The 56,076-nt window shown below is 69.2% G+C and carries 51 protein-coding genes, 1 tRNA gene and 2 pseudogenes (2 of these 54 running past the window's edge); 33 read left to right on the top strand and 21 right to left on the bottom strand.

All coding sequences use genetic code 11. The features are described 5' to 3' along the window. On the top strand, nt 1-902 hold the 3' end of the coding sequence (locus tag CNO20_RS01645) for a cation:proton antiporter domain-containing protein (protein WP_101294288.1). The gene continues 1,432 nt to the left of window position 1, outside the view; only the last 902 of its 2,334 coding nucleotides appear in the window; the start codon falls outside the window, past its left edge; the stop codon is at nt 900-902. 207 nt (nt 903-1,109) lie between these two features. Here the strand turns inward: CNO20_RS01645 and CNO20_RS01640 are convergent. Further along, a tRNA-Pro gene (locus CNO20_RS01640) sits at nt 1,110-1,182 on the bottom strand. 432 nt (nt 1,183-1,614) lie between these two features. Between CNO20_RS01640 and CNO20_RS01635 the strand changes: the two genes are divergently transcribed. After that, nucleotides 1,615-2,859 (top strand): cation:proton antiporter, encoded by a 1,245-nt coding sequence (locus CNO20_RS01635; RefSeq protein ID WP_101294287.1) that lies wholly within the window; start codon nt 1,615-1,617, stop codon nt 2,857-2,859. A gap of 129 nt (nt 2,860-2,988) precedes the next feature. Here CNO20_RS01635 and trmY read toward each other — a convergent pair whose 3' ends face one another. Next, on the bottom strand, nt 2,989-3,585 hold the full coding sequence (gene trmY / locus CNO20_RS01630; protein ID WP_101294286.1) for a tRNA (pseudouridine(54)-N(1))-methyltransferase TrmY: 597 nt from the start codon (nt 3,583-3,585) through the stop codon (nt 2,989-2,991). A gap of 104 nt (nt 3,586-3,689) precedes the next feature. Between trmY and CNO20_RS01625 the strand changes: the two genes are divergently transcribed. The 7 genes from CNO20_RS01625 (at nt 3,690) to CNO20_RS01595 (ending at nt 12,781) form a co-directional block, all read left to right on the top strand. Beyond that, complete coding sequence (locus CNO20_RS01625; RefSeq protein WP_101294285.1) at nt 3,690-5,255, top strand: COG1361 family protein; 1,566 nt, start codon at nt 3,690-3,692, stop codon at nt 5,253-5,255. Continuing rightward, a complete protein-coding gene (locus tag CNO20_RS01620; protein WP_101294284.1) occupies nt 5,252-6,418 on the top strand; it encodes an ABC transporter permease in 1,167 nt (388 codons plus the stop codon). Before CNO20_RS01625 ends, CNO20_RS01620 begins: the two co-directional genes overlap by 4 nt. Nucleotides 6,419-6,659: 241 nt before the next feature. After that, nucleotides 6,660-8,273, top strand: coding sequence for an ABC transporter substrate-binding protein (locus CNO20_RS01615; protein ID WP_233203861.1), 1,614 nt, complete (start codon nt 6,660-6,662; stop codon nt 8,271-8,273). A 90-nt stretch (nt 8,274-8,363) separates the two neighbouring features. Next, complete coding sequence (locus tag CNO20_RS01610; RefSeq protein WP_101294282.1) at nt 8,364-9,362, top strand: ABC transporter permease; 999 nt, start codon at nt 8,364-8,366, stop codon at nt 9,360-9,362. Between the two features lie 2 nt (nt 9,363-9,364). Continuing rightward, a complete protein-coding gene (locus CNO20_RS01605) occupies nt 9,365-10,396 on the top strand; it encodes an ABC transporter permease (protein ID WP_101294281.1) in 1,032 nt (343 codons plus the stop codon). Continuing rightward, on the top strand, nt 10,396-11,511 hold the full coding sequence (locus tag CNO20_RS01600) for an ABC transporter ATP-binding protein (RefSeq protein ID WP_101294280.1): 1,116 nt from the start codon (nt 10,396-10,398) through the stop codon (nt 11,509-11,511). Before CNO20_RS01605 ends, CNO20_RS01600 begins: the two co-directional genes overlap by 1 nt. Continuing rightward, entirely contained in the window at nt 11,504-12,781 is a 1,278-nt protein-coding gene (locus CNO20_RS01595; protein ID WP_101294279.1) for an ABC transporter ATP-binding protein, read from the top strand. Before CNO20_RS01600 ends, CNO20_RS01595 begins: the two co-directional genes overlap by 8 nt. An 83-nt stretch (nt 12,782-12,864) precedes the next feature. Here the strand turns inward: CNO20_RS01595 and CNO20_RS01590 are convergent, their stop codons facing one another. Next, nucleotides 12,865-13,341 carry a DUF7974 family protein gene (locus CNO20_RS01590; protein ID WP_101294278.1) on the bottom strand — a complete coding sequence of 159 codons (477 nt, stop codon included), beginning with the start codon at nt 13,339-13,341 and terminating at the stop codon, nt 12,865-12,867. A gap of 229 nt (nt 13,342-13,570) precedes the next feature. On the opposite strand from CNO20_RS01590, the gene CNO20_RS01585 reads away from it, so the two are divergent. The 3 genes from CNO20_RS01585 (at nt 13,571) to CNO20_RS01575 (ending at nt 17,313) form a co-directional block, all read left to right on the top strand. Next, nucleotides 13,571-15,478, top strand: coding sequence for an ABC transporter ATP-binding protein (locus CNO20_RS01585; protein ID WP_233203859.1), 1,908 nt, complete (start codon nt 13,571-13,573; stop codon nt 15,476-15,478). A 113-nt stretch (nt 15,479-15,591) separates the two neighbouring features. Further along, nucleotides 15,592-16,908, top strand: coding sequence for a DUF8130 domain-containing protein (locus CNO20_RS01580; RefSeq protein ID WP_101294277.1), 1,317 nt, complete (start codon nt 15,592-15,594; stop codon nt 16,906-16,908). Between the two features lie 84 nt (nt 16,909-16,992). Then, nucleotides 16,993-17,313, top strand: coding sequence for a hypothetical protein (locus CNO20_RS01575; protein WP_101294276.1), 321 nt, complete (start codon nt 16,993-16,995; stop codon nt 17,311-17,313). A 38-nt stretch (nt 17,314-17,351) separates the two neighbouring features. Here the strand turns inward: CNO20_RS01575 and CNO20_RS01570 are convergent, their stop codons facing one another. From CNO20_RS01570 to CNO20_RS01560, 3 genes are all read right to left on the bottom strand, one after another. Beyond that, complete coding sequence (locus tag CNO20_RS01570) at nt 17,352-19,019, bottom strand: gamma-glutamyltransferase family protein (protein WP_101294275.1); 1,668 nt, start codon at nt 19,017-19,019, stop codon at nt 17,352-17,354. A 181-nt stretch (nt 19,020-19,200) separates the two neighbouring features. Next, nucleotides 19,201-20,544, bottom strand: coding sequence for a RimK family alpha-L-glutamate ligase (locus tag CNO20_RS01565; RefSeq protein ID WP_101294274.1), 1,344 nt, complete (start codon nt 20,542-20,544; stop codon nt 19,201-19,203). A gap of 128 nt (nt 20,545-20,672) precedes the next feature. Further along, nucleotides 20,673-21,359: a helix-turn-helix domain-containing protein gene (locus CNO20_RS01560; protein WP_101294273.1), complete on the bottom strand. Its 687-nt coding sequence runs from the start codon at nt 21,357-21,359 to the stop codon at nt 20,673-20,675. Nucleotides 21,360-21,573: 214 nt separating this feature from the next. On the opposite strand from CNO20_RS01560, the gene CNO20_RS01555 reads away from it, so the two are divergent. Next, nucleotides 21,574-22,239: a helix-turn-helix domain-containing protein gene (locus CNO20_RS01555; protein ID WP_101294272.1), complete on the top strand. Its 666-nt coding sequence runs from the start codon at nt 21,574-21,576 to the stop codon at nt 22,237-22,239. A gap of 39 nt (nt 22,240-22,278) precedes the next feature. On the opposite strand, the gene CNO20_RS01550 is transcribed toward CNO20_RS01555, so the two are convergent. Beyond that, on the bottom strand, nt 22,279-22,713 hold the full coding sequence (locus CNO20_RS01550) for a CopG family ribbon-helix-helix protein (RefSeq protein WP_101294271.1): 435 nt from the start codon (nt 22,711-22,713) through the stop codon (nt 22,279-22,281). A gap of 119 nt (nt 22,714-22,832) precedes the next feature. Continuing rightward, nucleotides 22,833-23,261 (bottom strand): CopG family ribbon-helix-helix protein, encoded by a 429-nt coding sequence (locus CNO20_RS01545; RefSeq protein ID WP_101294270.1) that lies wholly within the window; start codon nt 23,259-23,261, stop codon nt 22,833-22,835. A 327-nt stretch (nt 23,262-23,588) separates the two neighbouring features. Between CNO20_RS01545 and CNO20_RS01540 the strand changes: the two genes are divergently transcribed. Further along, complete coding sequence (locus tag CNO20_RS01540) at nt 23,589-24,008, top strand: helix-turn-helix transcriptional regulator (RefSeq protein WP_101294269.1); 420 nt, start codon at nt 23,589-23,591, stop codon at nt 24,006-24,008. A 99-nt stretch (nt 24,009-24,107) separates the two neighbouring features. After that, on the top strand, nt 24,108-25,271 hold the full coding sequence (locus CNO20_RS01535) for a thiolase family protein (protein WP_101294268.1): 1,164 nt from the start codon (nt 24,108-24,110) through the stop codon (nt 25,269-25,271). 328 nt (nt 25,272-25,599) lie between these two features. Here CNO20_RS01535 and CNO20_RS01530 read toward each other — a convergent pair whose 3' ends face one another. The 3 genes from CNO20_RS01530 to CNO20_RS01520 form a co-directional block, all read right to left on the bottom strand. Then, entirely contained in the window at nt 25,600-25,857 is a 258-nt protein-coding gene (locus tag CNO20_RS01530) for a TrmB family transcriptional regulator (RefSeq protein ID WP_233203857.1), read from the bottom strand. 379 nt (nt 25,858-26,236) lie between these two features. Continuing rightward, the gene (locus CNO20_RS01525; protein WP_101294267.1) at nt 26,237-26,689 is read right to left on the bottom strand and encodes an HTH domain-containing protein; all 453 of its coding nucleotides are present in this window, start codon (nt 26,687-26,689) and stop codon (nt 26,237-26,239) included. A gap of 140 nt (nt 26,690-26,829) precedes the next feature. Next, on the bottom strand, nt 26,830-27,486 hold the full coding sequence (locus CNO20_RS01520; protein WP_101294266.1) for a MaoC family dehydratase: 657 nt from the start codon (nt 27,484-27,486) through the stop codon (nt 26,830-26,832). 180 nt (nt 27,487-27,666) lie between these two features. On the opposite strand from CNO20_RS01520, the gene CNO20_RS01515 reads away from it, so the two are divergent. The 5 genes from CNO20_RS01515 (at nt 27,667) to CNO20_RS01495 (ending at nt 31,649) form a co-directional block, all read left to right on the top strand. Beyond that, nucleotides 27,667-27,984 carry an AbrB/MazE/SpoVT family DNA-binding domain-containing protein gene (locus tag CNO20_RS01515; RefSeq protein ID WP_101294265.1) on the top strand — a complete coding sequence of 106 codons (318 nt, stop codon included), beginning with the start codon at nt 27,667-27,669 and terminating at the stop codon, nt 27,982-27,984. Then, complete coding sequence (locus tag CNO20_RS01510) at nt 27,981-28,556, top strand: hypothetical protein (RefSeq protein WP_143423128.1); 576 nt, start codon at nt 27,981-27,983, stop codon at nt 28,554-28,556. The genes CNO20_RS01515 and CNO20_RS01510 overlap by 4 nt, the downstream gene beginning before the upstream one ends. A 103-nt stretch (nt 28,557-28,659) precedes the next feature. Continuing rightward, on the top strand, nt 28,660-29,160 hold the full coding sequence (locus tag CNO20_RS01505) for a poly(R)-hydroxyalkanoic acid synthase subunit (RefSeq protein ID WP_101294263.1): 501 nt from the start codon (nt 28,660-28,662) through the stop codon (nt 29,158-29,160). Next, nucleotides 29,157-30,716: a class III poly(R)-hydroxyalkanoic acid synthase subunit PhaC gene (gene phaC, locus CNO20_RS01500; RefSeq protein WP_101294262.1), complete on the top strand. Its 1,560-nt coding sequence runs from the start codon at nt 29,157-29,159 to the stop codon at nt 30,714-30,716. The genes CNO20_RS01505 and phaC overlap by 4 nt, the downstream gene beginning before the upstream one ends. A 189-nt stretch (nt 30,717-30,905) precedes the next feature. Then, nucleotides 30,906-31,649 carry a beta-ketoacyl-ACP reductase gene (locus tag CNO20_RS01495; protein WP_101294261.1) on the top strand — a complete coding sequence of 248 codons (744 nt, stop codon included), beginning with the start codon at nt 30,906-30,908 and terminating at the stop codon, nt 31,647-31,649. A 12-nt stretch (nt 31,650-31,661) separates the two neighbouring features. Here CNO20_RS01495 and CNO20_RS01490 read toward each other — a convergent pair whose 3' ends face one another. Beyond that, nucleotides 31,662-32,084: a universal stress protein gene (locus tag CNO20_RS01490; protein WP_101294260.1), complete on the bottom strand. Its 423-nt coding sequence runs from the start codon at nt 32,082-32,084 to the stop codon at nt 31,662-31,664. Nucleotides 32,085-32,190: 106 nt separating this feature from the next. Here CNO20_RS01490 and CNO20_RS01485 point away from each other — a divergent pair, with 106 nt between their 5' ends. From CNO20_RS01485 to CNO20_RS01470, 4 genes are all read left to right on the top strand, one after another. Further along, nucleotides 32,191-34,152 (top strand): amylo-alpha-1,6-glucosidase, encoded by a 1,962-nt coding sequence (locus CNO20_RS01485; protein ID WP_158237350.1) that lies wholly within the window; start codon nt 32,191-32,193, stop codon nt 34,150-34,152. 253 nt (nt 34,153-34,405) lie between these two features. Continuing rightward, nucleotides 34,406-34,768, top strand: coding sequence for a DUF7344 domain-containing protein (locus CNO20_RS01480; RefSeq protein ID WP_101294258.1), 363 nt, complete (start codon nt 34,406-34,408; stop codon nt 34,766-34,768). A gap of 189 nt (nt 34,769-34,957) precedes the next feature. Further along, nucleotides 34,958-36,037, top strand: coding sequence for a hypothetical protein (locus tag CNO20_RS01475; RefSeq protein WP_101294257.1), 1,080 nt, complete (start codon nt 34,958-34,960; stop codon nt 36,035-36,037). 63 nt (nt 36,038-36,100) lie between these two features. Next, nucleotides 36,101-36,778, top strand: a complete 678-nt coding sequence (locus tag CNO20_RS01470; RefSeq protein ID WP_101294256.1) for a right-handed parallel beta-helix repeat-containing protein — start codon at nt 36,101-36,103, stop codon at nt 36,776-36,778. 42 nt (nt 36,779-36,820) lie between these two features. Here the strand turns inward: CNO20_RS01470 and CNO20_RS01465 are convergent, their stop codons facing one another. Continuing rightward, nucleotides 36,821-38,086, bottom strand: coding sequence for a glycoside hydrolase 5 family protein (locus tag CNO20_RS01465; protein ID WP_199174696.1), 1,266 nt, complete (start codon nt 38,084-38,086; stop codon nt 36,821-36,823). Between the two features lie 611 nt (nt 38,087-38,697). Between CNO20_RS01465 and CNO20_RS01460 the strand changes: the two genes are divergently transcribed. The 4 genes from CNO20_RS01460 to CNO20_RS01445 all read left to right on the top strand — a co-directional run bounded on the left by CNO20_RS01460 (nt 38,698) and on the right by CNO20_RS01445 (nt 42,427). Then, nucleotides 38,698-38,967 carry a hypothetical protein gene (locus CNO20_RS01460; RefSeq protein ID WP_101294255.1) on the top strand — a complete coding sequence of 90 codons (270 nt, stop codon included), beginning with the start codon at nt 38,698-38,700 and terminating at the stop codon, nt 38,965-38,967. Nucleotides 38,968-39,237: 270 nt separating this feature from the next. Then, the gene (locus CNO20_RS01455) at nt 39,238-39,621 is read left to right on the top strand and encodes a hypothetical protein (RefSeq protein ID WP_143423126.1); all 384 of its coding nucleotides are present in this window, start codon (nt 39,238-39,240) and stop codon (nt 39,619-39,621) included. Nucleotides 39,622-39,860: 239 nt separating this feature from the next. Continuing rightward, a complete protein-coding gene (locus CNO20_RS01450; protein WP_101294253.1) occupies nt 39,861-40,361 on the top strand; it encodes a hypothetical protein in 501 nt (166 codons plus the stop codon). Next, nucleotides 40,358-42,427, top strand: a complete 2,070-nt coding sequence (locus tag CNO20_RS01445) for a hypothetical protein (RefSeq protein ID WP_101294252.1) — start codon at nt 40,358-40,360, stop codon at nt 42,425-42,427. Before CNO20_RS01450 ends, CNO20_RS01445 begins: the two co-directional genes overlap by 4 nt. A 9-nt stretch (nt 42,428-42,436) precedes the next feature. Here CNO20_RS01445 and aglM read toward each other — a convergent pair whose 3' ends face one another. Continuing rightward, nucleotides 42,437-43,735, bottom strand: a complete 1,299-nt coding sequence (aglM, locus tag CNO20_RS01440) for a UDP-glucose 6-dehydrogenase AglM (protein WP_101294986.1) — start codon at nt 43,733-43,735, stop codon at nt 42,437-42,439. A 187-nt stretch (nt 43,736-43,922) separates the two neighbouring features. Between aglM and CNO20_RS01435 the strand changes: the two are divergent. Beyond that, nucleotides 43,923-44,213 (top strand): annotated as a pseudogene (locus tag CNO20_RS01435) (sugar phosphate nucleotidyltransferase); the annotation flags it as partial. A gap of 78 nt (nt 44,214-44,291) precedes the next feature. On the opposite strand, the pseudogene CNO20_RS24245 reads toward CNO20_RS01435, so the two are convergent. Continuing rightward, nucleotides 44,292-44,534, bottom strand: a pseudogene (locus tag CNO20_RS24245) (sugar transferase); the annotation flags it as partial. Between the two features lie 439 nt (nt 44,535-44,973). On the opposite strand from CNO20_RS24245, the gene CNO20_RS23630 reads away from it, so the two are divergent. After that, nucleotides 44,974-45,462, top strand: a complete 489-nt coding sequence (locus CNO20_RS23630; RefSeq protein WP_233203853.1) for a hypothetical protein — start codon at nt 44,974-44,976, stop codon at nt 45,460-45,462. 242 nt (nt 45,463-45,704) lie between these two features. On the opposite strand, the gene glmS is transcribed toward CNO20_RS23630, so the two are convergent. From glmS to CNO20_RS01400, 6 genes are all read right to left on the bottom strand, one after another. Further along, nucleotides 45,705-47,513: a glutamine--fructose-6-phosphate transaminase (isomerizing) gene (glmS, locus tag CNO20_RS01425; protein ID WP_101294251.1), complete on the bottom strand. Its 1,809-nt coding sequence runs from the start codon at nt 47,511-47,513 to the stop codon at nt 45,705-45,707. Beyond that, complete coding sequence (locus CNO20_RS01420) at nt 47,513-48,922, bottom strand: sugar phosphate nucleotidyltransferase (protein ID WP_101294250.1); 1,410 nt, start codon at nt 48,920-48,922, stop codon at nt 47,513-47,515. The genes glmS and CNO20_RS01420 overlap by 1 nt, the downstream gene beginning before the upstream one ends. A gap of 192 nt (nt 48,923-49,114) precedes the next feature. Next, entirely contained in the window at nt 49,115-50,017 is a 903-nt protein-coding gene (locus CNO20_RS01415) for a universal stress protein (protein WP_101294249.1), read from the bottom strand. Nucleotides 50,018-50,134: 117 nt separating this feature from the next. Further along, nucleotides 50,135-50,467, bottom strand: coding sequence for a hypothetical protein (locus CNO20_RS01410; protein ID WP_143423125.1), 333 nt, complete (start codon nt 50,465-50,467; stop codon nt 50,135-50,137). Between the two features lie 84 nt (nt 50,468-50,551). Beyond that, nucleotides 50,552-51,523 (bottom strand): mRNA cleavage and polyadenylation specificity factor-like protein, encoded by a 972-nt coding sequence (locus tag CNO20_RS01405; RefSeq protein ID WP_101294247.1) that lies wholly within the window; start codon nt 51,521-51,523, stop codon nt 50,552-50,554. A gap of 568 nt (nt 51,524-52,091) precedes the next feature. Beyond that, on the bottom strand, nt 52,092-52,874 hold the full coding sequence (locus tag CNO20_RS01400; protein ID WP_101294246.1) for an IclR family transcriptional regulator: 783 nt from the start codon (nt 52,872-52,874) through the stop codon (nt 52,092-52,094). A 369-nt stretch (nt 52,875-53,243) separates the two neighbouring features. On the opposite strand from CNO20_RS01400, the gene CNO20_RS01395 reads away from it, so the two are divergent. The 3 genes from CNO20_RS01395 to CNO20_RS01385 all read left to right on the top strand — a co-directional run. Then, nucleotides 53,244-54,389, top strand: a complete 1,146-nt coding sequence (locus CNO20_RS01395) for an ABC transporter ATP-binding protein (protein WP_101294245.1) — start codon at nt 53,244-53,246, stop codon at nt 54,387-54,389. A gap of 198 nt (nt 54,390-54,587) precedes the next feature. Continuing rightward, nucleotides 54,588-55,949, top strand: a complete 1,362-nt coding sequence (locus CNO20_RS01390; RefSeq protein WP_101294244.1) for an extracellular solute-binding protein — start codon at nt 54,588-54,590, stop codon at nt 55,947-55,949. Nucleotide 55,950: 1 nt separating this feature from the next. Further along, nucleotides 55,951-56,076 carry the start of a carbohydrate ABC transporter permease gene (locus CNO20_RS01385; protein WP_101294243.1) on the top strand. Its footprint extends 792 nt past the window's final position, so 126 of the gene's 918 nt are visible here — the first part of the coding sequence; the start codon lies at nt 55,951-55,953; the stop codon falls past the right edge of the window.

The raw sequence follows: 56,076 nt of genomic DNA, 5'->3' as shown, positions 1-56,076 counted from the left end.
AGCGCGGCGGCCGCGGCGCGACGTCCGTTCGGAGCCCGCTCGCCCGACTCCGGTCGCTCGCCGGCCGCGTCCGCCGCACGCCCGGCGCGGCGTCCGAGTCGCGGTCGCGGAGCGACGGGGGGACCGCGGCCGGCGAAGAAGCCGACGCTCCGACCGACGCCGCGGCGGAGCTCCGGGACGACGCCCGGCGGTGTCTCGACCTCATGCGGGTTCAGTTGAACCTCCCCGACGCCCGGACGCGGATGATCTCGCGGCCGGAGGGCGATACGACGACCGGAACGGTGCTGACGGAGGCGGCGAGGGGGTACGACCTCCTGGTGCTCGGCGCGGGGGCGCTGGCCCCCCGCTCGGACGCGCCGCTCTTCGGCGCGACGATCGACGACGTGATCCGCGACTCGCCGTGCCCGGTCATGATCGCCAGTGCGGCCCCGGACGCCGAGGCGACGGACGTGCAGGAACTCCGCAACCAGGAGCCGATCCGCCGCATCCTCGTGCCCACAGTCGGCGCGGAGTACAACCGCCACGCCGCCGAGGTCGCGTTCGCCATCGCGCAGGAGCGCGGCGCGGTCGTCGAAGTCGTCCACGTCGTCACCCCGCCGCGGACCGGGGACGTGTTCGCCGACCGCCCCGACATGGACTCGGCGCTGCGGCTCGGCGAGGAGATCGTCGACGGCGAGGCCGACCTGGGCAGAGAACGCGGTGTCGAGGTGCGGACGAACGTCTTCGTCGGCGAGGCGGACGCCGAGGAGGAGCTCGTCGCGTACGCCGCCGAGGGCGACTACGACCTCGTCGTCCTGGGGAGCAACATCCGACCCCTCACCGGCCGGGCGTTCCTCGGCCACCGCGTGGAGTACATCGTCCGCAACGCGCCCTGCCCGGTGGCGGTGATCAGTTCGCGGTGACGTGGGCTTTGGCGGGCGGCAGCGTGTTTTCGGTCGGTGCCGCTCGTCGTTGCGAAGTGGGGTGAAATGGGCCGGCGCAGATTTGAACCACGCCCACTTCGCTCGCTGCCGCTCGCTCGTGGTCTCATTCAAATCTGCTTGGCGTTCATTCGCCACGCGATACGGACCGCTCGCTCCGCTCGCGGTTGCGATATCACGGGCCAGGAATGGGCCGGCGCAGATTTGAACTGCGGTTACGGCCACCCGAAGGCCGAAGGATACCAAGCTACCCCACCGGCCCGCACATCGAACAACGGCAGGTTGTCCTTTAACCCTTCCGAAACCACCCGGCGCGAACACCCGGCCACTCGGAACGCCGTCGCAGGGGGAGGGCGATCAGTAACGAAAAGTCGCGGGTCTGTTTTTAGTATGTTTCTCGAATCGAGAACTATACTGATAAAGTGGGACAGAATTACCGAACGACCGGATGATTTATTACGTTTTGAGCAATAGTCGAAACCGAAGAGAGGGCTGCCTCCCAGCCGAACGCGCGTAGCCGACGCCGTTGGGACGCTCCCTCGCGGAATCGGCGCGTCCCCTTCGGTGGTCCAGCCCGCCGTCACAGCGATTCTCGGCCGAAACGTACACGACATGCACGAAAACGCACACAGCGAAGTCGAACTGATCGACGCGACGAACGAACGGCGACCGACGCTCGCACGGGGGGTGTGAGATGGTCGGAGCCGAAGGGATCGACGTACTCGGACTCCTGTCCGTGCTCACGCTCGCCTGGGTGTTCGGCGCGCTCTCGGAGCGGGTCGGCTACCCGGCGATGATGGGCGAACTGTTCGCCGGGGTGCTGTTCGGCCCGCCGCTGCTCGGGCTGATCCAGCCGACGGAGGTGCTCGCGGTGCTGGCCGAGCTCGGCGTCTTCCTCCTGATGGTGTACGTCGGCATGGAGGTCGACCTGCACGACCTGTTCGAACTCGGCCCCCAGGCGCTCGTGATCGCGGTCGGCGCGTTCGTCATCCCGTTCGGCCTCGGCTACGCGAGCGGGATCCTGATCGGCGTTCCGCTGGAGGGCGCGCTGTTCCTCGGCATCGCCATGGCCGCGACCTCGCTGGCGACGAAGTCGCGGATCCTCTCCGATCTGGACCTGCTCGAAACCCGGATCGCGGGGGTGCTCCTCGGGGGCGCGCTCATCTCCGACGTCGGGGTGCTGGTCGTCTTCTCCGGGGTCATCGGCTTCATCAACGCCGGCTCCGTCAACCTGCTCGACATGGGCGTCATCCTCGCCAAGGCGCTGGCGTTCTTCGCGGTGACGATCGTCGTCGGCGACCGCTTCCTCCCGCCGGCCTGGGCGAAGCTCGAATCGCTCCGCGAGCGCTACGGCTTCGTCGACAAGACGACGGCGTTCACCTTCGCGCTCCTGGTGGCGCTCGCGTTCGCCGAGCTCGCGAGCCTCGCCGGCCTGCACATGATCATCGGCGGGTTCATGGCCGGGGCGTTCCTCCGGATGGCCGACCTCCAGCCCTCGCTGTACGAACACATGCACGGGGTCATCTACGACCTCGCGATCGGGTTTTTCGCCCCGATCTTCTTCGTGACGGTCGCGTTCGACCTCACGTTCTCGGTCTTCACGGAGAACTTCGCGCTGCTCGCGCTGCTCGTCGCCATCGCCTTCGTCGGCAAGATCGTCGGCTCGTGGCTGTTCGCGCTGCCGACCGATCTCACCTCCCGCGAGGGGCTCGTCGTCGGCTTCGGGATGAACGGCCGCGGCACCGTCGAGATCATCATCGCCTCGATCGGGCTCTCCGCGGGCGTCATCGACCGGCAGCTGTTCTCGATCCTCGTCTTCATCGCCATCTTCACGACCGCGCTCGTCCCCGTGACGATGACCTGGGGCGTCAGACTGCTCGAATCCGCGGACGAGCTGGTCCGGCTCGACGACGGGCCGTCGCCGTCGTCCGACGACTGACGGCGATCGGCGAACCCCGCCCGGCGACTGGCGACGATCGGGAGGGCGGAAGCGGCCGTTCGGCCGGGTCCGACGGGGTCAGACGAGACTCGCCGGGATTTGTTGGGGTTCGTCGGACGTTTCGCCCGCTCAGTAGGAGGTGTAGCCGTCGGTGTCGAGGTAGTTGTGCGCGACGGTGATCGCGTGGTCCGCGTGGAGGACCTCCGGACCGAGGCGAACGCGCTCGTCGGCCGCGTCCGCCAGCGCCGACGCCTCCTCGTCCGCGAAGTCGCGGTGGTCGGAGAGGACGAACAGGGGGTCTTCGGGCGGTTCGACCTCGACGACCGGATCGCCGCCCTCGTGGAGCTGGACGACCGTCGCGCCCGCGGCCGCGTCGGCGAGCGTCTCCTCGAACCCCATCCGTCTGAGTGAGACGCCCGGACTGCTCTCGACGGGCATGTGGCCGATCGCCCCCTCGCGCTCGCCGAGCGCCTTCCGGATCAGCGCGGCGGTGCTCCGCTCGTCGGGATTCAGCCGCCGGAGCTCGCTCCCTTCGAACGTGACGGTGAGCTCGTCGCGGAGGACGAGGTGGACGCGAACGTCCTCGCGGATGGCGTGCGAGAGGAAGAACGCGGAGTTGACGCAGCGACACAGCACGTCGAGGCGGCCCGCGGCGCCCGCGAGGTCGTCGAGCGAGAAGTCGGGCGTCGTCGGCGCGTCGTGGCCGAGGACGAGGAACTGGCGCATGGTGGACGTGCGGTCGGGGCGTACATGGGTCTGTCCACTCCGGGGCGAAGCGGTGCGGAACGATCGCCGGCACTGCTATGCTCGCTCCCCCCGTGTAGCTTCCAATGAACCGGGTTGCGACGCTCCGGCTCCTTTTCGCCCTGGCCCTCGCGCTCTCGGCGGCGGGGCCCGCGGGGGCCGTCCCCGACGCCCGGCTGACCGTCTCGAACGTCGCCGTCGCGCCGGGGACGCCGCTCGTCGGCGAGACGGTGACCGTCACCGCGACGGTGCGAAACTCCGTCGGGAGCCCCTCGCCGGTCGAGATCGAGCGGATCGAACTCCGCGAGGGCGACGCGGTCCTCGACCGCGCGGAGCGCGTCGGCTCGCTCTCGCCCGGCGACGACCTTTCGGTCCCGCTCACGGCGGCGTTCGACGGGGCGGGGGTCCGGACGCTCGAACTCCGCGTCGTCGGCGTCGACGCCGACGGCGACGAGGTGAGCGTCGCCCGTCCCGTCCCGATCGCCGTCGAGGACGCCGCGCCGCGGCTGGAGCTGGCCGTCCCGTCGCCCGCCGTCGACGCCGAAACGCCGGTCCGGGTGACCGTCTCGAACCCGAGCGAGACGCCCGTCCGGAACCTCGTCGTCCGGTTCGACGATCCCCTGGGCGAGCCGGGGATCGATCGCCGGGCGATTCCGGTGCTCGGACCCGGGGCGACCGCGACGGTGAACCTCACGGCCGTCCCGGACGCCGAGGGCGAACAGCCGGTGAGAGTCGCCCTCGATTACGCGACGGAGGCGGGCACCGAATCCACGACGGCGGCCGAGCGGACGGTCTCCGTCGCCCCGTTCGTCGACGACGTGGGCGTCGAGGTGCGGCCGGAGGCTCCCAGAGCGACGGAAGGGCCGACCGACGCGGCGGGGAGCCTCGGCGGCCTGTTGAGCGGCGCGGGATCGGCCGCCGGGGTCACGGACGGGGGGCAGGCCGAGGGTGACGCGCCGACCACCCGGTACGAGGTCGTCGTGACGAACTTCGGCACCGTCCCGGTCGAGAACGTCGTCGTCACCCCACGGGCCGGCGACACCGCCCTCCCGCGGGAGCGGATCGACGGCCCGCTCGCGCCGGGCGAACGGGCGACCGCGACGGTCGACCTCGCGGACGTGCGCGAACCGACCGAAGTGCGGTTCGCTCTCGCGTACGACGCGGGAGTGCGGGCGGGGAGCGCCGAGGCGGGGTTCGAGTACCGGCCGCCCGTCGGCGAGATCCGGATCACGGACGCGAACGTGACGGCCCGCGACGACGGCACCGTCGCGGTCACCGCCAACGCGGCGAACGTCGGGCGGGGCGAGGTGACGGGTCTCGTCGCCGAGGTCGTGCCGACGGAGGCCGTCCGGCCGACGTACCCGCAGCGGGACTACTTCGTCGGCACTGTCGACGGCAGCGACTTCGCGCCGTTCGAGCTGACCGCGCGGGTCGACGACGGCGCGGAGACGATCCCGGTTCGGCTGACCTACCAGGTCGACGGCGTCGACCGCCAGCGCGTGGTCGATCTCCCCTACGAACCCCCCCGCGAGCGATCCGGCGGCGGATTCAGCCTCGGATCGGCGGGAGCGGGCGCGGCCGCGAGCGCCGGCCTGACGCTGGGCGCGCTCGCGCTGGCCGCCGTCCTCCTGGCGCGCCGGGAGCGGCGATGAGCGCGGGTGGGCGGCCGTCCGGGGCGCCGCGGCCGGACGTCCGGTTTCCGGCGGTCCTGATGGCGCGGCGGAACCTCTCGCGGAACCGCCTCCGGACGGCGCTGGCGGCCCTCGGCATCGTCATCGGCGTGTTCGCCATCGCGTCGCTGGGGATCCTGGGGAGCGTCCTCGAACTGACGGCGACGCAGTCGCTCGGCGGCCTGGGCGATCAGGTCGTCGTCACGCCGAACGGCGACGCGGGCGAGGAGGCGATCGAACCCCGGGACGTCCAGCGGATAGAGCGCGTCGCCGCCGGGTCCGAGGTCGTTCCGCTCATCTCCGCCGGGGCGGTCGCCCAGCGCGGCGACGAGCGGACGTTCGTCACGCTGTACGGGCTGTCGGAACCGAGAGCCCTGTTCGAGGCGGCCGACGGCGAACTGCCCGCGCGGCACACCCGCGGGGCGATCGTCGGGTCGGCGGTCGCGGCCGACCTCGGAGTGGAGGCCGGTCGCACCGTGACGATCGAGGGGCGGCAGTACCGCGTAATCGCGGTGCTCGAAGCGGCGGACGACGTCGCGCCGGTCTCGCCGAACGACGCGATCGTCCTCCCCGAGGAGGCGTTCGTCGAGGAGGAGTACACCCAGGTCATCGTCCGGGCCGACTCCGGGACGGAGGCCGGCCGGATCGCCGCGGAGATCCGCGAGCGGTTGAACGCGCGGGAGCGCCGCGTCGACGTGTTCGAACTCTCGACGATCGTCGACCGGATCGGCGACTTCTTCGCCCTGCTCAACTCCTTCCTGCTCGCCGTCGGCTCGATCTCGCTCGTCGTCGCCGGGGTGAGCATCCTCAACGTCATGCTCATGAGCACGGCGGAGCGCAGGGGGGAGATCGGCGTCCTCCGGGCGGTCGGCGTGCAGAGGCGCGACGTGGTGCGGATCGTCCTCGTCGAGGCGGCGCTCCTCGGCGTCGTCGGCGGGGCGGTCGGGGCGGCGCTCGCCGCCATCGGGACCGCGGGGCTCTACTACTTCGTCGCCGAGGTGACCCTCGCAGCGGTGCTCGCGCCCCGGAACGGCGGCTACCTCCTGGTCGCGTTCGGATTCGGCGTCCTCGTCAGCCTCCTCGGCGGACTGTACCCGGCCTGGAAAGCCGCGAACGAGCGACCGGTCGACGCGCTGCGCGGGTGACCGGAACGGAACGTATCCCGAGCATCGTCCTTCATAATATAACATTGACATTGATCGGGCGGTTAAAATTAGGCATCTAGCAACCGAATCCACCCATTCGACAACGTTTTCACTCTATTTCGTCCTCGGGTGAATGCTCACCCAGGATCGCAGGATATTTATTTAACCAGAATACATTCACGGTATCGTTTCCCAGGAAGGGTGATATCGCATGTCTAATACGGATCAGGACGGAGCTAGGATGAACAGACGGCGCGTGCTTCAAGGACTCGGCGCGGCCGGCGCGCTGAGCATCGCGGGATGTACCGGAAACGGCGGCAACTCGGAAGGATCCGACGGATCCGGCGGATCCGGCGGGGCGAACCAGCTCAAGATGGCGCTGGTCAAGAGCCCGCTGGAGTTCGACCCGGTCGTGCTCAACGACGTCCCGTCGGACCAGGTCGCACAGAACATCTTCGAGGCGCTGTACTCGTACGACGAGTCGACGGGCATCGTCCCGAACATCGCCACGGGCGAGCCGGAGGTGTCCAGGGAAGGAAAGCGGTACGTCGTCGAGATGACCGACAAGGCGACCTTCCAGAACGGCGACCCGGTCACCGCCGAGGACGTGAAGTACTCCTTCGAAGCGCCCGTGAAAGAGGAGACCGAGAACGCGAGCGAGGTGAACATGGTCGACTCCATCACCGCCGTCGACGAGACGACGGTGCAGTTCGACCTGAAGTACCCCTACGGCGCGTTCGACACCGCGCTCGCGGGGAGGGACATCGTCCCCAAGTCGGTCCGCGAGAACGACAAGAAGGCGTTCAACACCAAGAAGCCGGTCGGCTCCGGTCCCTTCGAGTTCGTCGAGTGGCAGGAGGGGAACTTCGTCCGGATCAAGCGCTACGAGGATTACTGGGGCGATCCGAAGCCGAAGATCGACGGCATCGAGTTCGTGCCGGTCGAGGAGTCGACGACCCGCGTGACGACGCTCCGCAACGGCGAGAACGACGTCATCGAGGAGATCCCGCCGAAGCAGTACTCGACGGTCCGGAACATGGGCGACGCCAGCATCGACGAGGTGCCGGGCGTCGGCTACTTCTACCTCGCGTTCAACTGCAAGGAGGGTCCGACGACGGACCCGAAGGTCCGCGAGGCGGTGGACTACTGCGTCGACATGGACCAGGCGGTGAAGAACTACGTCGAGCCCACCGGCGTCCGCCAGTACAGCCCGCTTCCGAAGGCCGTCGCCGAGGACTGGGGGATGCCGCTCGACCAGTGGAAGCAGATTCCCCACAAGCGGGACACCGAGCAGGCCAAACAGCTGTTCGACGAGGCCGGCGTCGACTCGAACTACAACTGGAAGATCATCGTCCCGCCGGACGACAAGCGCGAACAGATCGGCGTCTCGGTGTCGAACGGTCTCAAGGAGGCCGGCTTCAACAACGTGTCCGTCCAGCGGCTCGACTGGGGCGCGTTCCTCGACAAGTACGTCTCCGGCAAGGAGTCGGACTACAACATGTACACGCTCGGCTGGTCCGGCTCGCCCGATCCCGACGCGTTCACCTACTACATGTTCGGCCGCGACGAGAACACGCTCGGCGTCACCAACGGGACCTACTACGGTGACAACAGCGAGAACGGAAAGCGGGTCCACGAGCTGTTCATGCAGGCGCGGCAGTCGACCGACAGGGAGGAGCGCAAACAGCTCTACGTCGAGGGCATCACGACCGCCCTCGAAGACCGCGCGCACCTGCCGGCGTACAACCTCAAAAACAGCTTCGGCGTGAAGAACTACGTCAAGGACTTCGCGTCGCACCCGGTGGACAGCTTCCACATCGCGAGCGACCACAACAACGTCTCGCTCGAAAAGTAGGCTCCGGCGACGGAGCCATTCCGGATTTATGTACATTACAACCGACAAGCAACAACCGCGGAGGCACACCGAAAGCGCGAGGGGTGCACCGTGAGCCGGCTCCGGTACGCGGCCGGTCGCCTGCTACAGTCGATCCCGGTCGTGCTCGGCGTCATCACGATCACGTTCCTCCTGACGGACGCGATCCCGGGGGACCCCGTGAGCATCATGCTCGGGCCCTCGCCGAGCGCGCAGCAGGCGGCGGCCATCCGCGCGAAGTTCGGGCTGGACCAGCCGCTGCACGTCAGATACGTCAACTACCTGATCGACGTGATCCGGCTCGATTTCGGCCAGAGCCTGTACTACGGGGTCCCGGTGACGCAGAAGATCCTCGAACGGCTGCCGGTCACGCTGCTGCTGCTCGTTTCGAGTTTCACCTTCGCGCTCGTGACGGCCGTCCCGCTCGGCGTCATCTCGGCGAAGCGGCGGAACAAACCCACGGACCACGTCTCCCGTATCGTCGCGCTGTTCGGGGTGAGCACGCCCTCCTTCTGGATCGGGCTGATGCTCATCATCCTGTTCGCGTACAAGATCCGGCTCTTCCCGGCGACGGACCTCGTCATGCCGTGGGCGCACCCGTCGGCCGTCGACGGCGCGAGCACGCAGTTAGAGGTCGTCCTGACGGCGCTGCACCACCTCGTGCTCCCGACGATCACGCTCGGGACGCTCCAGATGGCGGCCTTTACCCGCATCGAACGGTCGTCCATGCTGGAGGTGCTCGGACAGGAGTACGTCAAGCTCGCGCGGGCGTACGGCGTCTCGGAGGGGAAGATCCTGCGGAAGCACGCGTTCCGCAACGCGCAGCTGCCGCTCATCACCATCGTCGGGCTGCAGCTGACCCAGGCGCTCGGCGGGGCCGTCCTGACCGAGACCGTCTTCTCGATCAACGGGATGGGCCGGCTCATCATCACGGCGATCAACAACCAGGACTACCTGCTGGTGATGGGGACGACGTTGATGTTCGGCGTCGTGTTCGTCGTCGGCGTCATCGTCACGGACCTCTCGTACGCGTACGTCGACCCCCGGGTGTCCTACGACGACACTGACTGACCATGGCAACGGACACATCCACTTCGACGAAGTTCGACGTCCGGGACGCCGAGGCCGAAGAGAAGGTCGAAGCGCGCGTCGGGCTTCGGTACACGCTCTCGCAGGTGCGACGCGACCCGACGGCGCTCGCGGGCCTCTTCATCATCGGCCTCACGACGACTGTCGCGCTGATCGCGTTCGTCGACAGCACCGTCTTCGAACAGCTCTCGAAGATCGGGTTCTTCGCGAACCTGGGCGTCGAAAAGTACTGGCTCGCCAAGACCTTCTGGTACAGTCCGGTGCACGAACCGGCAGGCGCGGAGATCCTGCGTCCGCCGTTCGGACTGACGAACGAGTTGTACCCGAACCGGCCCGGAACGTTAGACCACCCGCTCGGGACGGACCACCGCGGCCGCGACGTCCTCTCGCGGCTGTTCTACGGGACGCAGATCGCCATCACCGTCGGGATCGTCTCGACCGGGATCGCGATGATCCTCGGGACGCTCGTTGGGGCCGTCGCCGGCTACTACGGCGGCTGGGTCGACGACGCGCTGATGCGGGCGGCGGAGACGCTCTTCGCGATTCCGTTCCTCGTGCTCGTCATCGCGTTCATGACGGCCTTCGGCCGGAACCTGATGTTCGCGATGATCGGCGTCGGGATCGCCACCATCCCGACCTTCGCGCGGCTCATCCGCTCGCGGGTGCTGAGCGTCCGCGAGGAGGACTTCATCGAGGCCGCGCGCGCCGCCGGGGTGCGCGACCGGAACATCATCCTCCGGCACGTCGTCCCGAACAGCTTCGCGCCCGTGCTGGTGCAGGCGACCCTCCAGGTGGGCATCAACATCCTCATCATCGCGGGGCTGTCGTTCCTCGGCTACGGCGCGCAGCCGCCGACCCCCTCCTGGGGGCAGATGCTCTCGAGCTCGCGGAACTACATGCTTCCGAACCCGTGGTTCAGCATCTGGCCCGGGGTGGCCATCCTCGTGACGGTGGTCGGCTTCAACCTGCTCGGCGACGGCCTGCGAGACGCACTCGACCCACGGATCAACAACTGATGAGCGAACCACTACTCACCGTCGAAAACCTGCAGACACAGTTCTTCACCGAGGAGGGTGTCGTCCGCGCCGTAGACGGCATCAGCTTCGAGGTGAACGAAGGGGAGATCGTCGGGCTCGTCGGCGAGTCCGGCGCGGGCAAGTCCGTCGCGACGAGTTCGATCATGCGGCTCGTCGAGAACCCCGGCGAGGTCGTCGGCGGCACCGTCAGGTACCGCGACGAGGTGCTCGTCGGATTCGAAGAGGGCCCCGACGGCGAACGCCGCCGATCGCCAGAGATGCTCTCGGAGGCGGAGATGCGGACCCGGATCCGCGGCCGGGAGATAGCGATCATCTTCCAGGACCCGATGGAGAGCCTCAACCCCGTGTTCAAGGTCGGCGACCAGCTCCGGGAGTTCATTGAGATCAACCGCGAGGTCTCGAAGGCGGAGGCCAGGGAGATCGCCGTCGACATGCTCCGGGAGGTGGGGATTCCGGAGCCCGAAGAGCGCTACGACGACTACCCCCACCAGTTCTCGGGCGGGATGCGCCAGCGCGTGCTGATCGCGATGGCGCTCGCGTGCGAACCCAACCTCATCATCGCGGACGAACCGACCACCGCGCTCGACGTGACCGTCGAGGGACAGATCCTCGACCTCGTGCGCGACCTCCAGGCGAAGTACGGCACGAGCTTCATCTGGGTGACCCACGACATGGGCGTCGTCGCCGAGATCTGCGACCGGGTCAACGTGATGTACCTCGGCGAGATCGTCGAACAGGCCGAGGTCGACGACCTGTTTTACGACACCAAACACCCCTACACCGAGGCGCTGCTCCGTTCGATCCCCCGGCCGGACCAGACGGTCGAGGAGCTGAACCCGATCGAGGGGGTGATGCCCGAGGCGATCAACCCGCCGCCGGGCTGCCGGTTCCACACTCGCTGTCCCGACGCGCGCGAGGTGTGTCGGCGGGCGCACCCGGCGTACCAGGACGTGACCGGCGACGAACCGCCGCACCGCGTCTCGTGCGTGAAGTACGAGGACGTCGGGTACGAGGACTCGGACCCGCTGGAGACGGCGGCGACCGGCGCATTCGGCGGCGGCCTGGTCGAAGCGCGGGGTGAGAGCGATGAGTAGGGCGGTCGCGCGGCACGACGAGGAACAGGTCGACTACGGCGAGACGATCCTGTCGGTCGAGGGGCTGACGAAGCACTTCAGCCAGGGGAGCGGCCTGCTCAGCAGCATCTTCCCGAAGCCGAAGGTGAAGGCCGTCGACGACGTCTCCTTCGACATCAAGAAGGGCGAGACGCTGGGGCTCGTCGGCGAGTCCGGCTGCGGCAAGTCGACGCTCGCGCGGACCGTGCTCCGCCTGCTCGAACCGACCGACGGGGCGGTGTACTTCAAGGGCGAGAACCTCGCCGAACTCTCCGGCGAGGCGGTCCGCAACCACCGCAAGGACATGCAGATGATCTTCCAGGACCCCCAGTCGAGCCTCGATCCCCGGATGAAGGTCGGCCCCATCGTCGAGGAGCCGATGAAGGCCCACGGCCTCTACGAGGGGGAACGCGAGGAGCGCGCCCGCGAGCTGCTGGAGAAGGTGGGGCTGGACCCGCACCACTACAACCGCTACCCCCACCAGTTCTCGGGCGGCCAGCGCCAGCGCGTCAACCTCGCCCGGGCGCTCGCGGTGAATCCGGACTTCATCGTCTGCGACGAGCCGACGAGCGCGCTCGACGCCTCGATCCAGGCGCAGGTGCTGAACACCATGCGCGACCTCCAGCGGGAGTTCGGCCTCACGTACCTGTTCATCAGCCACGACCTCTCCGTGATCCGCCACATCTCCGACCGGGTCGCCGTCATGTACCTCGGCCAGCTCGTCGAGCTCGCCGAGACCGACGAGCTGTTCGAGAACCCCCAGCACCCGTACACGGACGCGCTGCTCCAGTCGATCCCGGTTCCGGACCCGCGGGCCGAGGGCCGGCGCGGCGTGCTCGAAGGCGACGTCCCCTCGCCGATCGACCCGCCGTCGGGCTGTCGGTTCCGGACGCGCTGTCCGAAGCTCATCGTGCCGGCGGAGTACGACCTGACCGACGCCGAGTGGGCGAACGTCCGCCGGTTCGTGCGGGCCGTCGATCGCCGCACCTTCGAAGCGTCGACCGGGCGCGCGATCCGCGCGGAGTTCTTCGCCGACGCGGAACCGCGCGGCGACGCGGCGGCCGTCGTCGACGAGAGCATCGAGGCGATACTCGAGGACGACTGGGATCGCGCCGCGGCGCTCCTCACCGAGTCGTTCGCCGAGAACAGCGTCTGCGCCGAGGAGAAGCCGGCGTACCACGTCGAGCCGGAGTACGGCCGGGGCGAACACTTCGCCGCCTGTCACCTCCACCGGACGAAGCGCGCGGACTGACCTGGCTGATCAGGTCGGCCGGGCTGATCGAGCGTCGGGGCGCGAGGGTGACGACGGATCGGCTGACCGCCCCTTACCCTCCCTCACCCGATCCGGATCCGGACCGAGTCGCTCGGCCGCGGCGGGCGCGTGGCGACGAACGCCCGGATCTCGTAGGTTCCGGGAGCCGGCGTCTCCCAGGTCGTGCGGTCGCCGACGCGCTTGAACCGCCCGTTCCACGTCCAGGTGATGACCTTCCGCTCGCCCGCTCGGAAGGGGAACCGCCCCGCCGCGCCGCTCGCGTACCGCTTTTCGTCGCTCGCTTCGAGTTCGCCGTCGACGGTCCACCCCCAGAGCCGCCGCTGGGGGGTCGCGACCGCGATCGGCAGCGGGAGGCGGTTCTCGATGGCGACCGTGAGTTCCACCGCGTCGCCCGGGCGGTACGCCTCGCGGTCGGTTTCGAGGTCGATCCGCAGCGCCCGCCGCGCCAGCGGCTGCGGGACGAACTTGCCGACGGCCTCCGCGAGGTAGTTCCGGTTCTCGTCGAACCCGTACCGATCGGCGTCGGAGCCGCCGGTCACCGTCCGATCCCTCCGGAGCGCATGGGTACAATCAGCGGTTCGAGCGGCATTCCGCTGTCGGTTTCGGGGGCGCGGCAATCGGGCTCGGAGGCGCGACGGTCTGACTCGGGCACGCGGCGGTCGGACCGCTCGCGAGCCCCCAGGCGCGCGGTTCAAATACGGCGGTCACTAACGTGAGGTGAGGGCGCGAACCGCGGGACTGCGAGCGGATCACGTCCGCCGACTTCGAATGAATCCGGAGACGCCCAACCCGTTCGACGAGTACCGCGACGCCGGCTCCGACCCGCTGGTCAGAGTGTTCGCGGAGTACGGCCGCGACGACCTCGGGTGGTTCCTGCTCGGGCTCCTCGCGAGCGTCTGTGCGAGCCTGGTCGCCCTGCTGCCGCCGCTGGTGCTCGGGGTCGCAATCGACTCGGTGTTCGGGGGAAACGCCCCGTTCAGCCTGCCGCTGGTTCCGGACGCCTGGCTCCCGACGACGCGCCTCGGGCAGCTGTGGCTCTCCGCGCTCCTCATCGCCGCCGGGTTCGTCCTCGGCGTGGTCTTCACCTGGCTCCAGGGGATCGGCCTGTCGCTGTACTCGAACCGCATCCAGCACGCCGTCCGCACCGACGCCTACGCGGCCATGCAGCGGCTCGACATGGCGTTCTTCGACGACAAGCAGACGGGGCAGGTCCTGAGCGTCCTGAACAGCGACGTGCGGAACCTCCGAATGTTCCTCGACAGCTCGTTCAGCGGCGCGATCCAGCTCGTCGCGTCGGTCGTCGCCATCGCCGGCGTGCTCCTCTGGCTCAACTGGCAGCTCGCGCTCGTGACGCTCGTCGCGGTGCCGCTTCTCCTCGCCTTCACGGTGCGGTTCATGCGGACGATCCGGCCCATGTACGCGGCGCTTCGCGCGAGCGTCGGCGACCTCTACGCGCGGCTCGAAAACAACGTCGCCGGCATCGAGGTCATCAAGGCGTCGAACGCCGAGGCGTACGAGGAGGGGCGGGTCGCCGAGGCGTCGTGGGACTACTACCTCCGATCGTGGGCCGTGGCGAAGCTCGAATACCTCTATCAGCCGAGCATGGAACTGCTCTCCGGCGTCGCGTTCGCCGCGACGTTCCTGCTCGGGGGGTACTGGCTCGTCGCCGGTCCGCCGCCCTCCTTCGGCGGCCGGCTTCTCGTCGGCGAGTTCGTCACGTTCCTCTTCATGACCCAGCGGTTCGTCGGCCCGCTCGGCGGGGCGGGGCGCATCGTCAACAGCTACGAGAACGCCCGCGCCTCCGCCGCGCGCGTCTTCGGGCTCGCGGACATCCCCGTGACCGTCGCCGACGCCTCCGACGCGGTCGTCCTCGACGGCGTCGAGGGCCGCGTCGAGTACGACGCCGTCGACTTCGCCTACTCGAACGGCGTCCCCGTGCTGCGGGACGTGAGCTTCGCGGCCGAGCCGGGCGAGACGGTCGCCCTCGTCGGGCCGACCGGGGCCGGCAAGTCGACCGCCGCGAAGCTCCTGCTCAGGCTGTACGAGGTCTCCGATCCGGGGGGCGCGGTCCGGATCGACGGCGTCGACGTGCGGGACGTCGCCCTCGAATCGCTACGCGGCGCCGTCGGGTACGTGAGCCAGGACGTGTACCTGTTCGACGGGACCGTCCGCGAGAACCTCCTGTACGGCGCGTTCGACGCGACGGAGGCGGAGATGGTCGCCGCGGCGACGGCGGCGGAGGCGCACGACTTCGTCGAACGCCTCCCCGACGGGTACGACACCAGGATCGGCGAGCGGGGGGTGAAGCTCTCCGGCGGCCAGCGCCAGCGCATCAGCATCGCCCGGGCGATGCTGCAGGATCCGGAGATCCTCGTGCTCGACGAGGCGACCTCGGCGGTCGACACCGAGACCGAACTGCTCATCCAGCGGGCGCTCGCCCGCTTGACGGCGGACCGGACGACGTTCGTGATCGCCCACCGCCTCTCGACGATCAGGGGCGCGGACCAGATCCTCGTCCTCGACGAGGGGCGGATCGCCGAGCGGGGCACCCACGAGGAGCTCGTCGCGCGGGGCGGGCTGTACGCGACCCTGTGGAGCGTGCAGGCCGGCGAGATCGAGAGCGCCGACCCGGCGGTGGTAGAGCGGATCGCCGGTCGCGCACGCGACGGCGAGTGAGCCGGCGGTTCGGGGGCGAGCGAAACCGAGCCGGCGACGGTTCTGCGGTCGGAGACACAAGCGCTCGTTTGCGCCTACAGAAGGATTATGCCGCGGTCGGGGGACGACATCGCATGCACCGTCGCCGCTTCCTCGCCGCCGTCGGGACGGGCGCTGTCTCGGCCGGGTGTCTCGGGCGAGACGAGCGAAAGGACGACGTACCGCCGGACGATACCGCCTTCACCGCATCCCTCGACGGGGTGACGACCTACCGATACCTGCTCGATCTCAGCTACGGGGGCAGCCTCGACGTACGCGCGCCCCACGTCACCGATCTGCCTGCGGGGGCGAGAGCGGCCGTCGAGTCGGCGATCGAAGAGGGGAGGTACGAAATCGACGATCCGTCCGACGAACTCCGGTACGCGGTTCGGACGGGGTACGCGGCCGCGGACGACCGGATCTACGGACTCGATTCGACGTTTCCGGAACTCGTCCTGACGCTGGACCCGGTTCCGAGAGACGCCGCCGCTCCGGGTCGAACCGCGGACGTGAACGGGGACGTCGTTCGACGGACTCGGGCGGTGAACGAGGTTGTCGGAAGTCTCGTCCGCGGGAAGCTGGAGCACCGAACCACCGCTCTCGACCCGAAGCTACGGGCGTTCCTCTCCGAATACGACTTCGTCCGGCACTCCGACGGATGCGGAAAACTGACGCTCTCGGTCGACGATCCGGGACCGCCGTACGCGTTGCGGGCGACGCCCGCGGACGAGTCGCGGATTCGCGGCGGGACGGTCGCGGACCTCGCCGACCTGCCGCCCGCGGCGCGTCGGGCGATCCGCGGCGCGTTCGAGACGGACGGCCGGCGGTATCGGATGCACGACCTTCCGGCGGAACTCGAGGAATCGGTCGCAGCCTACGACTACGTCCGCATCGAGGGCGAGTACTACGAGCCGTACCTGTTCGCGGCCCGCCCGGAATCGCTCCCGGTACGGTTCGAGGCGGCTCTGGGCGACGCGGCGATCGCGCCGGACTCCCCCGCGACGCTCACGCGGTCAGTCACGAACACGGGACACGTCCCGGTTACGCTGTTCTGCGGCGCGCCGCCGCCGTTCGGAGTCCTCTCGGCGAAGAGGAGGGACGGCGAGGGCGGCGTCGTCCTGTGGAGCGATCGGTACGAGACGAGTGACTACGTTCACCCCCGGGACGACGGGACGGTAATCGTGAACTCGATCGGACTCGGCGTGCCGCTGCTCCCCGGAGAAACGATGCGTCGAACCTACCTGCTCCGAGCCGACGCGAGAAACCTCGCGCCCGGAACGTACGTCGTCGACGACTACTTCGGCGTTCGGCGGTGGGGCGAGGACGGGGGTGAACGCGAAACGGGTCGCATCAGGGACACCGGCGACTACCCGTACCGTCTCGCGCTCACCGTGGCGAGCACGGGCGGTTGATCGGGCCGGACGCGTCGACTCCGGCCGACGGCGATCCGGCGATCGCCGACACAGACCTATACCGCGCCGCGCGAAGCAGTACGCATGCCGATCGACGAAGACCGCTGGGACCGGGCCGCGGAGGTCGACGATCTGCTGACCACGGTGCGCGAGATCCTGGAGGCCGGCGCGCCGTCCGCCTACGCCGTCGAGGACCTCTTCCGGGACGCGGGACCGGCGGAGAGCGGGGACTCGACGCTCGTGAACGCGATCCGTGACGCCGTCGGCTGGCAGCTGTCGCGGCGGCGGTCCGAGATCCTGGTCGAGATGGCCCTCGAAACGCTCGTGTACCACGGGAACGCGGAGAAGCGGGCGATCGACGAGGGAGAGGACGGGGAAGTGAGACTGTACTACAGGGCCGCCTAACCCGCGCGGACGAACGGTTCCCCTCCGCCCGGATCGGGTCAGTACCCGACCGCGTTGCCGTCCTTCCGGGGCTCCGTCGCCGCCGACAGGACGCCGCCGTCGTTCCGCGCGATCTGCGCGCCGCCGAACATCGCCGGGGGGAGGACGCGCACGTCGTGGCCCTTGCGGGCGAGCGCGGCGGCGACGTCGTCCGGCACGTGGGGCTCTATCGCCAGCGCGCCGTCCTCGCGGTAGCGCCAGCGCGGGCGGTCGAGCGCCGCCTGCAGCGGGAGGTCGTAGTCGACGACGTTCGAGACGACCTGGACGTGCCCCTGCGGCTGCATGTACCCGCCCATCACGCCGAAGGCCGCCCAGTCGTCCTCGCCGAGGCGGGCGACCGCCGGGACGAGCGTGTGGAACGGCCGCTTGCCCGGTTCGAGGCGGTTCGGGTGCTCGGGGTCGAGCGAAAAGGACGCCCCGCGGTTCTGGAGCGCGATGCCGGTGTCGCCCGCGACGAGGCCGCTGCCGAAGCCCGCGAAGCGCGAGTTGATGTACGAGACGACGTTCCCCTCGTCGTCCGCGACCGTCAGGAGGACGGTGTCGGCGTCCTCCGCCCGCGCCTCCGGGACGCCGAAGGAGACGTCGCGGTTCGCCGTCTCGCCGACCTCGGCGGCCCGGCGTCTCGCCCACGACTTCGACCCGAGCGGCGGGACGTCCTCGTACTCGGGATCGGTGATGTAGCGGTGGCCGTCGTGGAACGCCAGCTTCGTCGCCTCCGCGAAGTAGTGGATCCGCTCCGGCGAGTCGAGCGGGTGCTCGCCCGCGCCGAGTTCCTCGGCGACGTTCAGCGCTTCGAGCGCGATGAGCCCCTGGTTGTTCGGCGGGAGCTCGTACACCTCGACGCCGCCGTACGTCGTCGAGACGGGATCGACGAACTCCGGTTCGAATCCCGCGAGGTCCGAGCGGGAGAGGAAGCCGCCCTTCGCCCGAACCTCCTCGACGATCCGCTCTCCGATCTCGCCCTCGTAGACGGCGTCCGCCCCCTCCTCGGCGACGGTTTCGAGCGTCGCGCCGAGCGCGGGGAGGCGGACGCGCTCGCCGACCGACGGGGCGCGACCGTCGAAGAGGTACGCCGCGCGGGCGTGGTCGTCCGCGAAGAGCTCCTCGGCGTGCTCCCACTGGCTGGCGACGACCTCGGACACGGGGAAGCCCTCCGTCGCGTAGCGGATCGCCGGGTCGAGAAGCTCGGACAGGGACTTCCGGCCGAACTCCTCGACCGTCAGCTCCCAGCCGCGGGCCGTGCCGGGGACGGTGACCGCGTGCGGGCCGAGAAACGGCATCCCGGCGGTCTCGGCCTCGTCGACCGCGTACCCCCGGGACTCCGGGTACCACGACGAGCGGGTGTCCGCGTCCGCCGCCTCGACGCTCGCCCGGACGTTCTCGATCGTCGCCTCCTCGGGCGCGCCGCCGCAGCTCCGCATCGCGCCCACCTCGCCCTCCGCGGTGCGGTAGAGGGCGAACACGTCGCCGCCGAGGCCGGTGCTCGTGGGTTCGACCACGTTCAGCGCGGCCGCGGTCGCGACCGCCGCGTCGAACGCGTTGCCGCCGCCTTGCAGGGCGGTTATCCCCGCCTGGGCGGCGAGCGGCTGGCTGGTCGCGACGACGCCGCGCTGACCGTAGACGGTCGAGCGCCGCGACCCGAAGGTGTCGATGTCGACTTTCGCCATGCACTGCCATGGCGAAACGCCCCTAAAAAATCACGCGACCGGGACGTTCTTGCTGGATCGGCGGCCGCGCCGGGCGCGGGTGATGGAGGCCGCCGGACCTACCCGGGCCGCGGCGATCGAGATCGTCGCACCTGCCCGCCACCTTGACGGCCTCGTACTGGCCCTCGGTGAGGACGCGGCGTCAGCCGCCGCGCCGGGTCGGCCGATCCGCCCCGTCGTCGACGCGACGACCGATGTCGAGGTAGTAGTTCTTCAGGACGTCGCGGCCGAGGAGCAGCGGGTAGTCCATGTGCGAACGGTCCTCGATGTTCGCCGCGACCGTGTGCTGTGCGCCGCCGATGCCGATCACCAGATCCACGACCGGACGGCTCCTGCCGCGCTTCGTGGTGCCCGACCTGACGGTGCTGACGGTGTGGATCGGTCCGGCGCCGATCTCCGCGGCGAGGCGGATGTCGATGCTGGTCCGGGAGGCGCCGGTGTCCGACTTGCCGACCACCGTCTTCGTTCCCGTCGCCCCGCTCACGACCACCCGCTCCGTGAACCCGATCACCGGCGGCTCGTCGGGCGTCGTCGGTCCCGGCGCGGGCGCGCACGACGGCCGGGAGTCGTCGAGGGTCGCCGAGAGCCGCCGCACCCGCTCGCCGTCGACGGCGACGCCGACGCGCTCGACGGCGAGTTTGGCGATGTGCGGGGCCGGGCTGCGGCCCGTCGCCCGGTAGAGCCCGCGGAACCCGGCGGTGGGATTGACTTCGAGGACGCACCACCCCTCCTCGCCCTCGATGAGGTCGACGCCCGCGTAGTCGAGCCCCAGGGCGGCGGTCGACGCCAGCGCGAGCTCTGCGACCTCCGTCGACAGCACCGCCGTGGCGTCCTCCACCTCGCCGCCCCGGGCGACGTTCGTCCGCCACTCGCCTTCGGGGGCGTAGCGGTACATCGCGCCGACGACCTCGTCGCCGACGACGTACACCCGGAGGTCGCGGGGGCGACCCTCGTACGTGCTACAGACGAACTCCTGGAGGAACGCCCGCCTCGCCCCGACCGAGGCGGTGAGCGGCTCCGTCGTTTCGAGCTTCCACGCCCCGCCCCCGTGGGTGCCGATGGCGGTCTTGTAGACGACCTCCTCCCCGAACTCGGCGCGGAGGTCGGTGAGCGCGTCGCCCGAGAGCGCGAACGCGACGTCGGGCGTCGGGATCCCCTCGCGGGCCAGTATCGCCGCCGTGGCCGTCTTGTGCGCCGCGCACGCGGCCGCCTCCGGGCGGTTGAGCGTCGGCCGGATCTCGGCGAGCGTCTGCGCGACGCCGAGGTGCTCCGCCGGCCGGTCGGCGTTCGACAGCAGCAGGCGGTTGACGACGACGTCCACGTCGGGCCGCAGCCGCGGCCGCCCGTCGACCACCCGGAAGACGGTGTTCTCCTCGCGGAGCCACTCCGGTCGGTGGCCGAGCGCCTCGACCGCGTTCAGAATCGCCTTCGTCTCCTTGCTGTCGTGAAGCGTCAGCACCCCCACCCGGACGGCGTCGCGGTTCATACCCCACCTACGATCTATTGCGTCGAAAACACGTCGTCCGTTCGGCGACGCGATGGCGCGCGTCGGTCGGTCGGCGAGAGCGCTCGCCGACCGGAGGCGAGAGCGACTTCGCGGCGGTGGGAGCGGCTCTACGGGCCGGAGAGCGGGTCGGAGTCGGAGAGCGACTGCTCGTCGAACCGGGGAAGGACGGCCTCCCGGACGAGCGCCCCGTGCGCGCGCCGCAGCCGCTCGGACAGCGCCTGCGAGGAGATGTCGAGGTCGCCGGCGAGGTCAGCGATCGTCGCCTCCCGGGGGATGTCGTAGTACCCCGCTGTCAGAGCCAGCCCGATCGCCTCGTACTGCGCCTCCGAGAGCCCGAGACCGGCTCGGTGGAGCTCGGAGAGCGGGTACACCCGGTCGACGCGCACGTCGAGCCCCTGTCGGCGGCTGAAGTCGAACAACCCGGACACGTTCTCCTGCTCGTCGAACAGCGCCCGGAACCGCCACCGGCCGCCCGACAGCGACGCCCGCTGGACGGTCGCCCCCTTCTCGCAGACGAGGTACCGAAGCAGTTCGCCGTGCTCGACGTCCTCGGCCCGGTACAGCCGCTCGCCGTCGAACGACGCGACCAGTTCGACGCCCCGGACGGTCGGATCGGACTCAAGCGACGCCGTCAGCGCGTCGAAGTCGGCGTCGAAAACCCAGAAGATGGGAGCGAGCACGGAGGGGTGCGCGGTGGCCCGCACGACCGCGAGTTCGATCCCGGGGTGATCGGCGACAGTTTCAGAGAGAATGAACGCTTCAGGAGACAGATTGAGTTCGACGACGGTCGTCACGACGAACAGTGTATCGGCAAACGAAGGTAATCGATCGTACTTGTTATAACAGGTTACTTATCCGTGGCGAGTCGAGCGAGGCGGACCGCCGGCGCTCGACTACCGACGACATCGGGCGATTTCCGGCGGGCGCGCCGCCGCGTTTCCGCCGGCCAGCGAGGGCATCGAGGCGGCGGGAATCCGTATAAGTCCCTGCGCGTCAAACCCCCCCTCGATGCCTACAGCCGCGGAGGTCACGTTGCCGGCGGACGAGTTCATGCTCGAACGGACGCTGGAGCAGATGCCGGACGCGGAGTTCGAGATCGAGCGCGTCGTGGCGACGGAGGCGACGCTCGTGCCGTTCGTCTGGGCGATGAAGTGCGACCCCGACCGCCTGAACCGGCTCCTGGACGACGATCCGACGGTCGAGAACGTCCGTCTGCTTGCCGAGTTCGACGAGGAGTGGCTCTACCGGATGGACTGGGTCGAAAACGAGACGCTCGTCGAGTACGTCACGAACGAACTGCAAGCCGTCGTTCAGCAGGCGTTCACGGACGACGACAGCTGGCGGCTCACGATCGTGTTCACGGATCGGGAGGACGCCGCGGCGGCCAACGCCTTCTGCCGGGAGCGGGGCATCGACGTCCGGGTCGACCGGATCTACGAGATCGACAAGGCCCGGCGCGCGCAGTTCGACCTCACGGAGAGCCAGTACGAGGCCGTCAAGGAGGCGTTCGAGCGCGGATACTACGAGATACCGAGCCGCGCGTCGACCGAGGAGCTCGCCGCCGAGTTCGGCATCTCCCAGCAGGCGCTGTCCGAGCGGTTACAGCGGGCGCACGGCAACCTCGTGAAGAACGTCGTCTCGATCGGAAGGGACGTCGCCGAGTTCGACGGCTGATCGCCCCGAGGGGGCGAGAGGCGACCGAATCCGGCGACGTCAGCGGTCGGGAAACAGCGGCTCGCCGATCGCGTCAGTCGGCGCGAGCGAGTACTCGACGGTCACGGTCTCTGCCGACGCGCGGAGCTTGGCGACGAACGCCGAGATCTCCGCGAGGTCGCCCTCGACGACGAACGACTCGACGCACCCGCCGTTGTCGCGGACGCAGTGGTGGGCGTTGGACGCGATGAGCGACCCGTGCTCGCGGCGGAGCTCCGTCATCCGCGCCTCGACGTCGGGGCTGTCGTACTCGAAAAGCGCCGTGACGGCGCCCGCCAGGTTTCGGTCGGCGAGCCGCCGGTCGCGGAACTCGCCCAGCAGCGCTCGCACCGCTTCGCGGACGACCTCGCTGCGGCCGGTGTAGCCGTGGTCCGCGACGAACTCGTCGACCCGTTCGAGCAGCCTATCGTCCATCGAGACGCTCACGACGGCCATGTATTAAAAATAGACCTTCGAATATTAATAATAGTCGCTTCTCGGCCGGCGAGATGCCGCGCCCGGTTGAATCGTCGAGCGTCGCCGCGGTCCCGAACGTGGTCGACGGGCGCGGGACCTCACTCGATCTCGGTGAAGGGGGAGAAGTCGTCGACGGGCATGACGGAGTAGTCGACGCTGAGCGTGTCCTTGGTCGCACGGATCTTCCCGACGAACGTCGAGATATCTTCGAGTTCCCCTTCGAGGACGAAAATCTCCATGCAGTAGTGGTTGCCCACGTGGCTGTGGAAGTTCGACGCGACGAGCCCCTCGTACTCGTGGCGGAGGTGCATCATCCGCTCTTCGACGCTCGTCGTCTCGTAGTCGAACACGACGGTCACGACGGCCATCAGCTCCCGGTCTTCGAGGCGTTTGTCCTCGAACTCCCCCAGGAGGTTTCGGGACGCTTCGCGGATGACCTCGCTGCGGCCGGTGTAGCCGTGTTCCTGGGCGAAGGCGTCGATGCGGGCGAGCAACTCCTCCGGCATGGAAACGCTGACCACTGTCATGTATTAATCGAGGGGCGTCAGAATGTTAAAGGCTGTTATTCCCCCGGCGGGCCGCTTCGCCAATCCCTTTTCACACCGTCCGTTCGGGTGACGGCGGCGTCGAGCGGTCGGAGGAGAGCGGTCGGCGCAGAACGGTCGGCAGGGACGGGCCGGCGACGACCCGGGACGGCGATCCGTCGGCTCGGCCGTCCGGGGACGGACACGTAAAACTCGCTTGTCCACGCAAGCAATTTCGTCATTCTTCGAGCGGGCGATCGGATCGCACGTCGGAATGTCGATGGGAAGGTCACAGCGAGCGCAGGTAGCCGAGGCGGAGGATCGGGGTCGATGAGCCACCTGAGACGGCTGGCGGATCGGCTGTTCGGAGGGGCCGACGGGGGCCCCGGTTCGGACGGTCGGACGACCGCCGCGGCCGGGAGCGAGAAACCGACGCCGGAGTCGGTCGAGGAACCGGGCGCGTCCGCCGAGCGCCGAGAGGGTCAGCGTTCGCCGGCCGAACTGTTGCTCGAAGAGGGGGCGACACCCGCGGAGTACCTCCTCCGCCTCATCGAGCTGAACGGGGGACGCGCCCAGCAGAAGACACTCGTCGAGGAAGCGCGGGTCTCCGCCTCGACGGCGAGCCGGACGCTCTCGCACCTCGAACGCGAAGGAGCCGTCACGAGACACCGAATCGGGCGGAGAAACCTCGTGTGTCTTCCGGGTAACGAACCGGGGCCGCTTTCGGAGGACCCGGACCGGTCGGACTGAGGTGACGCGACGAGCGACAGTCCGGCGAACCGCACCGTCCGGCCGTCTAGACGGTCCGCGGTTACTTGGCCGGCGCGCGCGTCCACCCGAACGCATTCCATGACCGACATCGCGCTCATCGACGCTGCTCGCACCGCTCACGGGTCGTTTCTCGGTTCGCTCGCCGACCGGTCGGCCGTCGAACTCGGGACGACGGCCCTCTCGGGGCTGCTCGATCGGACGCCGATCGACGCCGAGCGGCTCGACTGGGTCGCCCTCGGCAACGCGATCTCGGCCGGGCTCGGCCAGGTGCCCGCCCGGCAGGTCGTCGTCGAGGCCAGGTTGCCGGACGACCTCGCGGCGACCACCGTGAACGAGGCCTCCGGGTCGGGCCTTCGCGCGATCGCGCTGGGGGCTGATCGGATCGCGGCCGGGCGGGCGACGTTCGTCGTCGCGGGCGGGATGGAGTCGATGTCGAACGCGCCGTACGTGGCGTCGGAAATCCGCCGGGGGCACCGGTACGGCGACGTGACGCTCCGCGATTCGATGATCTACGACTCGCTGTGGGACGCGAACTACGACGCCCACATGGGTGAACTCACCGAGGACCTCGCGGAGCGGTTCGACATCTCCCGGGAGGCGCAGGACGAGTACGCGCTCGGGAGCCACCGCCGCGCGGTCGAGGCGATAGCTGACGGCGCGTTCGACGACGAGATCGTCCCCGTGTCGGTCGACGGGGAGGAGGTGGACGAGGACGAAGGGCCCAGGGCCGACACGAGCGAAGAGCGGCTCGCCGGACTCCGGCCGGCGTTCCGGGACGGCGGGACGATCACCGCCGGCAACGCCTCGGACCTCAGCGACGGGGCCGGGTGCGTCCTGCTCGCCGACGCGGAGGCGGCGCGCGACGCCGACCTCGATCCCCTCGCGCGGATCGTCGATTACGCGGTCGCGTACCGCGACCCGCGGTGGTTCGGGATGGCCGTCGCGGACGCGGTCGAGGAGCTGCTCCGCGCGAACGACCTCGACGTCTCCGACGTCGACGTGTTCGAACTGAACGAGGCGTTCGCGGCGCAGATGGTGTACGTCGGCGAGACGCTCGGGGTCCCCCGGGAGAAGCTGAACCCGCTCGGGGGCGCGATCGCGCTCGGACACCCGATCGGCGCGAGCGGCGGGATGCTGTCGACGACGCTCGTGCACGCGATGGTCGACGAGGACGCGAGCTACGGCGTCGTCGGGATGAGCGTCGGCGGCGGCGGCGGAATCGCGGCGCTGTTCGCCCGGTGACGCGGTCAGGACAGCGGGGTAGACAGTCCCCGCCGGGCGCGAAAGCCGTTTATCACCCACCGAGTGCTACCCACTAGCATGAGCGTGCGATGCCGGCTCTGCCGACGGCTGATCGAAGCGAGAGAGTTTCAAACGTACTGCACGTGCGGATGGACGATGGATCCGCGCTGCGCGGACGCACACCAACCCTGGTGCCCGAGACACGGCGAGGACGCCTGGGTCGGCGCAGTCGAACTCTGAAAACGGGTTTTCGGGGCGCGAAAAGGCGATCACGCGCACGGGACGGTGCGCTCGTCCGACGGGAGCGCGCGAGAGCGGCGCGTGGCGCTCAGGAACAGCGGTAGGTTTCGCCGCTCTGCTGGACGAGCCCCTTCCGGCGGAGCGTCTCGAGGACGGGGTACAGGGCGATGGTTTTCATGCGGAGCGATTCGCGGAGTTCGTCGACCGTCACCTCGTCGGCGGTCCGCAGGTACAGGTAGACGAGTTTGGTGCTCGTCGAGTCGAGTTCCGCGGGAACCGCGAGTTGTTCGACGCTCGATTCGATGCCGCCCGAAGCCGGTTCGTAGTTCACTGTTGACTGGGTCATGGTTGGGTGTTTCTGATCGTTTGCGCGGGGCGCTGACGGACTCCGTTCCCTCGGTGGCGGAATCGAGCGACTGTATCGTCGGCGACGAGAGGTCGGCGTCCCGTTCCGCCGCGGGGCCGTTGCACAGGCCGGTCGTCGACCGACCGCGTTCACTGGGAGGGTCAACGCGGACACATATAGGACTTGGCTAAAACGGGATGAGATCCGTTAAAGGTCATAATAAGAACATAGGAGGTTCATGGTCCGCGTTCCGAACATGCCGGATCGCAAACACCGGCGACGGCGGCGCTGTGTGACCTGTGACCAAGGACCGGCGGAGACGGAGTCGGGGCGATGGGACAGTATCGCACAGTACTTCTCAATAACTGAGAACAGACACTCAACGATCACGTTGGAGCGCGTCGAGGAAGTCGAACACGGTCCGGGTGTCCGACCCGTCCGAGTGGGGGTAGACGCCGCGCAGTTCGCCCCCCTCGTAGGCGACGAGGCACAGCGTCGGAAGCGAGACGACGGCGTACCGCTCGTCGGTGATGGCCGAGTGGACCTCGCGGCGCCTGAAAACGCCGTCGACGGAGACGCCGTTCCGATCGGCCCACCGTTCGAACTCCTCCAGCCGCCGGAACACCGAGCGGAGGGACTCGCACCTCTCGAGCGGACCGGCGTCGCGTACCGCTTTCTCCCACGTCCGAACGTCGAACCGTTCGAGTCTCCCCCCTCGCTCCAGCTCCGCGATCCGCTCCATCACCTCTCGCTTGTACTCCTCGGCCCCGAACGCCGGCCGCGCACGGACGAAAAGCGTGACCGAGGTGGACAGATGTTCGCTGTCGGTCATGCCGTACGGACAGTGACGGCCGAGGGGCGTAAATGGTTACCACGGGTCGAGCGACCGGTTCGCGGCGGCGAGTGTCCGCGACGCGGGAACAATCGCGCGCGCCGGGTCGTCGGCCTTCTCGGGCGCTCGAACGGCGGCGGCTACCGCGCCGGGTCGTCGGCCTTCTCGGCTGCCCCGGGGAGGGGGTCGATGAGGACGATCGCCTCGCCCTCGATGACGGGGCGCCCTTCCTCGTCTGTCACGTCCGTCGAGAGGAGGTACCGTTTGTTACCCATGTCCTCGATCACCTCGACGGTCGCCGTCAAGCGCTGCTCGGGGAAGGCGGGTCGGAGGAACTCCACGTCCTGCGAGAGGTATATCGTGAGACCGGGAAGCCGCGCCAGCGCCGCGCTGATCAGCCCGGCGACGAGCGTTCCGTGGACGATCGGCCGATCGAACCGCGTCTCCTCGGCGAATCCGCCGTCGAGGTGGAGGCGATTCGTGTCGCCGCTCGCGTCGGCGAACGCCTCGACGTCGTCGTGAGAGAGCGTCTTGGAGAACGTGACGGCGTCGCCGACGCCGATCTCGCCCGGAGAATCGACGGTCCGTTCGAACGACCACTCGTCTTTCGAATACGCTACCGAATCGATGCCGCCGTTCGAGCGATCGTCCGAGCCGCCCTTGATTCCGTAGGCGGCCAGGGCCGCCCGCTGGGCCTCGACCGCGCTGTTTATCATGTGTCCGGTCGCCCGAATCCACGCGTCGGTGAATCCGTACCCGAGCGTAGCGGCCTCCCGTTTCGTCTCTTGACTATTCATTTGTAAAGTCGGTCTGTTTGGTACTGGGTATCATGATCTATTAGCTATTTCGATACGCGACCCGTACGCTCGCCGGCCCGACAGTATTCTCACCGTTTGGCGACACTCATTACCACCTATTGGCACTAAGTGGTTCTGAGCGGAAAATACTTACGTGCGGGGCCCCCAGTTGGAAGTGAGATGACGGACGGACTGGACGAGATGCCGTGGTCGCCGGCGTTCTTCGCCAAGCAGATGCAGAAGGCGGGCGAGGAGTTCACAGACCAGCAGATGCGGTTGCTGAACCAGATGCTGTCGATGAACGCCGGATCGGGGATGAGCAGCTATCCCGACCTCATGTCGATGGGGACGGGGGTGGCGATGTTCAAAACGCGCATCCGGAGCGGCGGTCGGATAAGTATCCCCGACGCCGAGCGGGAGGCGTTGGACCTCGACGAGGGCGACATCGTCCAGACGTTCGTCATCCCGATAAAGCGAGCCTCCGGTGATCAACAATGAGTGAAAGTTCCAACCAGAACCAGCAGTCTAACCCGATAAACGCGATGTTCGAGATGCAGCGTCAGTCGATGAAGCAGGGCCAGCAGTGGCTCCACCAGAGTATGAACGCCCAGAAGCAGTTCCCGAAGGCCCTCCAGGACACGATGGAGTCCGGGCGGTCGGTCCAGCAGTCGGGCGTCGACGCGACGCGCAACATCTGGAAGGCGTACCTCGACGTGTTCAAGGCGAGCGTCCCCAGCGACGAGAGCGAGGACGCGTTCGACAGCCTCGAGCAGGCCGTCGACGATCAGTTCGACGCGGTCAACCAGATCAACGAGCAGACCTGGCAGACGGTCCGGCAGAACATCGACGACAACTCGGACGCGTACAACCAGGTCATCGACCAGACGGTCTCGATTGTCGACGACTCGATGAACGCCTACGAGGACTCGCTGAACGACGTCGAGCGGCACGTCGAAGAGAGCGCCCAGCAGATGGCGCAGGCCGCCGAGGAGACGGCCCAGTCCGCCTCCGAGTCCGCGTCGCGGTCGTCCCGCTCGTCGCGCTCGTCGTCTAGCTCGTCGTCCGAGTAGTTACCCGAACAATCCTTTTGTTTTCACTCGCCGTAACAAGCCCCACAGACCAATGGTAGACAGTAATTCACAGCGATCGGATCCCGGAGCGTGGTCCGAGCAGATGAATCAGATGGGAGATTCGTTCCTCGACGCCGTCGAGCGGAACGTGGAGATGCAGAGCCAGTTCCTCGACGCCTGGATGAGATCGATCGACGAGACGGCGATGGACGAGACCTGGAAGGACGGCGCGAGGGGGTACGCCCGCGCGTACCAGGTGTGGATGCGCGCCGCGGAAGAGCAGATAGAGCGGGTTCACGACGCGATGGAGGGCGAGGACGTCCCGCTCGAGGACTTCCGCGACATCTGGTTGAACGCCGCGAACGAGGCGTTCAAGGAGGTGATGGGGACGACCGCGTTCGCCCTCGCCACCGGGCAGACGGTCGACAACGCGCTCGGCGCGAAGGAGGGGTTCGATCAGCTGGCGGAGTCGACCCTCCGCGCCTACGGGTTCGCGACCGACGGCGACATCGAGGAGGTGGGCAAACGGCTCGTCGAGCTCGAACGGCGCCAGCACGCCGTCGAAACGAAGCTCGACAGGATCCTCGAGGCGGTGGAAGAATGAACCCCCTCGCGGCGGCTTTACACTTCCAGCGGGAGGGGTGGGACGCCGTGACCGAGTTCGCGGAGAAGGCGGAAGCCTTCGAGGAGCAGGCCGACCGGATGGCCGAGATCGAGGTCGGACAGACGCCGAGCGAGGTCGTCTACGAGGAGAACAAGCTCGAACTGCTCCACTACGAGCCGCTGACGGACGAGCAGCGCGACGTGCCGATCCTCATCGTCTACGCGCTGATCAACCGGCCGTACATCCTCGACCTCCAGCCGGACCGGAGCGTGGTCCGTCGGTTGCTCGAAAGCGGGTTCGACGTGTACCTGATCGACTGGGGCGAGCCCTCGAAGCTCGACGTCCACCTCACGCTCGACGACTACGTCAACCGGTACGTCGACAACTGCGTCGACGTGGTCCGCGAGCGGTCGGGGCAGGATTCGATCAACCTCCTCGGGTACTGCATGGGCGGGACGATGAGCGCGATGTACGCCGCCCTCCACCCGGAGAAGGTCCGCAACCTCGGGCTCATGGCGGCCGGGCTGTGCTTCGCCGGGACCGGCGGCATCCTCGAACTCTGGGGCGAGGAGGACTACTACTCGCCCGAGCAGGTCCGGCGGGCGTTCGGCAACGTCCCGGCGGGGTTCCTCGACGTCGGCTTCGCGCTGATGGATCCCGTGTCGAACTACGTCACCAAGTACCTCCGGCTGTACGACAACCTGGAGGACGACGAGTTCGTGGAGAACTTCGCCCGGATGGAGCGGTGGCTCTCCGAGGGGATCGACGTCGCCGGGAAGACCTACGAGCAGTTCCTGCGCGACATCTACCAGGAGAACAAGCTGATGAACGGCGAACTGTCGCTGGACGGCAAGCGCGTCGACCTGGAGGAGATCGACATGCCGGTCCTCCAGATCGTCGGCGAGTACGACCACCTCATCCCGCCGGACGCGAGCAAGCCGTTCAACGAGGTCGTCGGCAGCGACGACACGACCGTCATGGAGTTCCCGACGGGGCACATCGGCCTGTCCGTCTCTGGCAAGTCCCACGCCGAGCTCTGGCCGAACGTCGCCGAGTGGTACGCGGAGCGATCGGTCCCCGAGGGCCGAGAGGCCGCGGCCGAGATCGAGGCCGGGACGGGGATGCCGGACGGAGTGACCGTCGAGCGGGAGACGACCCGCGGCGAAGGAAAGACAGCGGGCGAAGCGGCCTCGACGGCGGACGACGCCGAGCAGGCGACGCCGGAGGAACCGACGGCTGAGCAGGTCGGGCTGGCAGACGACGAGGCGGCGGCGGCGGACGTGGCGACGATGGACCAGACCGAGACGGACATCTCGGAGGACCAGGAGATCACGGAGGGTACCGAGATCGAGGCCGAGACGGCCGAGTCGGGGAGCCTTCGGACGATAGAAGGCATCGGACCGGCCTACGCCGATCGGCTCCGCGAGGAGGGAGTCGACGGCGTCGCCGCCCTCGCCGAGGCGGACGCCGCGTCGCTCGCACAGCGGATCGGCGTCTCGGAGAGCCGCGTGGACGCCTGGGTCGAGCAGGCGCGCGAGCGCGTCGGAGATCGGTGAGCGGAAGCGTCGTTTCGTTCGATCATTTTACGCATTTATACAATAATAGTATTCAGTGCGAGCTCGCAACAACGTTTATCCTCGAATTTGTTGGACACACAGGTAGGAGGACAGAGCGGGCGGTAGACGCGATCGTTCGCGCGATCCGACCTGACCGCCGAGCCGACCGTTCTGTACCTTGAACCTACCATGACGCTACAAGACCGCACCTGCATCGTAACGGGGTCGTCGAGGGGAATCGGACGGGGAATCGCGGAGGAACTCGGTCGTCACGGCGCGAACGTCGTCGTGAACTACCGCTCGTCGGAGCGGGACGCGTACGACGTCGTCGACCGGATCGATTCGGAGGGCGGAACCGCCATCGCGGTCCAGGCCGACGTGACCGACGAAGCGGAGGTCGAGGCGATGCGCGAGACGGTCACCGACACCTTCGGGACGGCGAACGTCCTGGTGAACAACGCCGGGATTACCGTCGACAAGAAGTTCGAGGAGATGACCCGCGAGGACTGGGACCTCGTGATGGACGTGAACCTGGGCGGGGTGTTCAACTGCACGAGCACCTTCTTCCCCGACCTCAAGGAGGCGGACCACGGCCGGCTGATCAACATCTCGAGCGTCGTCGGCCAGCAGGGCAACTACGGCCAGGCGAACTACGCCACGACGAAGAGCGGGCTCTTCGGCTTCACGCGGACCATCGCCCTCGAACTCGCCCGGTACGACACGACGGCGAACTGCGTCGCGCCCGGGTTCGTCAAGACGGACATGCTGGACGAGGTTTCCGAGCGCGTCCAGGAGAAGATCCTCCAGCGCATCCCCCTGAAGCGGTTCGCCGAGGTGGAGGACATCTGCGGCATCGTCCGCTTCCTCGCCAGCCGCGACTCCTGTTACATGACCGGACAGGTGCTCGGCGTCAACGGCGGCATGGAGTGGTAGCGCGACGAGCGCTCACACGGGCAGGACCGGGACGTCGGCCAGCCGAAGGACGCGGTCGGTTGTGCTCCCGAGGTGCGGCGGGCCGTGAGCCGACCGCCCGTGTTTTCCCATCACGATCAGGTCGACCTCGTTGTCCGCCGCGTAGGAGAGAATCGCCCGGTGGGGAGTTCCCCGGACGCACGCGCAGTTCGCTTCGAGTCCCCGGTCCGCCGCCCGGCGCTCGATCTCCTCGAGCAGTTCCTCCCCGCGCCGTTCGATCCGTTCCAGCGAGAGCTCCTCGCTGCTCAGCGCGGCAGTGCCGCCGTAGACGGACTCGTCGACGACGTAGAGCGCGTGGATCCGCGCGCCGTACCGCTCGCCCAGCGCGAGCGCGTGCTCCACGCCGCGGCGGGCCCCTTCGCTTCCGTCGATCGGAATCAGGACGTTCGCGTACATGAGCGGAGAGTACGTCGGCGACGGGGATCAACGAACGGTGCGTTCGCCGTGACGGTCGACCGCGAAAGCGCAGGTGTTTATGAATCCGACGCGGTACCGGCGCACGATGATGCGAGACAGCGCGGTCGTCCGCGGGTCGACGTTCCTCGTCACCGACCCCGACGGGCGGCAGACCCGGGAGCACGACGGGTTCTACCACCGAGACGCGCGACACCTCGACCGGTACCGCCTGGACGCGGCCGGCGAGCGCCTGGAGACGCTGGCGGCGGTTCACCCCCGCCCGGGGGAGCGCGTCCTGCACCTCTGTAGTCCCGTCGTCGAGGTCGACGGCGCGCGCCGGCTGCGGGTGAGCCGGCGGCAGGTCGCGACCGGCGGGTTGTACGAGCGCGTCCGCGCGACGAACCTGACCGCGGAGCCGATCGAGGAGACGCTCGAACTCGCCGTGGGGACCGCCTTCGACGACCTGTTCGAGGTGCGCGGCTACTACCGCTCGGGGCGCGGCCGCCGCGTCGAGGCGGAGTCCGGCGATCGCCGCGTCGTCTTCCGCTACGATCCCGACGACCTCGACGCGCGCTGGAAAGCGACGGTGACCGTCTCGCGCGGCCACGTCGCGTCGGTCGAACGGGGCGAGGGGCGGGCCGACGCGACGATCCGGATTCCGCTCGCCCTCGATCCCGGCGAGTCGGCGGACGCGACGATCGCCGTCGAGACGGGCGCGCCGTCCGCCGACCCGACCGCCGCCCACGAATCGGCTCGCGAGGCGGTGCGGGAGCGCGAGCGGTCGTGGCGGGAGACGACGGCGGACGTCGGGCGGGCGGACCTCCCCGACCGGCGCTGGGCCCCTGTGCTCGAAGAGAGCCGGCGGAACCTCCTGGAACTGCTCCTGGAAACCGACCACGGCCCGGTGTTCGCCGCGGGCGTCCCGTGGTTCGCGACGGCGTTCGGCCGCGACGCGCTCATCGCCGCGTACCAGGCGCTGCCGCTCTCGACGCGCCCGGCGAAGGGGACATGCCGGTACCTCGCCGCCCACCAGGCGACCGAGGAAGACGCGTTTCGGATGGCCGAACCGGGGAAGATCCTCCACGAGATCCGTCACGGGGAGCTGACGGTCCGCGGCGAGGTCCCCCACTCGCCGTACTACGGGACGATCGACGCGACCGCGCTCTTTGCGATTCTCGTCCACGAGACGTGGGCGTGGACGGGCGACGACGCGTTCGTCGAGGAGCTGTGGGGGAGCGTCGAGCGGGCGCTCTCGTGGCTCGACGGGTACGGCGACCGCGACGGCGACGGCTTCCTCGAATACCCCACGGACCGGGGCGACGACGGCGGGCTCACTCACCAGGCGTGGAAGGACAGCGACGACGGGATCGTGCATCCCGACGGAGCGCACCCCGAGGGGCCGCTCGCCGTCGCCGAGGCGCAGGGGTACGCCTACGACGCGAAGCGCCGGGCGGCCGACCTCGCCCGCGAGGTCGTCGGCGACGGCGCGACGGCCGACCGGCTCGAAGCCGAGGCCGAGGAACTGAGGGAGGCGTTCGACGACGCGTTCTGGCTCGAAGACGAGGGCTTCTACGCGATCGCGCTCGACGGGAACAACGAACCCGTGGCGACGGTGTCGACGAACCCCGGCCACTGCCTCTGGAGCGGGATCGTCCCCGAGTCGCGGGCCGATCGGGTCGTCGACCGCCTCGTCTCGGACGACGCGTTCTCGGGGTGGGGGCTCCGCACCGTCTCGGCCGAGCACGCGGCGTACAACCCGCAGAGCTACCACCGCGGCAGTGTCTGGCCGCACGACACCTCGCTCGTCGCGCTCGGGATGGCCCGGTACGGCCGGACGGGCGCGGCGGAGCGAGTGGCGACCGGCCTCGTCGAGGCCGCGATCGCGCGGGGCAACGACCGCCTGCCGGAGCTCTTCGCCGGGTTCGACCGGGACGAGACGGACGTCCCCGTGCCGTACGGCGTCGCCTGCGAGCCGCAGGCGTGGGCCGCGGCCGCACCGTTCGCGTGTCTGCGCGCCGTCGGGGGCGCGACGCCCAGCGGTCGAGATACGATCCGAAATCCGAGGTGAACCGAGCGCCCGGTTACATCACCGGCTCTCCGCCGAAAGGTGTCACTTCCGCTGCAAAACTCCGCGTTTACCCTCACTCGCCGCGTTTTAACGATCGATAACGGCCGCGTCCGCCGCTGACGGTCGTCGGGTCGGCGTCGATCGAATCCGTCGACGGCGTTCTGTCGCCGACAGTTCAGCTCGCGTGAAACAATCTGAAACGGACACAACAGTCGCCGGGATATTTTATCCCACCCGCCGTTGTTTCGACGCGATGGCCGCCGAAAACAGTGAGCTTTCTGGGCGAGATGAGGTGAACGACGTATCGGAGCTGCTTTCGAACCCGCGGCGGCAGTACGTCGTCGAGGCGCTCGACGCGAGCGACGGCGACAGCGTCGAACTCGCCGCGCTCGTCGACGACGTTCGGGAACTGGAGGCGGCGGACTCGGGCGGCGTGACCGACGACCGGACGGCCGTCGCGCTCGAACTGCACCACGTCCACCTCCCGAAGCTGGCCGACATCGGCGTGGCGACCTACGACGCCGACCGCAAGCGAGTGACCCCCGATCGGACCCGCGTCGCGGACCTGCTCCGGGCGGCGAAAGAGGCGTACCGCCTGCTCTCGTCGGACGCCTGAGCGCCCGAACGGTGGCGAGGGCGAAGCGACGAAGCGCCCGCGGCGCGAGCGGGCCCCGATCGGCCCAGAGCATGTCAATTATCGTGCTCTCCGTGGCGCGTTTCGACCGTCTGCGTCGGGGGCGATCGTGTTCGCCCGCTGACTTAATGTCCGGATAACAAAGTACCGATTGTAAGAACGTAGCGTCGGATGAACTATTCAGCTATCGGACGTGGCGGGCGCGCGCTGCTCGCCGTTTGCATCGTTCTTCTCGCCGCCGGCTGCGCGGGCCTCGGCGGTTCCCCCGGTGCTGACGAGGGGGCCGGCGGGACGCAGAGCCCCGCCGCGACGGCGGACGCGCAGGCGAACGCGACGGCGTCGACGACGACCGCGAGCGGAGACGCCCCGGACGCGAACGAGTCCGCGTCGGAGTCGGACGGCGCGTCCTCCGGATCGGAGAGCGCGACGGCGAACGAGTCCGACGGGCGGGAGGCGGCGGACTCGGAGCACGGCCACGAGCACGGAGACGGCGAGAGCGAAGGCGCCGGCGACGGAGCGGGCGAGGGCGACGGCTCCGAGAGCGCGAGCGGCGACGCGACGGGCGAGATGACCGTCGTCGTGGCCGGGGAACAGCTCCGGACGGCCGACGAAGGCTCGCAGGGGGCGGGCTTTCAGTTCGGTTCGGAGGGGCAGTGGCGCGCGAGCGGCGACGTGACGCTCGCGGAGGCGCTCTCGACGGTCGGCGTCGACGCGAGCGCCGACGTCGTCCGGTACGACGGGCGGACCTACCGCGCGAGCGACGCCGGAACGTCGCTGCACTTCCGCGTCAACGGCGAGGAGGTCGATCCCCGGAGCTACGCGCTGCAGGACGGCGACGAGGTGTGGGTGACGGTCGAGACGGCGGAGACGGACGTCGATCCGCCGGGCAAGTACATCGACGCCGACCGCTCGCACGTCCACGGGACCATCGAGTTCGTCGTCGACGGCGAGACGGTCGACTTCAGCCGGGACGAGTACCAGGGTCGCGACGCGTACTTCCACTTCGAGGACGGTGACGGCAGCTACTGGCACGCCCACACCTGGGCGATGACGATCGAGTACGCGATGGGGACGCTTCCGGGCATCACGGTCCAGGACGGCGCGCTGACGTACGGCGGCGAGTCCTACTCCGACAGCGACGCCGGCACGACCGTCACCGTCGAGGTGAACGGAGAGCCGGTGAACCCCGAGGAGTACTTCCTCAAGGACGGCGATCACGTCCGCATCGTCGCAGAGCGGAGCGACGGCTGATCCGGAGCCGACGGAAAGCCACGGATACTTTTACCGACGGCGGTGAACACGACTGAAGAGAGCATGGTCCCCGCGAAAGTACCGTCAGGGAAGCGGAAGCGAGTCGCACTCGGGCTGCTTTTCGTTCTCGCGCTTTTGAGCATCGGCTCTGTCGTCACCTCGCACGACTACCCGTCCGGTTCGGACGATTCGGACCCCGGAAACGCCACTCCGATCACGCAGTGCACGACGATCACCGAGCCAGGACGGTACGTCCTCGCGGAGGATCTCGGCGATGGGACGGGCCTGTCCGCCAGTTGCATCACGATCAGTTCGAGCCACGTGACGCTCGACGGGGCGGATCGCACGGTCGGCGGCGGCGGCGTGAGCGACTCGACCGGGATCCTCGTGTCGCACCCCCGGTCGGTCACGAACGTCACCGTCCACTCTCTCACCGTCACCGACTGGAACCGCGGGATCCACGTCAGAAACGCGTCCGACGTCTCGGTGCGGGGGGTGAACGCCTCGCACAACGCCGAGGGGATCGCGTTCTGGAACGCGAGCCGGAGTTCGGTGACCGACTCGATCGCGGAGCAGAACCTGTTCGGCGTCGTCGTCGACGACCGGAGCGAGGGGATCGAGATCGAACGGAGCCGGATCGAGGGCAACTACGCCGGCGACGTGGAGCGGTGGGAGCGATCGCCACGGGGGACCGACGATCCGCGGCTCAGAGCGCCGGTCGAGGGAGGCGGGCGTCGATAACCGCGCGCAATCGAATCGAAGGCCGATCGCGGCCGGGGCGACTCAGCTCGACTCGCCGGACTCGCCCGCGCCCGGCTCGTTCGTCGCTCGCTCTTTTATCACCTCGGCCCACTCGGGGTACTCCCGGCGCTGGAGCCCCTCGAAGGTGGGATCGCCGGACATCGACTTGATCGCGCGGGCGTCGTCTAAGCTCCACACCGCGCCGTCCTCGTGGAACAGGCCGTTTATCACGCCGCGCTTTCGGACCGCGAGCGTGAACGCCGGCTTGAGCATGAGCGACCAGAAGAAGTTCCCGACGCCGGCGTCGCGGACGAGCGGGGCGAGCGACGCGTAGTCCGGCGTCCGCCGGGCGTCGTGCGTGTCGGACCCCGTCGCTTCCAGGACGGGGACGCCCAGGGCCCCCGACTCCGGTTCGCGCGCGCGCTGCCACTCGGACAGCCAGACGGGCTTGCCGAGTTCGGCGGCGACGTGGTTCGCCTGCCGCAGGACGCGGCGGTAGATACCCCGCGTCCGGGGGAAGTTGTAGTGGAACTGGACGATGTCCATACCCCACCCGAGGTACTCGGCGTTGTTCGCGAGGCTCGTCGACCCGACCGTGAGCGGAACGTCGCCGCGGCGGTCCGCGAGCGCTCCGGCCATCTCCCTCGAAAATCTGACCTCCGCTCTGCTCCACCCCGGTTCGTTGGTCAGTTCGATCGCGAGGAGGCGGTCGTCGTCGCGGTAGCGGTCCATGAACCGCTCGACGTAACGCCTCGGCTCGTCCCACAGCTCCTCGTTTCGCACCGTCCTGGTCGACGGCGAGTGGGTCTGGACGGCCGTCAGGGGGTCGTCGTCGATCAGGTTCTCGTACGTCGGCTCGCGCCCGACGCCGTCGAACAGCCCGAGCAGGATCCGGATGCCGTACCGGTCCGCGGTGTCGAGAAAGTGTTCGAGCGCGTCGAGGTGGGCTTCGGGATCCTGCAGCCAGAACTCGTAGCTCAGCCAGGTCCGCAGCGCGTTCAGATCGAGGCGAGCGGCGTACCCCAGATCACGCTCTACGACCGCGGGGTCGTAGTCGTGCCACATCTGATAGCGGTTGTAGGCGCGCGCCGGGATGTAGACCGCGCCGCGGACGTCGACCGGCGCGCCCGAATCGTCCGTCCCGGACCGGGTCCTGTCGGTCGGTCGATCCCGCGTCCGGAGGCGGTCGCGCGCCTCCCGCGGCGCTCCGCCGGCGTCGCCGCGCGTCCGCCGCGCGTTCAACAGCCCGCCGACGCTCGCGCCGGCTCCGAGTGCGAGAACTCGCCGCCGGGTAAGTCGGTTCCCCATGCGTACCGTTGGGATCAACATCACGCGGCGTTAAAAGTCTCACTCCCCTAGAGGACCTCTCGCAAACGCTCGGAACGGTGGAGGAACGAGGGACGGTTCGATCGACCGCGATCAGAATCGCGTCCGGGCGGTCACGGCGACGGCCACGCGGGCTCGGGGAGGTTGTCCCGCGGGAGGACGGAGGCGGTCGCGTTCAGTTCCGTCAGGGTTCGCTGGATTCGGCTGTAGTCGGGGAGATCGGTCTGTGTCATCGGTTCGTCGTGTTCGTCTCGGTGACTCGGTGACACGGGCACCGTGTCGGGGCGGTCTTCTCGTCTGTTCGGGGACGGTTTTTCTACGGACTATCGGAGAAACCGAGTCGATAAGTAACTAACTAGGAGCGCTATAGAGACGACCCGAGCGAACCGAGAGAGACGGTCGAACGCGGTCGAGAATCGCGAGACCGAGCGCCCCCGTCCGCCGTTCGGACGTGGGTCGTCGGGTACTGAGACGCCGTTTCGGGCGCGAGGCGCGCGCGGAGACTACGGAGACGGTGCGCCGCGACCCGCTCGGGGAGCGACCGAAGCGCGTGGAGTTCGTCTCTCCGAACGAAGTCCCGGAGGAGATCAATCGTGCCAGACGACGACCACGACCGAACCGAGAGACCGCGACGGGGGGAGGCGGCGACGGGCGAGGACGCGCTGGCGGCGATCCGCGCCGCCCCGGCGCCGGTGGTGAACACCCGGTACGTCGCGAACGAACTCCGAATCGCGCGGGCGGAGGCCGCCGAACTTTTGACCGAGCTGTTCGACGAAGGACGGGTGTGCGCTCACGGGATCGGCGATCGCGTCGACCTGTGGTGGATCCCCGACGAGTTCGAGGATCTGCCCCGTGACCGATAGAACGGCCCGCGAAACGAGCCGTCGACCGCTGCCGTCGTTCCGCCGCACGTCGGGTTCGGTGCGGCGTTCGCGGCGATCCGACGGGGCGGTAGGGCGGCCCGCTTTTCCGGCGGCACGGCTCGGCATCCCGGTAGGGCGACCCTAGCCGCGAAATCCCTCCTTTCGAGCGGAACGTCGGCTCGAAACTGGTACGTGCGGCGAGTATTCCTCACGATACCGCGCCGTAACGACCCCGCACGTCAAATGCGGTCTCCCCCGTCGGTGCCGACGATGCTTCGATCGAACCTCCCGACCCGCCGGCTGGCCGTCGCGGCGCTCGCCGGCCTGCTCCTGGCCGTCGCCGGAGCGGCCGGCGCGCTCGCGGCCGGCGAGAGCGCAGAACAGCCCTCCGACGCGTCCGACGACGTCGTTCGACTCGGAGGCGAGGACGTCGTCGTCGCCGACGCCGACGTCCGCGTCGAAGACACCCACGTCACGGGGACCGGACTCCCCGAGAAGTCGGTCGACCGTGCGGACTACACGATCGAAGAGTCGACGGTGACGGTCGACGAGGTGGCGATCGCGCACGACGGGACGACGTACGCGATCGGCGACGTGACGATCACGGTGCGGAACGTCGGGGTGACGCTCGAGAACGTCTCCGTCGGCGGCTGACGGCCGCGTCGAACCGCCGAGCCGTCGAACCACCGAACCGCCGAACCGCCGAGTCGTCGAACCGCCGAACCATCGAACCGCCAAACCGCCGAACGAGCGCGCTTCCGCGCGCTCCGCACATCCCACGCTTCTTTGCGCCGAGTGGCCCGCGTTTCCGGCGACGCCGACGCGCTTCGGGGCCGGGCGCGGAAACCGATCTTCCGGATAACTTATGTGTCTCGTGTCACCTTCGGGAGCCAATGCAGTCGCGCCGGCTCGCCGTTCGGCTGACGGCGCTCGTCGTCGCGGTCGCGGCGGTTCTCGGCGGACCGCTGGTTCCGGGCGTCGACCTCGCGCCGCCGGCCCCGGCGCCCGTCTCCGGGAACGTCGGGCAGGGGAGCGTCGCGGTCGAGGCGGTGGCGTTCGGGGAGACCGGCTACCGGCTGGAGCGGGGCGCGCACGGATCCGGCGCGTACTACCTGGTCGCACCCGACGCGTTCGTCGAGGTGGCGTCCGTGGACGGACGGCCGATGCTCGTCTACGAGGTCCGGATCGCCGATCTCGGCTACGCGCGCTCGACAACCGCGTTCCCGAGCGAGGGCGCGGTCGGAACCGTCCGGATCTCCCTCGGGAAGGACGCCCTCTCCCCCGAACGGATCGCCGCGGGACGGTACCGCGCCGAGGTTCGCGTCCTCGCGCGCGCGAACGAGAGGGACCGCGTCCTCGACGAGCGGACGGTCGAGATCGAGGTGCGCGGGTGACCGACGGGGAAGGGGACGGACCGGATTCCGACTCCGGTTTCCGCTCTCGGGGGCTGGCGCGCCTCCGTCGGGCGGGGCGCGCGCTGTACGGGGTCGCCTTCGGCGACCGGTGCGGAGCGGCGCTGTTTCTCGGCGCGCTCGCCTTCTTCGGGCTGTACTGGCGCGTCGGCGTCTTCATCACCGACACGTACACCGTGGCGAACGCCGCGGCGGCGGTGAGCGAGGGGAGTCTCTCCGTCGACCGGATCGCGTACGGGCCGGCGTCGGGCGAGACGCCGGGAATGGTCGTCGCCGGCGGGGAGCGGTACGGCCGGAACTACGGGCAGGTGTTCCTCGCGCTCCCCGCCGCGCACCTCCTGCGGGGGCTGGCTCTCGTCGCCGATCTCCGACTCGCCGTGGTCGGGCTCTGGTGCCTCTCGCTGCTCGGATGCTTCGTGCTCCTCGGGCGGATCACCGGCCGCAGACGGGCGTTCGCGCTGGCCGGCTCCGGGGTCGTCCTCGCCCTCTTCGGGGCGAACCTCGCGGTCGCCACCGAACTGGAGGCGCGCTGGATCCCCCTCGCGGCGCTGCAGCTCTCGTCGATGACCGCGGCGGCGATGACCGCCGTCCTCCTGTACCGGCTCGTGCGCCGGATTCGCGGCCGTCGAACCGGGATGGCCGCCGGGGCGGCGGTCGCGTTCGCCTCGCCGGTCGGCTTCTGGGCGCCGCTGCCGAAGCGACACGCGTCCGTCGCGGCGCTCGTCGTCGCCGTCGCCTACTGTCTGTACCGGACGCGGGAGGCCGAAACCGCAGCCGGCCCCGACGGCCGCGCACGGCGACGGGACCGCCGGCGGCGGGCGCTCGGGTTCCGGGCGCTGGCGTACGGGTTAGTCGGGTTCTGCGCGTGGATCCAGCCCGCCGAGGCGCTGGCGCTCCTCGTCGCGCTCGTCCCGGCGGATCTCCTCACCGCGCGGTCGACCGGGCGGCGGGAGCTCGCGGCCGTCGGCGGGGCGTTCGGGCTGTCGCTTTTGCCGTTTCTCCTGACGAACTACGCGATGAGCGGGAACCCCCTGCTGCCGCCGCGGCTGTTGCCGCGGTACGCCGGCGAGGCGCTCTCGCCGACGAGCGCCGTCGAGGGTCCCGGTCGCGGGACGGGCGCGCTCGGCGACGGATCGGTCGACGCGGCGTCGGATCCGCTCTCGGCCTCAGCGTCGGCCGACGCCGGCGGCCGGCGCTCGGCGGCCGTCGCGCTCGCCCGCTTTCTCGGTCGGGTCGGGGCGACCGCGATCGACAACGCCGGGCTGTTCTGGCGGTTCATGGCCCGCGGCGTCGACGCGCTCCTCGACGGCGACCGGCTGTACCGGACGTTCGTCAGGAGCGGGTACGTCGACTCGGTCGCCCCCGAGGACGGAAACGAGGCGATCAGCCTCTCGCTCCTCGAATCGATGCCGCTGCTCGGCGCGGCGCTGGCGCTTCCGGGGCACCTCGCCCTGCGCCTCCGGGAGGATCCGGGGCGGTCGGGACGGTCGGGGCGGTCAGGGCGGCCGGGGGCGCGCGCTCGGAGGGAGGTCGATCCAACGCCGGCGCGCGCGGTCGACCTGTTCTCGCTCGCGTTCGCGGGCGTCCTGACGCTATTGTACCTCCCGCGTCTGCCCCTCCACGCGACGGTGACCGTCCGCTACCTCGTTCCGGCGGTTCCGGCGCTCGCGTACCTGCTGACCCGACTCGAACCGGTTCGGAGCGCGGCGCGGGCGTGGCGGACGATGGCGTGGGCGTACGCGGCGACGGTGCTCGTCGGCGGACAGTTGCTCCTCCTCGCGACCCTCCTGCGCCGCCCGGCGCTCGGCGAGGCGATGCAGGGCCACGCGCTGCTCGCGCTCGCGGCGGCGCTCTGTCTCGGCGTCTGGGGGCTCTCGACCGCGTCGACCGCGCGGCGGAGCGATCGGCTCGGCGCCGTCCTGCTCGGGGCGGTCGGCGGCGTCGCCACGGCGTTTCTGCTCCTCTCGGGGGTCGTTCACTTCTCGGCCGCCGGCGAGTTCGCGCTCCCCGCGGTGCGGGTCGTGAGCGAGGCGCTGTCGGCGGCCTGACCCTCCCGTTCACCACGTGAGCCCCTCGTACTCGATCCCCTCGCGCCGCTCGACGATCCGACGGCCGTCGACGACGACGGGCGAGGCCATCGCGTCGAACTCGCCGTCGAGGGTGGCGAACTCCTCCCAGTCGGTGAGAACGACCGCCCCGTCGGCACCCCGGAGCGCGCCGGCGGCGGACGGGGCGTACTCGACGTCCGGGAACAGCGCCCGCATGTTCCCCGCCGCCGCCGGATCGTACGCGACGACGTCAGCGCCGCGGTCGAGGAGGGACTCGATCACCGGGATCGCCCTGGAGTGGCGCACGTCGTCGGTTCCGGGCTTGAACGCCAGCCCGAGCACCGCGATGCGAGCGCCGGGAACGTCGACGCGCCCCGCGAGGAGATCGAGCAGCCGGCGCGGTTGCTCGTCGTTCACCGCGACCGCCGCTTCGAGCAGTTGGGGGTCGTATCCGACCTCGCGCGCGGCGGCGACGAGCGCCGACACGTCCTTCGGGAAGCAGGAGCCGCCCCAGCCGACGCCGCTCCGGAGGAACCGCTCGCCGATCCTGTCGTCGAGGCCGATCGCCTCGGCCACCTCGTAGGCGTCGACGCCGTACGCCTTACAGACGTTCCCGAGTTCGTTGACGAGGCTGAGCTTGGTCGCGAGGAACGCGTTGTTGGCGTACTTGATCATCTCCGCCTCGCGCACGCCGGTCTGGACGACCGGAATCTCGCCGTCGGCGCGGTCGAAGAGCGGGTCGTACACCGCCGCGAGCGCGTCGTGGCCCCGCGCCGTGGGCGATCCGAAGACGAGCTTGTCCGGCGCGAAGAAGTCGGCCACCGCGCTCCCCTCGCGGAGGAACTCCGGGTTCACGACCAGGTCGAAGTCCTCCCCGGCGACGGTTCCGGACGCCCGCTCGACGGCCGGCCGGAGGACCTCCTCCGTCGTCCCCGGAACGACCGTGCTCTTGACGACGACGAGGTGGCGGCCGTCCGTCGAGGCGATCGCCTCGCCCAGCGACGCCATCCCCGATTCGACGACGGACGCGTTTATCGACCCGTCGTCGTTCGCGGGCGTTGGGAGGCAGACGAACGTGACGTCGGTGTCGCGGACGGCCCCGTACTCGGTCGTCGCCGCGAGTCGCGACCCGGCGTGCGTCGCGACGAGGTCGGAGAGGCCCGGCTCGTGGATGGGCGCGACGCCGTCGTTGAGGCTCGACACGACGCCCTCGTCGACGTCGACGTTCACGACCCGGTGGCCGAGGTCGGCGAGGCAGGCGGCGACCGTCGTGCCGACGTAGCCGCTGCCGACGATGCTGACGTCCATCGGCGAACCCGCGCTCGTCGGCGAACTCGTACTCATCGGCGGACCCATCTCTGTCGCGCCTGATGATACTTCGGGTATCGATCGGGTCCGATGACAGCTCCGATACCCGGTTCAGACGCCGTTGGAGATCGTTATCCCCCGCGCCAGCATAAATATATTTACCTTCCGAACATAGCAGAAGACGCGTATGAAAGCGGTCGTGCTGGCAGCCGGGGAGGGAACGCGGCTCAGGCCCCTGACCGAGGACAAACCGAAGGGGCTCGTCGAGGTCGCGGGCAAGCCGATCATCACTCACTGCTTCGAGTCGCTCGCGGGGCTCGGCGCGGACGAGTTCATCGTCGTCGTCGGCTACAAGAAGGAGCACGTCATCAGCCACTACGGGGACGAGTTCCGGGGCATCCCCATCACGTACACCCACCAGCGCGAGCAGAACGGCCTCGCGCACGCGCTCTTGACCGTCGAAGAGCACGTCGACGACGCCGGACTGGATGTCCGAATCCAGTTCGGGCCGCTCGGGCCGCGGGCCGACGACGCTCATGTCGCCGACGAGGATCGCCCAGAGCTGGGGGACCTCGTCGAGGTGTGTCCGCCGCAGCACGCGACCGACGCGGGTGACCCGCGGATCGACCCCGCCGGCGTCCTCTTCGCTGATCTTCGCGCCGCTCTCCGATTCCGCGTCCCGGACCATGCTCCTGAACTTGTAGACGCCGAACGTCTCGCCGAAGACCGCCGTCCGCTCCTGTCGGTACAACACCGGCCCCGGGCTGTCGAGTTTGATCGCGAGGGCGACGAGCGCCATCAGCGGCGAGAGCGCGACCAGCCCCGCCACCGCGAACGCCACGTCGAACGCCCGCTTGAACAGGTAGTCCTGCGGGTCCCACGGCTCGACCTCCACGTCGACGAGCGGCCCCGCCTCGCCCTCCGCCGTCAGCACGCTGTCGGCGTAGTCGCGGTGGACCTTGACCGGGATGCCGTGCTCGTGGCACGCCTCGATCGCGCCGAAGAACTCCGCCCGGTCGGCCCGCGCGAACGCGAGCACGACGGCGTCGACGTCGCGTTCCACGAGCACGTCGTCCAGCCGGGACAGTCCGCCGAGGCGGTCGCGCGCGGCGACCGACGTTCCGCCGTCCGCGACCGCGCGGGCGCTCGTCGCCCCGCGCCGCTCGGCCCGCCCGACCGCGGAGAGCGCGCTCGTCGGACAGAGGTAGCCCAGCACCGGAATCGGAACGCCCGTCGCGATGCGCCCGATCAGCGCCGGGTCGTCGCCGACGATGACGGCCCGCTCGGGGTCGGCGGACGGCCGGCGGCGCACCCAGACGAACCACGGCGGCAGGACGATAACGAGCACCCCGACGGCCGCGACGAGTGTCGCCCGCGGGAGCCTGTGGGACCACTGGAAGAAGCCGAACGCCGCCAGGGCCATCCCCGCGGTCAGGACGCGCTTCGCCGTCAGCGCGACCGTGTCGAGGACGCGGCGGGGCCGCGGCTTGTACAGCGGGATCAGACACCCCGCCACGGCGCAGACGCTGAGCAGCGTCGCCGACAGGAGCGACTCGCCGCGCAGGACGACCGCGTCCAGTCGGTTGAACGCGGGGACGTGCGGGGTGAAAAGCCACTGCACGAGCGGGTGGTTGGCCGCGAGCACCGCGAGCACGGTCGCGACCGCGGCGCCCGAAACGCTCGCCACCCTGTACCGCCACCCCGTGAGCATCGTACGGGACGACTAAGCGATCCGATAATAAACTTTCTGTGTACTTTCATCCCTTCGGTAAATACCAGATATCGGGTCAGTAACTGGCGGATATCACGGCGGAGCCTCGGAGAGAGCCGCGGAGCTGAATCCGTCGTCGTACGCTCCGAAAAGCGCACCCGTTCGACGCCGTGGGTGTCTCGGTTCGAATCCCGTCGGGGGGCCTGGCTCGAACCCCGTCGAGCCTCCCGGGTCGAATCCCGTCGGGGATCCGAACGCTCACTCGACGGTGACGCTCTTCGCCAGGTTGCGCGGCTTGTCGATCGCCCGCCCGAGCCGCCTGGCCATGTAGTACGCCACGAGCTGGAGCTGCACGTTCGCCAGGATCGGCACGGTCCGCTCGTGCGTCGCCGGGATCTCGAGCACCGAATCGGCGTACCGCTCCGCGTCGGACTCGCCGTCGGTCACCACGACCACGGGCGCGCCCCGCGCTTCGACCTCCTTCACGTTGCCGATCGTCTTCCGCGCGTTCTCCCCGTCGCCGGTCACGAGCGCGAACACCGGCGTCTCCTCCGTCACGAGCGCCAGGGGTCCGTGTTTCAGCTCCCCGGCGGCGAATCCCTCGGCGTGCTCGTAGGTGATCTCCTTGAACTTCAACGCCCCTTCGAGCGCCACCGGGTAGTGGACCCCGCGGCCGATGAAGAAGAACGACTTCGCGCCCATGAACTCCTCGACGACCTCGTCCGCCCGCGACTCGTCGAGTACCTCCTGCACCTGCCCCGGGAGGTCCCGCAGCGCGGAGACGAGCTCCCGGACATCCCGGTTTCGGGGCTCGTCCGCGAGCAGCTGTTCGACGAAGAGGTTGAGCCCGACGAGCTGCGAGGAGAACGTCTTGGTCGCCGCCACGCCGATCTCGGGACCCGCGCGGATGTACATCACGTGGTCGCACTCGCGGGCGACCGTGCTCCCGACGACGTTCGTGAGCGCCACCGTCTCCACGCCGCGACCGCGCGCCTTCCGGAGCGCGCTCAGCGTGTCGGCGGTCTCGCCGCTCTGGGTGATCCCCACGACGAGCGTGTCGCGGGCGATCGGCGGCAGCGAGGTCGCGTACTCGCTCGAGAGGAAGGCGGTCGCGTGGACGCCCGCCTCCTGGAGCAGCAGCGCGCCGTAGCGGGCGGCGTGGTACGAGGTCCCGCAGGCGAGAAAGTGCACCTCCTCGGGGGCGTCGAGTCCGTCGAGCTCCTCGACGGTGATCCGACCCTCCAGCTCGTCGACGCGGCCCCGCAGGCACTGCCGAAGCGCCTTCGGCTGCTCGTGGATCTCCTTGAGCATGAAGTGGTCGTAGCCGCTCTTGCCGGTCTGCTCGGCGGTCCACTCGACCGTCTCGACCTCCTTTTCGACCGGCTCGCCCAGCTCGTCCTCGACGCGCCAGTCTCCGGGGGTGAGCACCGCGAACTCGCCCTCGTCGAGGTAGACGACGTCGCGGGTGCGTTCGAGGAACGCGGGGATGTCGCTCGCGAGGTAGTGCGCGCCGTCGCCGATCCCGAGCACGAGCGGCGAGTCGTGCCGGGCGGCGAAGATCGCGTCCGTGCCGGCGACGACCGCGGCGAGCGCGTAGCTCCCCTCGAGGCGCTCGACGGCGCGCCTGAACGCCGACTCGGGGTCCGCGCCGGCGTCGAGCGCCTCGGCGATCAGGTGGGGCACGACCTCGGTGTCCGTCTCGCTCGAAAAGGAGACGCCCTTCGCTTCGAGTTCGTCGCGCAGCGCCCGGTAGTTCTCGATGATGCCGTTGTGGACGACGGCGACCCGGCCCGACTCGTCCGTGTGGGGGTGGGCGTTCTCGTCGGACGGCGGGCCGTGGGTGCTCCAGCGGGTGTGGCCGATGCCGACCGCGCCGTCGAGCGTCCGCCCCGCGAGCGCGCGCTTCAGCGCGGACAGTTCGCCCTCCTTCTTTTCGACCTCGACCTCGTCGCCGCCGACCGCGATCCCGGCCGAGTCGTAGCCGCGGTACTCCAGGTTGGAGAGGCCTTCGAGCAGCACCGCCGACGTCGCGTCGTCCGCGCCGGCGACGCCGATGATCCCGCACATCAGCGCCGCACCTCCGCGCCCTCGTCGACGTCGCCCCGGACGTGCGCCCCCGTCCGGACGCTGGCGTGCGGGCCGACGAGCGATCCGGGTTCGACCGTCGCGCCGCCGTCGAGCCGCGCCCGATCCGCGATGACCGCCCCGAGCTGACACCCCTCGTGGATCCGCGTCCCGATGCGGACGTCCGCCGATCCGCCGGGAGCGACCGTTCCCGCGCCGACCTGGACCCCCTCTCCGGTGACGCAGTCGACGAGAGTCGCGTTCGGCCCGACGCGCGAGTCCACGTCGACGACGGAGCCGCGGACGACGGCCCCCGCCTCGACCGTGACGTTCCGACCGAGGGCGGTGTTCGGACCGACGACGGCGGCGGGTCCGATCACGCTGTCCGGGCCGACGATCGCCGGCCCCTGGAGCGTCGCGTCGGGGTGGACGGTCGCCGTCCGGTCGACGTACACGCCGTCCGCTCCGGCCGATCGGTCGAGTGCCGCCGCGCCGCGGAGTCCGGCCGTTCGGCCGGCTCCGGCCGTTTCGCTCGCGCCGTCGGTGCCGTCCACGCCCTCCGGCCCGTCAACGCGTCCCGGTTCGTCAGCGCCTCCCGCGCCGTCCGTTCTGTCGGTCCCGCCCGCTCCGTCGGGCCCGCCCGCTCCGTCGCGTCCGCCGGGGACGACCGCCGCGTTCGGGCCCGCCGCGCCCTCGACCAGCCCCCGGTTCATGAGCTTGCGGGCGAGCGAGAGTAGATCCCACGGGTAGGTCGCGTCCTCCCAGATGCCGTCGGTGAGAACCCCGCGGACCGGGCTCCCGTTCTCGACGAGCTGGGCGATGCTGTCGGAGAGCGACAGTTCGCCGTGCTGTCGGGGCGTCGACTCCACCTCGACGAAGAACGACGGGGCGAAGACGTAGACGCCGGCGTTCAGGAGGCGGTAGGAGTCGCTCCGCGGCTTCTCCGTGAACTCGACGACGCGGTCGCCGTCGAGCTTGACGGCGCCGTAGTTGGGCGCCTCCTCGCTTTCGATGACCGCGAGGGTCGCCACGTCCTCGACGGTGTGCGCCTCCCGGACGGCGGTCACGGTCTCCTCGCGGACGATCTGATCGCCGTTGACGACCAGGAAGTCGGCGTCGAGCGCGTGCGACGCCTGGAGGAGCGCGTGGCCGCTCCCGAGCTGCTTCCCCTGGACGTGGTAGGTGATCGGCCGATCGCGGTACGCCGCGCCGAAGTGGTTCTGCACCCGGTCGCGCTTGTAGCCGACGACGAGGTGCAGGTCCTCCACGCCGGCGTCGATGAGCGCGTCGAAGACGTACTCCAGGATCGGTCGGTTTGCCGCCGGCAGCATCGGCTTCGGCCGGTGTTTCGTGAGCGGTCGGAGGCGGGTCCCCTCCCCGGCCGCGAGCACGACGGCGGACTCGATATCCATGTGTATTACCTACCGGAGGAGTCACAATAACCTTGTTGTCCGGAGTGTGAGTCGCGCGCGACCGTCAGGCGGGGACGATCGATCGACCGACGAGGCGCGAGACCGAGAACGGCGCACCCCCGTCGCGGGAAACCCGAAGCGCCGAAAAGCCACCGCAGGAAAACCGAGGGGATGAGACGAACCGGGAGCCGTTCAGGCGCAGTTTCGCCGCGCGAGGATGACCGTCTTCTCCGCCCGCTTTGCCACGCGCTCGGGGACGGCGCCCATGACGGAGCGGCGGAGCGGACGGGCGGCCGTCGCGCCGATCACGGTGACGTCGTGGCGCTCGGTGAGGGAGAGAACGGTCTCGGCGGGGTCGTCGCTCGCGCGCACCGAGCGTTCGACCTCGACGTCGTCGAGTCCGGCGACCGCCGAGTCGATCAACCGTCGATCCTCGCCGGGATCGGCGTCCGACGCGCCGGGGTCGACGATCCGAACCACCTCGACGCGCGCCTCGTTCATCCGGGCCACGGCCCGGGCGACGTCCGCCGCGAGGTCGCCGTGCGGGCCGTCCGCGGCGACGAGGAGAACCGACTCGACCCCGTCCGCCGTCGCGCCGATCTTCTCCACGAGCACGTCGCAGGGCGCGTTCGTCGCGGTCCGGTCGACGTCGCTCCCGAAGACGAGGTCGAACCGGGGGCGCTCGCGCCAGCCGAGGACGACGCCGTCGCAGTCGTGTTCGCGGACCGCGCCCACGACCGCGGCGGCCAGGTCGTGGCTCACCCGCACCTCGCCGCGGACCGGGGCGTCGCGCTTCCCGAGCGCTCGCAGCGCGCGATCCAGGATCTCCTGCCGATCCCGCCCGAACTCCCGTTCGATCGTCTCGTCGGTGAAGATCGAAAACGGCGACCGGTACGGCTTGACGATCACGCTCAGGACGACGATCTCCCCCCCGCGGTCGACGGCGAGGTCTCCCGCGGTCCGCACGAGCTGGTCGACGTGGGCCGGGTTGCCGACCGCGACGAGAACTCGGTACCCCGACCGCGACTCCGGCTCGTGCCCTCGGGTCCCCCTCTCGGCGTCGTCGGGGACGCCTCCGTTGTCACTCCGTCCCATGTGCCGGATACGCGGGGGCGGCGCTTAGTCTTGCGTTCACGGCCGTTGATGCGATATTCGAAGGAGGGTCGCCGGTTCGGATAACCGAGAGCCGGGCGGGACGAGCGAGCGACGCGCTCACTGAGCGACGAGCCGATCGCGGTTCGGTCGCCGAAGCGCGTCCAGGTCGGGGCGCGTCCACTCGCCGCGCTCGTCGACCTCGACGGGGATCTCCTCGCCGAAGAGCCGCCCGGCGTCCCGCCAGGTGTCGAGATCGAACGCGGCGAGAACCGCCGGGAGGGCGTCTCCGCCGCGGGGGAGCCGCAGCAGTTTGTTGTCCAGCGAGAGCTCCACGGCGGGGCCCGACGCCGTGTCGCGGATGCGGACCCCGGTAACGCGGGCCGTGGTCGCGTCGGTCGCGTCCGCGGCGGTTCGGGACTTCGCGGCGGTCGGGGCGTGGCGGGAGGGCATACACACCAGTCGCCCCTTCCGCGTCATCTGCTTTGTGGTCGCGTCGCCGTTTGCGGATCGCCCGCACCGTCCTCCGGCGCGCGCTCAAAACTCCCCGAGCGTCCGCTGGTTCCGCCGCAGCGGGTACGCCTCGTACCCGTGTTCGGTCGCGAGGTGCGACGCGAACGTCTCGTCGAACCCGTGGTGGGTGTACACGCGCTCCGGGTCGACCGCCCCGACGAGGTCGACGAGCTCGTCGAAGTCGCAGTGGTCCGAGAGGACGAACGTCTCGTCGTAGCCGCCGCGGTACCGGAACGACTCGTCGACGGCCCACCCGGAGAAGCCGACCTTCGCCGCGCCGAGCCGGTCCGCGAGGCGGTTGACCCACCCGTTCCGGGCGAGGTGCGTCGGGACGACGAACACGTCGTCGGGGGCGAGTTCGTCGACCTCGGCGTACGGGACGGCGGAGAACCGGCGGTCGGAGACCGACTCGATCACCCGGTTCATCTTCGCGACCGCGCCGTGGGCGACGAGCCGGCGGTTCGTCGCTCGCTCGGCCAGCGCCTGGATCTCCTGGGCCCGCCCGAGCGAGTACCCGAACAGGAACAGCGGCCTGTCTTCGGCGTCCGCGATCCAATCGACGATGCGTCCCTCCAGCTCGCGCTGGTCGGGGAATCGGTAGTCCGGATGGCCGTAGGTCGTTTCGACGACGAGTTCGTCCGCGGGAACCGGCTCGAATCCCCGGAGCGAGAGCCGGTCGCGGGTCGAGACGTCGCCGGTGTAGAGGAACCGTCTGCCGTCCTCCTCGATGAGCGCCGCGCGGGAGCCGACGATGTGCCCCGCCGGGAGGAGTAAGATCCCGTCGGTCTCCTCGACGAACTCGACGTCCGCGCCGGTCCGCGCGCCGGCGAGCGCCGCGGTCGCGGCGGAGCACACGACGGTTCCCGTCGAAGCGCGTTCGAGGAGGTGGTCGGCGTGGGCGTGGCTCACGACGTTGACGTCGCCGACCGCGCCGCGGGCGTCGGCGACGATCGTGCGGGAGAGGTCGAAGTGGATGCCGTCCTTCAATCGGAGCATTTTCTGTGGCGGGGCGTTCGTGACACGGACGAGCGAAGTAGGGCGGCGAGCTACTTTTCTCGCTCGCTCCGCGTCTCCCCGATCGGGGACCGAGCGTGGATCTGCCGGCGAGAGCAGCCGGAGTTTGACGAGCGGATGATGTATAATTATTTATGTTTTTAACGGGGCTACAGGACGGAACAAAAAACGTCGATCGTGTGGAAATTTCCATGGTAACATCACGATCGGGTGATCCGCACGGGAATGTATATCTGATGAGCAACTATAATCCCCCGGTTAAAAACGGATCGGCAGTTCTTGTGAGCGAACGAGCGAGTTCGACGGATCAGCCCGCGGACAGCGCCGCTCTGTGAGAATCGATCCCCTTTTCCGGAGATCCGTTTTGTGGAGTCGTTCGACAAAATCGGATATTGTTAATTGGATCCGACTCCCGGTCCGCGAGCCGCGAATCGGTTCGCCGCACCGCGTGTCGGGGCGGTGCGACCGAGGGGAGAGCGCCGGTCGCGTTACACGGTTAGCCGTGTAACGCGACCGTTCACAGTACGTGAACGAAAGCGGCGGAAGTTCGTCAGCGGGAAAAGAGCTTGTTCTCGATGGAGCTCGCCGCGCTCCCGATGATGCCCGGGATGTCGGCGTCGGTCCGGCGGCGGGTCATTCGCTCGGTCGAGCCGCAGATCGACACCGCGCCGATCGCCGCGTCGGTCGGGTCGGTGATCGGCGCGGCGACGCACCGCCACCCCTCCGTGTGCTCCTCGCGGTCGTACGCCGCCCGCCTGTCGCGGATCGACTGCAGCTCCGTTCCGAGCGCGGATCGGTCGGTGATCGTGTTCTCGGTCAGCGGGGGGAGGCCGCGCGTCTCCATGACGCGCTCGCGGTCGTCCGCCGACAGGTACGCGAGGATCGCCTTCCCGCCCGCGGTGGCGTGGAGGTGGACGCGCTCGCCCTCGTGAAACGGCGGCTCGTACCCCTTGTCGGCGGACACCGTCCGCACGTACGCGCCGTACCCGTGTTCGGGGACCATGAGGTTCGCCACTTCGCCGGTCGCCTCGGCCAGGTGTTCGAGGTGTCCCCGCGCGCGGCGGTAGATCGGCAGCCGCTTTCGAACCCCGACCCCGAGTCCGAGAAAGCGCAGACCGAGCCGATAGGAGTCGCCGTCCTTGACGACGTAGTTCAGTCGGTGAAGCGTCGAGAGGTGCTTGTGGACCGTTCCCTTCGCCAGCCCGACCTCCCGGGCGAGTTCCGACACGCCCGCCGATTCGCGCTCGGAGAGCGCCTCGACGATCTCGAAGCTGGTCATCGTGGTCTTCGCCACGCGGGTCGGGCGTTCGTCCTCCGGTCGCGTCTCGGTCATGGCACTACGGCGACGGACGTATCGAGCCGACAAAAACCTTGTTCACGGAGCGTGAACGAACGTCGGGTCGGGCGAGCGATCCGACCGACGCGCCGTCTCCGCCGATCGGTCGCTCCCGGCCGGCTCCGACGGCCTCGGAAGAGAAGCGGCGGACCGCGGCCGAACTGCGGCCGAGCCGCGGTCGAACCGCCGCTACCCGGACGCGACCGCCCCTCGTTCACGCACCGTGAACGAACGTCGCGGACGAACCGCGAATCGGCGGGCCCAGCGCGCGGGTCCGAGCGGCGACGCCGAGGCGGTACTGATCGGGAGCGTGATCGGGTACTGACATGCAGTAGTTTTAACTCCCCGAGTTCGTTGTCAGTGACTATGGGCCGGATTGACATAGACGGACTGACCAAGGTGTTCGGAGACGGCGGCGACGAGATCGTCGCGGTGGACGAGCTGAACTGCGCGATCGAGGACGGGGAGTTCCTGATCCTCGTCGGCCCGTCCGGCTGCGGGAAGTCGACGACGCTCCGCTGTATCGCCGGGCTCGAACGACCGACCGACGGGAAGATCGTGCTCGACGGCGACGACGTGACCGACGAGAAGCCGAAGAACCGGAACATGGCGATGGTGTTCCAGAACTACGCGCTGTACCCCCACATGACCGCCCGGGAGAACATGGCGTTCGGCCTGAAGATGACGACGGATCTCTCGACGGACGAGATCGACCGGCGGGTGACGGAGACCGCGGAGATGATGGGGATCGAAGAGCTCCTCGACCAGAAGCCGAAGGAGCTCTCCGGGGGCCAGCAGCAGCGCGTCGCACTCGGGCGCGCCATCGTCCGCGATCCCGAGGTGTTCCTGATGGACGAACCCCTCTCTAATCTCGACGCGAAGCTGCGCACGCAGATGCGCACGGAGCTGCAGAGCCTCCAGCAGGAGTTCGGCGTGACGACGATCTACGTGACGCACGACCAGACCGAGGCGATGACGATGGGCGACCGCATCGCCGTCTTGAACGGCGGCGAACTCCAGCAGATCGGCACCCCCCTCGAATGTTACCACGCTCCCGCGAACCGGTTCGTCGCCGGGTTCATCGGCTCGCCGAGCATGAACTTCTTCGACGTGCGGCTCGACGAGTCGGGCGACTCGCCGTCGCTCGTCCACGAGGCGTTCGCGTACGACCTCTCGGACGAACTCGCCGCGGACGTGGTCGGGCGCGGCACGGAGTTCGTGCTCGGCGTCCGTCCCGAGGACGTCCGCCTCGCCGAACCGGACGACGAGAACGTCCTCGCCACGGAGGTGAACGTCACCGAGCCGCTCGGCGACGTCACGTTCGTGTACCTGCAGATCGGGGGCGACCAGTACACCGCCAGCTTCGACGGGGACGTGATCCTCGACCCGGGCAGCACCGTCGAAGTCACCTTCCCGGAGGACCGCGTTCACCTCTTCGACGGTCGCACCGGAGAGGCGCTTCGGAACCGGGAGCCGCCGTCGGAGGACGCGGAGGCGAGGCTCAGCGTGTGATCGGGCGGACTCCCCCGCGCCCGAGAACGCGGAGCCGAGAGTAGATCGAGCGCACGTCGTCGCCGACGAACCGAGCGTCGGCGCGAGCCACCGACAGCACGGGGCCGCGTCGGTTCGACGAAACGTCGCTCCGGCGGGATAGTCCATCAGGGAAAAATATTAGTATTCCTGTTTCGATTGTAGCCACGAACGATTAGCATGACAGAGTCACGCAAGACCTCGCGTCCGAGCAGGCGCGACTGCGTCAGAGGGCTGAGCGTCGGCGCCGCAGCTACGCTCGCGGGCTGCATCGGCGGGAGCTTCTCCGGCGGATCGAGCGGGTCGAACGGGTCGGGGAACGACAAGGAGCTCATCTTCTGGACCGACTACTTCAGCGACGAGAACGACGACCCGTGGGAGAAGTGGTACAAGGAGAGCTTCGAGGAGGAGACCGGGACGAACCTGAAGGTGGCGGCGTTCAGCTACGAGGACCGTCGGCAGAAGTTCCTCACCGGCGCCCGCAGCGGGAACCCGGACTACATCGAGGGCGTGCTCTCGCACCTCAGCGAGTTCGTGAAGGCCGACCTCGTCGAACCGATCGGCGACCGCGCGAAGGAACTCGACTACTTCGACGGGTACGTCGACGGCGCGATGAGGGCGATGGAGTACGACGGGAAGCTGTACGGTCTGCCGTTCACCGGGAACGGCCGGGCGCTCATCTACCGGAAGGACGTCTTCGAGAGGCACGGGTTGGAGCCGCCGCAGACAGCCGAGGAGTTCCTGGAGGTCGGCAGGACGATAAACGAGAAGGAAGACGGGATGTGGGCCTTCCACAACTGCACGAAGAAGGGGAGCGTCCGGGCGTTCCAGGAGTGGATGTCGCACGTCTACCAGCACGAGGACAACCTCTACGAGCGCGAGGGCGACGGCTGGACGCTCGTCCCCGACGCCGAGGTGTTCGCGAAGGTCTTCGACGCGTTTTACTACCGGGTGTGGGCGGCCGACGATCCGATCGCGAATCCGGAGCAGAAGGGCACCGGCTGGCAGGTGAACGACCCCGGCTTCCTCAACGGCCAGTTCGCCATGATCGAGTGCGGGCCGTGGCTGCGCGGCTGGACGACCGGCGAGGAGATCCAGGACGCGGAACGGACGAAGGCCCTCCTCGACGAGAAGTCGGCGGTCGCCCACCTGCCGCGGGCGAAGGGGGGATCGAAAGGGACGTACCTCGAGGTGAAGCCGGTGATGGTGAACGCGAATTCGGGGAATAAGGACGCCGCGTGGGAGGGCGTCAGGAGGTTCACCAGTCCCGAGTCGCTACGGAAACAGAAGGAGGCGATCCCCGACTCCGGCGACCTGGCGACGCCGGTCCACGAGGACGTCGAGTCCACCATCGACAACGAGAACTGGAAACCGCTCGTCGACGTCTTCGAAACCGGGAAGCCGCTGGCCAAGATCAGCTGGGGGCCGGTTCAGGAGGCGTTCTGGACGGAGATGCAGAACGTCGTTTACGGGAAGAAGGGGCCGGACGCCGCCGGGAAGGACCTCCACTCCCAGCTGAAATCCCTCGAATCCGAAGTCTGACATGGCGACGACAACCACGGGTCGCGAGCGGTTCGGCCGCTACGCCGAGGAGTTCCGCTGGTTCCTCCGGGAGACGTGGCTCGGCTACGCGCTCGTCCTCCCGACCACGGTCCTGCTCGGGGTCATC

The organism is Halegenticoccus soli (assembly GCF_002844195.1).
Taxonomy (GTDB): Archaea; Halobacteriota; Halobacteria; order Halobacteriales; family Haloferacaceae; genus Halegenticoccus; species Halegenticoccus soli.
The sequence above is the reverse complement of the archived record's forward strand: the minus strand, read 5'-3'. Positions and strand labels throughout refer to the sequence as shown.

What these genes read in the sequence shown, in the direction of transcription:
- CNO20_RS01635 (WP_101294287.1), top strand. Translation starts at nt 1,615, where the DNA reads ATGGTCGGAGCCGAAGGGATCGACGTACTCGGACTCCTGTCCGTGCTC.
- trmY (WP_101294286.1), bottom strand. Translation starts at nt 3,585, where the DNA reads ATGCGCCAGTTCCTCGTCCTCGGCCACGACGCGCCGACGACGCCCGAC.
- CNO20_RS01625 (WP_101294285.1), top strand. Translation starts at nt 3,690, where the DNA reads ATGAACCGGGTTGCGACGCTCCGGCTCCTTTTCGCCCTGGCCCTCGCG.
- CNO20_RS01620 (WP_101294284.1), top strand. Translation starts at nt 5,252, where the DNA reads ATGAGCGCGGGTGGGCGGCCGTCCGGGGCGCCGCGGCCGGACGTCCGG.
- CNO20_RS01615 (WP_233203861.1), top strand. Translation starts at nt 6,660, where the DNA reads ATGAACAGACGGCGCGTGCTTCAAGGACTCGGCGCGGCCGGCGCGCTG.
- CNO20_RS01605 (WP_101294281.1), top strand. Translation starts at nt 9,365, where the DNA reads ATGGCAACGGACACATCCACTTCGACGAAGTTCGACGTCCGGGACGCC.
- CNO20_RS01600 (WP_101294280.1), top strand. Translation starts at nt 10,396, where the DNA reads ATGAGCGAACCACTACTCACCGTCGAAAACCTGCAGACACAGTTCTTC.
- CNO20_RS01595 (WP_101294279.1), top strand. Translation starts at nt 11,504, where the DNA reads ATGAGTAGGGCGGTCGCGCGGCACGACGAGGAACAGGTCGACTACGGC.
- CNO20_RS01585 (WP_233203859.1), top strand. Translation starts at nt 13,571, where the DNA reads ATGAATCCGGAGACGCCCAACCCGTTCGACGAGTACCGCGACGCCGGC.
- CNO20_RS01580 (WP_101294277.1), top strand. Translation starts at nt 15,592, where the DNA reads ATGCACCGTCGCCGCTTCCTCGCCGCCGTCGGGACGGGCGCTGTCTCG.
- CNO20_RS01575 (WP_101294276.1), top strand. Translation starts at nt 16,993, where the DNA reads ATGCCGATCGACGAAGACCGCTGGGACCGGGCCGCGGAGGTCGACGAT.
- CNO20_RS01570 (WP_101294275.1), bottom strand. Translation starts at nt 19,019, where the DNA reads ATGGCGAAAGTCGACATCGACACCTTCGGGTCGCGGCGCTCGACCGTC.
- CNO20_RS01565 (WP_101294274.1), bottom strand. Translation starts at nt 20,544, where the DNA reads ATGAACCGCGACGCCGTCCGGGTGGGGGTGCTGACGCTTCACGACAGC.
- CNO20_RS01555 (WP_101294272.1), top strand. Translation starts at nt 21,574, where the DNA reads ATGCCTACAGCCGCGGAGGTCACGTTGCCGGCGGACGAGTTCATGCTC.
- CNO20_RS01550 (WP_101294271.1), bottom strand. Translation starts at nt 22,713, where the DNA reads ATGGCCGTCGTGAGCGTCTCGATGGACGATAGGCTGCTCGAACGGGTC.
- CNO20_RS01545 (WP_101294270.1), bottom strand. Translation starts at nt 23,261, where the DNA reads ATGACAGTGGTCAGCGTTTCCATGCCGGAGGAGTTGCTCGCCCGCATC.
- CNO20_RS01540 (WP_101294269.1), top strand. Translation starts at nt 23,589, where the DNA reads ATGAGCCACCTGAGACGGCTGGCGGATCGGCTGTTCGGAGGGGCCGAC.
- CNO20_RS01535 (WP_101294268.1), top strand. Translation starts at nt 24,108, where the DNA reads ATGACCGACATCGCGCTCATCGACGCTGCTCGCACCGCTCACGGGTCG.
- CNO20_RS01530 (WP_233203857.1), bottom strand. Translation starts at nt 25,857, where the DNA reads ATGACCCAGTCAACAGTGAACTACGAACCGGCTTCGGGCGGCATCGAA.
- CNO20_RS01525 (WP_101294267.1), bottom strand. Translation starts at nt 26,689, where the DNA reads ATGACCGACAGCGAACATCTGTCCACCTCGGTCACGCTTTTCGTCCGT.
- CNO20_RS01520 (WP_101294266.1), bottom strand. Translation starts at nt 27,486, where the DNA reads ATGAATAGTCAAGAGACGAAACGGGAGGCCGCTACGCTCGGGTACGGA.
- CNO20_RS01515 (WP_101294265.1), top strand. Translation starts at nt 27,667, where the DNA reads ATGACGGACGGACTGGACGAGATGCCGTGGTCGCCGGCGTTCTTCGCC.
- CNO20_RS01510 (WP_143423128.1), top strand. Translation starts at nt 27,981, where the DNA reads ATGAGTGAAAGTTCCAACCAGAACCAGCAGTCTAACCCGATAAACGCG.
- CNO20_RS01505 (WP_101294263.1), top strand. Translation starts at nt 28,660, where the DNA reads ATGAATCAGATGGGAGATTCGTTCCTCGACGCCGTCGAGCGGAACGTG.
- phaC (WP_101294262.1), top strand. Translation starts at nt 29,157, where the DNA reads ATGAACCCCCTCGCGGCGGCTTTACACTTCCAGCGGGAGGGGTGGGAC.
- CNO20_RS01495 (WP_101294261.1), top strand. Translation starts at nt 30,906, where the DNA reads ATGACGCTACAAGACCGCACCTGCATCGTAACGGGGTCGTCGAGGGGA.
- CNO20_RS01490 (WP_101294260.1), bottom strand. Translation starts at nt 32,084, where the DNA reads ATGTACGCGAACGTCCTGATTCCGATCGACGGAAGCGAAGGGGCCCGC.
- CNO20_RS01485 (WP_158237350.1), top strand. Translation starts at nt 32,191, where the DNA reads ATGATGCGAGACAGCGCGGTCGTCCGCGGGTCGACGTTCCTCGTCACC.
- CNO20_RS01480 (WP_101294258.1), top strand. Translation starts at nt 34,406, where the DNA reads ATGGCCGCCGAAAACAGTGAGCTTTCTGGGCGAGATGAGGTGAACGAC.
- CNO20_RS01475 (WP_101294257.1), top strand. Translation starts at nt 34,958, where the DNA reads ATGAACTATTCAGCTATCGGACGTGGCGGGCGCGCGCTGCTCGCCGTT.
- CNO20_RS01470 (WP_101294256.1), top strand. Translation starts at nt 36,101, where the DNA reads ATGGTCCCCGCGAAAGTACCGTCAGGGAAGCGGAAGCGAGTCGCACTC.
- CNO20_RS01465 (WP_199174696.1), bottom strand. Translation starts at nt 38,086, where the DNA reads ATGGGGAACCGACTTACCCGGCGGCGAGTTCTCGCACTCGGAGCCGGC.
- CNO20_RS01455 (WP_143423126.1), top strand. Translation starts at nt 39,238, where the DNA reads ATGCTTCGATCGAACCTCCCGACCCGCCGGCTGGCCGTCGCGGCGCTC.
- CNO20_RS01450 (WP_101294253.1), top strand. Translation starts at nt 39,861, where the DNA reads ATGCAGTCGCGCCGGCTCGCCGTTCGGCTGACGGCGCTCGTCGTCGCG.
- aglM (WP_101294986.1), bottom strand. Translation starts at nt 43,735, where the DNA reads ATGGACGTCAGCATCGTCGGCAGCGGCTACGTCGGCACGACGGTCGCC.
- CNO20_RS23630 (WP_233203853.1), top strand. Translation starts at nt 44,974, where the DNA reads ATGCGCCCGATCAGCGCCGGGTCGTCGCCGACGATGACGGCCCGCTCG.
- glmS (WP_101294251.1), bottom strand. Translation starts at nt 47,513, where the DNA reads ATGTGCGGGATCATCGGCGTCGCCGGCGCGGACGACGCGACGTCGGCG.
- CNO20_RS01420 (WP_101294250.1), bottom strand. Translation starts at nt 48,922, where the DNA reads ATGGATATCGAGTCCGCCGTCGTGCTCGCGGCCGGGGAGGGGACCCGC.
- CNO20_RS01415 (WP_101294249.1), bottom strand. Translation starts at nt 50,017, where the DNA reads ATGGGACGGAGTGACAACGGAGGCGTCCCCGACGACGCCGAGAGGGGG.
- CNO20_RS01410 (WP_143423125.1), bottom strand. Translation starts at nt 50,467, where the DNA reads ATGCCCTCCCGCCACGCCCCGACCGCCGCGAAGTCCCGAACCGCCGCG.
- CNO20_RS01405 (WP_101294247.1), bottom strand. Translation starts at nt 51,523, where the DNA reads ATGCTCCGATTGAAGGACGGCATCCACTTCGACCTCTCCCGCACGATC.
- CNO20_RS01400 (WP_101294246.1), bottom strand. Translation starts at nt 52,874, where the DNA reads ATGACCGAGACGCGACCGGAGGACGAACGCCCGACCCGCGTGGCGAAG.
- CNO20_RS01395 (WP_101294245.1), top strand. Translation starts at nt 53,244, where the DNA reads ATGGGCCGGATTGACATAGACGGACTGACCAAGGTGTTCGGAGACGGC.
- CNO20_RS01390 (WP_101294244.1), top strand. Translation starts at nt 54,588, where the DNA reads ATGACAGAGTCACGCAAGACCTCGCGTCCGAGCAGGCGCGACTGCGTC.